This window comes from Rugamonas sp. GW822-FHT03B10 (genome assembly GCF_058801745.1).
The window spans coordinates 1-57,022 of record NZ_JBXANP010000021.1; the positions used below are offsets into that span (position 1 = coordinate 1).

At 68.3% G+C, this 57,022-nt stretch carries 50 protein-coding genes (1 of these 50 cut by a window edge); 16 read left to right on the forward strand and 34 right to left on the reverse strand.

Annotation, left to right across the window (positions count from 1 at the left end):
- The 4 genes from AC1RQG_RS23985 to AC1RQG_RS24000 all read right to left on the reverse strand — a co-directional run.
- Positions 1-3,041 (reverse strand): patatin-like phospholipase family protein (locus AC1RQG_RS23985; RefSeq protein ID WP_493135262.1); only part of this gene is annotated, 3,041 nt, incomplete at its 3' end.
- A 278-nt stretch (positions 3,042-3,319) separates the two neighbouring features.
- Positions 3,320-3,697 carry a KGG domain-containing protein gene (locus tag AC1RQG_RS23990; protein WP_493135264.1) on the reverse strand — a complete coding sequence of 126 codons (378 nt, stop codon included), beginning with the start codon at positions 3,695-3,697 and terminating at the stop codon, positions 3,320-3,322.
- A 215-nt stretch (positions 3,698-3,912) separates the two neighbouring features.
- On the reverse strand, positions 3,913-4,695 hold the full coding sequence (locus AC1RQG_RS23995; protein WP_493135266.1) for a helicase-related protein: 783 nt from the start codon (positions 4,693-4,695) through the stop codon (positions 3,913-3,915).
- Between the two features lie 159 nt (positions 4,696-4,854).
- Positions 4,855-5,832: an aldo/keto reductase gene (locus AC1RQG_RS24000; RefSeq protein ID WP_493135268.1), complete on the reverse strand. Its 978-nt coding sequence runs from the start codon at positions 5,830-5,832 to the stop codon at positions 4,855-4,857.
- Positions 5,833-5,932: 100 nt separating this feature from the next.
- Between AC1RQG_RS24000 and AC1RQG_RS24005 the strand changes: the two genes are divergently transcribed.
- Positions 5,933-6,811: a LysR family transcriptional regulator gene (locus tag AC1RQG_RS24005; RefSeq protein WP_493135270.1), complete on the forward strand. Its 879-nt coding sequence runs from the start codon at positions 5,933-5,935 to the stop codon at positions 6,809-6,811.
- A gap of 443 nt (positions 6,812-7,254) precedes the next feature.
- Positions 7,255-9,912: a TonB-dependent receptor gene (locus AC1RQG_RS24010; protein WP_493135272.1), complete on the forward strand. Its 2,658-nt coding sequence runs from the start codon at positions 7,255-7,257 to the stop codon at positions 9,910-9,912.
- Between the two features lie 70 nt (positions 9,913-9,982).
- On the opposite strand, the gene AC1RQG_RS24015 is transcribed toward AC1RQG_RS24010, so the two are convergent.
- The 8 genes from AC1RQG_RS24015 to pal form a co-directional block, all read right to left on the reverse strand.
- Complete coding sequence (locus tag AC1RQG_RS24015) at positions 9,983-11,329, reverse strand: RNA polymerase sigma factor (protein WP_493135274.1); 1,347 nt, start codon at positions 11,327-11,329, stop codon at positions 9,983-9,985.
- A complete protein-coding gene (locus AC1RQG_RS24020; protein WP_493135276.1) occupies positions 11,329-12,072 on the reverse strand; it encodes a YciI family protein in 744 nt (247 codons plus the stop codon). The genes AC1RQG_RS24015 and AC1RQG_RS24020 overlap by 1 nt, the downstream gene beginning before the upstream one ends.
- Before the next feature lie 17 nt (positions 12,073-12,089).
- Positions 12,090-12,512 (reverse strand): YciI family protein, encoded by a 423-nt coding sequence (locus AC1RQG_RS24025; RefSeq protein ID WP_493135278.1) that lies wholly within the window; start codon positions 12,510-12,512, stop codon positions 12,090-12,092.
- 15 nt (positions 12,513-12,527) lie between these two features.
- A complete protein-coding gene (locus AC1RQG_RS24030; protein ID WP_493135279.1) occupies positions 12,528-13,001 on the reverse strand; it encodes a VOC family protein in 474 nt (157 codons plus the stop codon).
- A 187-nt stretch (positions 13,002-13,188) separates the two neighbouring features.
- On the reverse strand, positions 13,189-14,898 hold the full coding sequence (locus AC1RQG_RS24035; protein ID WP_493135281.1) for a ClcB-like voltage-gated chloride channel protein: 1,710 nt from the start codon (positions 14,896-14,898) through the stop codon (positions 13,189-13,191).
- Positions 14,895-16,202: an ATP-binding protein gene (locus AC1RQG_RS24040; RefSeq protein WP_493135283.1), complete on the reverse strand. Its 1,308-nt coding sequence runs from the start codon at positions 16,200-16,202 to the stop codon at positions 14,895-14,897. Before AC1RQG_RS24040 ends, AC1RQG_RS24035 begins: the two co-directional genes overlap by 4 nt.
- The gene (locus AC1RQG_RS24045; RefSeq protein WP_493135285.1) at positions 16,199-16,861 is read right to left on the reverse strand and encodes a response regulator; all 663 of its coding nucleotides are present in this window, start codon (positions 16,859-16,861) and stop codon (positions 16,199-16,201) included. Before AC1RQG_RS24045 ends, AC1RQG_RS24040 begins: the two co-directional genes overlap by 4 nt.
- Positions 16,862-17,019: 158 nt before the next feature.
- The gene (gene pal / locus AC1RQG_RS24050) at positions 17,020-17,532 is read right to left on the reverse strand and encodes a peptidoglycan-associated lipoprotein Pal (protein WP_493135287.1); all 513 of its coding nucleotides are present in this window, start codon (positions 17,530-17,532) and stop codon (positions 17,020-17,022) included.
- Between the two features lie 302 nt (positions 17,533-17,834).
- Between pal and pstS the strand changes: the two genes are divergently transcribed.
- A complete protein-coding gene (gene pstS / locus AC1RQG_RS24055) occupies positions 17,835-18,878 on the forward strand; it encodes a phosphate ABC transporter substrate-binding protein PstS (protein ID WP_493135289.1) in 1,044 nt (347 codons plus the stop codon).
- A gap of 46 nt (positions 18,879-18,924) precedes the next feature.
- On the opposite strand, the gene AC1RQG_RS24060 is transcribed toward pstS, so the two are convergent.
- A complete protein-coding gene (locus tag AC1RQG_RS24060) occupies positions 18,925-20,388 on the reverse strand; it encodes a sigma-54 interaction domain-containing protein (RefSeq protein ID WP_493135291.1) in 1,464 nt (487 codons plus the stop codon).
- A 265-nt stretch (positions 20,389-20,653) separates the two neighbouring features.
- Between AC1RQG_RS24060 and AC1RQG_RS24065 the strand changes: the two genes are divergently transcribed.
- From AC1RQG_RS24065 to AC1RQG_RS24075, 3 genes are all read left to right on the forward strand, one after another.
- Positions 20,654-21,538: an MBL fold metallo-hydrolase gene (locus AC1RQG_RS24065; RefSeq protein ID WP_493135293.1), complete on the forward strand. Its 885-nt coding sequence runs from the start codon at positions 20,654-20,656 to the stop codon at positions 21,536-21,538.
- 37 nt (positions 21,539-21,575) lie between these two features.
- Entirely contained in the window at positions 21,576-23,246 is a 1,671-nt protein-coding gene (locus tag AC1RQG_RS24070; RefSeq protein WP_493135295.1) for a bifunctional protein tyrosine phosphatase family protein/NAD(P)/FAD-dependent oxidoreductase, read from the forward strand.
- 79 nt (positions 23,247-23,325) lie between these two features.
- Complete coding sequence (locus tag AC1RQG_RS24075) at positions 23,326-24,123, forward strand: sulfite exporter TauE/SafE family protein (RefSeq protein ID WP_493135297.1); 798 nt, start codon at positions 23,326-23,328, stop codon at positions 24,121-24,123.
- Between the two features lie 13 nt (positions 24,124-24,136).
- Here the strand turns inward: AC1RQG_RS24075 and AC1RQG_RS24080 are convergent, their stop codons facing one another.
- From AC1RQG_RS24080 to AC1RQG_RS24120, 9 genes are all read right to left on the reverse strand, one after another.
- On the reverse strand, positions 24,137-25,147 hold the full coding sequence (locus AC1RQG_RS24080) for an aldose epimerase family protein (protein WP_493135299.1): 1,011 nt from the start codon (positions 25,145-25,147) through the stop codon (positions 24,137-24,139).
- A 9-nt stretch (positions 25,148-25,156) separates the two neighbouring features.
- Positions 25,157-26,383, reverse strand: coding sequence for a XylR family transcriptional regulator (locus tag AC1RQG_RS24085; RefSeq protein ID WP_493135301.1), 1,227 nt, complete (start codon positions 26,381-26,383; stop codon positions 25,157-25,159).
- A gap of 32 nt (positions 26,384-26,415) precedes the next feature.
- Positions 26,416-27,558, reverse strand: coding sequence for a sugar ABC transporter permease (locus tag AC1RQG_RS24090; protein ID WP_493135303.1), 1,143 nt, complete (start codon positions 27,556-27,558; stop codon positions 26,416-26,418).
- A complete protein-coding gene (gene xylG, locus AC1RQG_RS24095; RefSeq protein ID WP_493135305.1) occupies positions 27,555-29,108 on the reverse strand; it encodes a D-xylose ABC transporter ATP-binding protein in 1,554 nt (517 codons plus the stop codon). The genes AC1RQG_RS24090 and xylG overlap by 4 nt, the downstream gene beginning before the upstream one ends.
- 144 nt (positions 29,109-29,252) lie before the next feature.
- A complete protein-coding gene (gene xylF / locus AC1RQG_RS24100; protein WP_493135385.1) occupies positions 29,253-30,230 on the reverse strand; it encodes a D-xylose ABC transporter substrate-binding protein in 978 nt (325 codons plus the stop codon).
- 127 nt (positions 30,231-30,357) lie between these two features.
- On the reverse strand, positions 30,358-32,196 hold the full coding sequence (locus tag AC1RQG_RS24105; RefSeq protein ID WP_493135307.1) for an IlvD/Edd family dehydratase: 1,839 nt from the start codon (positions 32,194-32,196) through the stop codon (positions 30,358-30,360).
- Between the two features lie 9 nt (positions 32,197-32,205).
- Positions 32,206-32,973 (reverse strand): D-xylose 1-dehydrogenase, encoded by a 768-nt coding sequence (gene xylB, locus AC1RQG_RS24110; RefSeq protein ID WP_493135309.1) that lies wholly within the window; start codon positions 32,971-32,973, stop codon positions 32,206-32,208.
- Positions 32,974-33,040: 67 nt separating this feature from the next.
- Entirely contained in the window at positions 33,041-34,234 is a 1,194-nt protein-coding gene (locus tag AC1RQG_RS24115) for a fumarylacetoacetate hydrolase family protein (protein ID WP_493135311.1), read from the reverse strand.
- Positions 34,235-34,440: 206 nt separating this feature from the next.
- Positions 34,441-35,373 (reverse strand): LysR family transcriptional regulator, encoded by a 933-nt coding sequence (locus AC1RQG_RS24120; RefSeq protein ID WP_493135313.1) that lies wholly within the window; start codon positions 35,371-35,373, stop codon positions 34,441-34,443.
- A 106-nt stretch (positions 35,374-35,479) separates the two neighbouring features.
- Between AC1RQG_RS24120 and AC1RQG_RS24125 the strand changes: the two genes are divergently transcribed.
- Positions 35,480-36,478, forward strand: a complete 999-nt coding sequence (locus tag AC1RQG_RS24125) for an NAD-dependent epimerase/dehydratase family protein (RefSeq protein ID WP_493135315.1) — start codon at positions 35,480-35,482, stop codon at positions 36,476-36,478.
- A gap of 88 nt (positions 36,479-36,566) precedes the next feature.
- Complete coding sequence (locus AC1RQG_RS24130) at positions 36,567-37,460, forward strand: LysR family transcriptional regulator (protein WP_493135317.1); 894 nt, start codon at positions 36,567-36,569, stop codon at positions 37,458-37,460.
- 52 nt (positions 37,461-37,512) lie between these two features.
- On the opposite strand, the gene AC1RQG_RS24135 is transcribed toward AC1RQG_RS24130, so the two are convergent.
- A complete protein-coding gene (locus tag AC1RQG_RS24135; protein ID WP_493135319.1) occupies positions 37,513-38,562 on the reverse strand; it encodes an NAD(P)-dependent alcohol dehydrogenase in 1,050 nt (349 codons plus the stop codon).
- Positions 38,563-38,719: 157 nt separating this feature from the next.
- Between AC1RQG_RS24135 and AC1RQG_RS24140 the strand changes: the two genes are divergently transcribed.
- The 4 genes from AC1RQG_RS24140 (at position 38,720) to AC1RQG_RS24155 (ending at position 44,652) form a co-directional block, all read left to right on the forward strand.
- Positions 38,720-39,928 (forward strand): MFS transporter, encoded by a 1,209-nt coding sequence (locus tag AC1RQG_RS24140; protein ID WP_493135321.1) that lies wholly within the window; start codon positions 38,720-38,722, stop codon positions 39,926-39,928.
- Positions 39,929-40,110: 182 nt separating this feature from the next.
- Positions 40,111-40,818, forward strand: a complete 708-nt coding sequence (locus AC1RQG_RS24145; protein WP_493135323.1) for a DUF4386 domain-containing protein — start codon at positions 40,111-40,113, stop codon at positions 40,816-40,818.
- A 133-nt stretch (positions 40,819-40,951) separates the two neighbouring features.
- Positions 40,952-43,630 carry a DNA mismatch repair protein MutS gene (gene mutS, locus AC1RQG_RS24150; protein ID WP_493135325.1) on the forward strand — a complete coding sequence of 893 codons (2,679 nt, stop codon included), beginning with the start codon at positions 40,952-40,954 and terminating at the stop codon, positions 43,628-43,630.
- On the forward strand, positions 43,627-44,652 hold the full coding sequence (locus AC1RQG_RS24155) for a hypothetical protein (protein WP_493135326.1): 1,026 nt from the start codon (positions 43,627-43,629) through the stop codon (positions 44,650-44,652). Before mutS ends, AC1RQG_RS24155 begins: the two co-directional genes overlap by 4 nt.
- An 8-nt stretch (positions 44,653-44,660) precedes the next feature.
- Here the strand turns inward: AC1RQG_RS24155 and AC1RQG_RS24160 are convergent, their stop codons facing one another.
- Entirely contained in the window at positions 44,661-45,200 is a 540-nt protein-coding gene (locus AC1RQG_RS24160) for an FKBP-type peptidyl-prolyl cis-trans isomerase (RefSeq protein WP_493135328.1), read from the reverse strand.
- Between the two features lie 113 nt (positions 45,201-45,313).
- On the opposite strand from AC1RQG_RS24160, the gene AC1RQG_RS24165 reads away from it, so the two are divergent.
- A complete protein-coding gene (locus AC1RQG_RS24165) occupies positions 45,314-46,435 on the forward strand; it encodes a JmjC domain-containing protein (RefSeq protein WP_493135330.1) in 1,122 nt (373 codons plus the stop codon).
- Between the two features lie 24 nt (positions 46,436-46,459).
- Positions 46,460-46,936, forward strand: a complete 477-nt coding sequence (locus AC1RQG_RS24170) for a DUF7931 domain-containing protein (RefSeq protein ID WP_493135332.1) — start codon at positions 46,460-46,462, stop codon at positions 46,934-46,936.
- A 248-nt stretch (positions 46,937-47,184) separates the two neighbouring features.
- Here the strand turns inward: AC1RQG_RS24170 and AC1RQG_RS24175 are convergent, their stop codons facing one another.
- From AC1RQG_RS24175 to AC1RQG_RS24220, 10 genes are all read right to left on the reverse strand, one after another.
- On the reverse strand, positions 47,185-47,538 hold the full coding sequence (locus AC1RQG_RS24175) for a hypothetical protein (RefSeq protein WP_493135334.1): 354 nt from the start codon (positions 47,536-47,538) through the stop codon (positions 47,185-47,187).
- A 196-nt stretch (positions 47,539-47,734) separates the two neighbouring features.
- Positions 47,735-48,892 (reverse strand): NlpB/DapX family lipoprotein, encoded by a 1,158-nt coding sequence (gene bamC, locus AC1RQG_RS24180; protein WP_493135336.1) that lies wholly within the window; start codon positions 48,890-48,892, stop codon positions 47,735-47,737.
- A 92-nt stretch (positions 48,893-48,984) separates the two neighbouring features.
- A complete protein-coding gene (gene dapA, locus AC1RQG_RS24185) occupies positions 48,985-49,863 on the reverse strand; it encodes a 4-hydroxy-tetrahydrodipicolinate synthase (protein ID WP_493135338.1) in 879 nt (292 codons plus the stop codon).
- An 85-nt stretch (positions 49,864-49,948) separates the two neighbouring features.
- Complete coding sequence (locus tag AC1RQG_RS24190; RefSeq protein WP_493135339.1) at positions 49,949-50,497, reverse strand: class I SAM-dependent methyltransferase; 549 nt, start codon at positions 50,495-50,497, stop codon at positions 49,949-49,951.
- Entirely contained in the window at positions 50,494-51,696 is a 1,203-nt protein-coding gene (locus AC1RQG_RS24195; protein WP_493135341.1) for a tryptophan--tRNA ligase, read from the reverse strand. The genes AC1RQG_RS24190 and AC1RQG_RS24195 overlap by 4 nt, the downstream gene beginning before the upstream one ends.
- A gap of 6 nt (positions 51,697-51,702) precedes the next feature.
- A complete protein-coding gene (locus AC1RQG_RS24200) occupies positions 51,703-52,359 on the reverse strand; it encodes a site-2 protease family protein (protein WP_493135344.1) in 657 nt (218 codons plus the stop codon).
- Between the two features lie 107 nt (positions 52,360-52,466).
- On the reverse strand, positions 52,467-53,093 hold the full coding sequence (locus AC1RQG_RS24205) for an L-threonylcarbamoyladenylate synthase (protein ID WP_493135346.1): 627 nt from the start codon (positions 53,091-53,093) through the stop codon (positions 52,467-52,469).
- 42 nt (positions 53,094-53,135) lie between these two features.
- The gene (gene htpX, locus AC1RQG_RS24210; protein ID WP_493135348.1) at positions 53,136-54,017 is read right to left on the reverse strand and encodes a protease HtpX; all 882 of its coding nucleotides are present in this window, start codon (positions 54,015-54,017) and stop codon (positions 53,136-53,138) included.
- Between the two features lie 92 nt (positions 54,018-54,109).
- Positions 54,110-54,943 (reverse strand): 3',5'-nucleoside bisphosphate phosphatase, encoded by an 834-nt coding sequence (locus AC1RQG_RS24215; protein ID WP_493135350.1) that lies wholly within the window; start codon positions 54,941-54,943, stop codon positions 54,110-54,112.
- A gap of 99 nt (positions 54,944-55,042) precedes the next feature.
- On the reverse strand, positions 55,043-55,921 hold the full coding sequence (locus AC1RQG_RS24220) for an alpha/beta fold hydrolase (protein WP_493135352.1): 879 nt from the start codon (positions 55,919-55,921) through the stop codon (positions 55,043-55,045).
- A 204-nt stretch (positions 55,922-56,125) separates the two neighbouring features.
- On the opposite strand from AC1RQG_RS24220, the gene AC1RQG_RS24225 reads away from it, so the two are divergent.
- Both AC1RQG_RS24225 and hslO read left to right on the forward strand, forming a co-directional pair.
- On the forward strand, positions 56,126-56,650 hold the full coding sequence (locus AC1RQG_RS24225; protein WP_493135355.1) for a gamma carbonic anhydrase family protein: 525 nt from the start codon (positions 56,126-56,128) through the stop codon (positions 56,648-56,650).
- 5 nt (positions 56,651-56,655) lie between these two features.
- On the forward strand, positions 56,656-57,022 hold the beginning of the coding sequence (gene hslO, locus AC1RQG_RS24230; RefSeq protein WP_493135357.1) for an Hsp33 family molecular chaperone HslO. It continues 596 nt past the right edge of the window; the window shows 367 of its 963 coding nt (coding positions 1-367); it begins with the start codon at positions 56,656-56,658; its stop codon lies off the right edge, out of view.

A 57,022-nucleotide genomic window follows, 5' to 3' on the forward strand; every position in this document is an offset into this window, starting at 1 on the left:
GTGCCGTGCTGCGCGCGGCGCCGCTCGATGAAGGGCCGGCGCGGCTGGTCCGGCTGCGATGGCGACGGCGCGGCCGGCGGCTTGCCCTGGCGCGCCAGCAGCAGCGCCAGCCGGCCGATCCGGTGCCGCAGCACGGCCCCGTCGGCACCGCGCACGGCGGCGCCCTCGGCCGCCGCCGCCAGCGCGCCGCGCGCGATCTGGCAGCCCAGCGTGCGGTAGCTTTCGAACTGGTCCTCGTCGAACCACTGGTCGGCCGTGGACTGGTGCGGGAACTCGGGATGGGTCTTGCTGTAGTTGAGCACGTCCGCGTTCTCGGCTCCCGTGATGGCCGGTTTGATGTACAGCAGCACGCCATCCTGGCCCCGGCCGTCGGCCGCCCGGTACCGGATGCGGCCCGTCACAAAGCTGGCGCCCAGCGCCCCGCCGCCGGCCTGCGGCACGATGCGGCGCGCGTCGAGCACGATGGGCACGTGCAAGTCCGTGTAGCACTTGCGGATCGCGTTGCCCAGATCCTCGAACACGAACTTCTCGTCGCAGCTGGCGTCCACGGCCACCACCAGCCGGCAGCGCCGCCGCACCAGTTCGTACAGGCCGAGGTTCTCGAAATGGCCGCCGTCCGAGAGGTAGAGGAAATCGGCGTTGGTGTCGGTCAGGCCGAACAGCTCGGCCAGGATGCTGAACAGGCCGATGCGCGGCGAGGAACTCTGCCAGTGCTTCTCCTTGATGGGATTGGGCGACCAACGCCCGAGCCGCAGGTTGAACAACGTCATCAGGAAGGTCAGCGGCGGCGACGAGTGGTAGCCCATGTTGGGGCTGGCCGCCGCCCCCGACACGGCCACCGCCATGCCCAGCTTGACGACGGCGTCGTCGTCGCGGAACACGGACGGGCGCGCCGCGTAGTCGGCGCTGGGCCGGTAGCAGCCGCGGTGGGCGCCCGGCGTGAGCCGGTCCGGCGTTGGCATGGCCGGCATGTCGTAGCCGCAATAGGCCGGCGACAGACAGAACGCGGCCGCCTTGCGCGTCTGCCACGCCAGCTCCTGGCCGTTGACCATGTTGAGCGCCGCGTTGATCAGGTGGTAGGGCCGCTGCAGCGGCGCCGGCGCGGCCGGGTCGGCCTTGCGCAGCAAGCTGTGCAGAGGCGGATCGTCGGCCGGGTCGAAGCCGGTGAACGGATGCGGGCTGCGGCGCGGATTGCTGGCGCCGAAATAGGCGCGCACCAGCCGCATGCGGTACATCATGTACAGCGAGAACTTGTTGATGTCGACCCGCCACCCCAGCACCAGCGCCACCAGGCCGAAGGTGGCCAGCAGCGCCAGCACATGGCCCTGGTCGGCGCCGGTGGTGGCCTTGAAATACGCATCGTAGTACGCCCACAGCGGCGCGCTGGCGGCCCGCCGCACCTGGGCCGGCGCCACCAGATATTGCAGCCAGATGGTCAGCACGCCCACGATCACCAGCGTGAACGCATACGGCGCCACCTTGGCCACCAGCTCCAGCCGGGTCGGCGCGCCGGGCTTGCCGGTGGCGCCGCCGCTGCTGGAGCGCAGGCCGACCAGCGTGACCAGCGTGGTCAGCGCCGCGCCCGCGCTGCTGGTGCGCCAGTACTGGGTGAAGCCCCAGTCCAGCAGCGGCGGCAGGTAGAGCGCGAACATGCACCAGGCCAGCCAGGCCAGGCTGAAGATGAAGGTCCACGCGCCCTGGCGCGCCCACCACTCGCGGCTGGGGTCGCGGTACATGCGGCCGATCAGGCCGATCATCAGCGTGATGGTGACGCCGAACAGCGCCAGCAACAACGGCATGCCCAGGCTGGTCAGTTGCACCGCGTCGACCGGCAGCGGGCCGGCCCGGTGCGCCATCGACAGCGTCTTGAGCAGCAGCATGGTGGCCACGCCGAGCGCGCCCACCGCGCACAGCAGATGACCGAGCCCTTCCAGCAGCACCTTGGACGCCGGCTCCGTCTCGCCCTCGGGCGCCAGCTGCGCGGCCCGGTAATTGAGCCACTGCGCCGTGCCCCAGCCGGCCACCCACACCAGGAAGTACGCCACGCCCGGCAACAGCAGCCACGTGTACGGGTAGTGGGCCAGCCCGGCGGGGACGTCGTCCCAGAACCCGATCAGCCGCGCGCGGTACTGCCACACGGCCAGACTGCCCAGCAGGGCCGACACCATCAGCGGCAGGCAGATGCAGATCAGCACGTTGCCCTGGTTCTGCGGCAGCCAGCTGCCCGGCGGCGGCCGGCCCTTGCGCGAGATGCTGAGCGCCATGAAGTACACGGCCAGCAGGAACAGGCCGACGGCGCACGGCGCCGTGGCGCGGCCCGGCGTTTCCATCTCGTGCGCCACCACGGCCGTGAGCAGGCGCGGCAGCAGGAACAGGGCCGCCAACCACGCCGTCAGCAGGCTCAGGTTGAGCAGCGTGTTGCGCGCGTAGGTGCAGATCAGGGTCCAGGTGTCGGCGCTGAACATGCCGGTGGCCGGCGTCAGGTAGTGGCTGTACTGGCGCAGGAACTGCACGGGGATGGGCTCGGCGCGCGCGGCGCCGGCCGGCGCCAGCGCCTCCTCCACGGCCGCCACCTCGCCGCCCTGCTCCTTGATCCAGCGCGACAGCCAGCCGCCGATGTAGCCGCCGCCCGACACGGTGGACAGGTAATCGATGTCGCGCAACAGCCGCATCTCGGCCAGCGCCTGCAGCACGCCCAGGTTGAAGGTGGCGCTGCGGATGCCCCCGCCCGAGAACGCCAGCGCCGCCAGCTTGCGGCGCTGGGCGCGGCGGTACACGTCGGACAGCCGCGCCGGGCGCGCCCCGCCGAGGTCGCCGTCCAGCGCGTCGAGCTCGAACTGGAACACTTCGCTGAACACGGTGCCGGCGCGCGCGTTCAGGCGCGGCCACGGATCGTCGGTGCGCTGCAGGTTCTCGTCGCGCCGGAAGCGCTCCATGGCCTGCGCGAAATCGGCGCTGGCGCCATAGCCCAGGCTGTCGAGCTTGCGGATCAAGTTCTGCCGCAACTCGTCGGGCGGTGCGGCGAAGGCTTCGGGCGGCATGGCACACTCCCTGCGCAGACGCCGGCGCGGCGGCATGCGCGTCCGGCCATGCGGTGCGGGCGATATTCACGACAACTACTCACTACAGCATAGGACGTGTGGCGACGGGGAAATACACACAATCTCACCACGCGCGAGGTGGGCACGGCGACGGTCGGCCCCGAGGGACTGGCCCGGGTTTGGCGTCCGCAATGGGAGCCAAGCAAAAAAGGAATCCACAAGCACGCTTGCGGATTCCTTTTTTTTACCATGCCGGACGAGCCGGCGCGATGGCGGGGTCAGGTCTTGCTGCTGCCCGAGCCGCCGGTGCTGCCGCCACGGCTGCCGCTGCGCTCGTTGCGCTCGTTGTCGTCGCGCGAAGCGCTGTGACCGCCGCTGCTGCCAGTACTGCCGCTGCGCGAGCCGCTGCCGGTGGTGCTGCTCTGTTTGCTGCCCTGGTCGTTCTTGTGGCTCATGCTGCCGGCGCGGCGCGCCTCTTCCGAGGTGAATTCGTGTGCCGTGCCTTTCTCATGGGCCGCCCGGCCGCCTTCGCTGGCGATCTCACGCTGCTGATCCGGGTCCATCGATGCGAAACCGCGCTTACTGGTATCGCTCTGTTTGCTACCGCTCTGACTGCCTTGTTTGCTGCCGGCGTTATCCTGGTTAGAGGTGGCCATAATGTTCTCCTGATGTTGTCCATCCTTGCAGATACGTGGAAACCCAACCTCCCCACGGGAACCGGGCCTGCACTGTGACCGGCTGGCCCGGCGTCCGGTGAGAGGAGTGTTCATGGTAGTGCAAGGCCCATAGCGCGGGCATAGGACATGCTCAAGTGTGAATGTAGGAGAAGTCCGGCGGCCGGTATCCATCGGGGGCGGAACATCTGTTAGCCTCAGCGCGCCTGCACGAATTCCGCCATGAAAGTCTTACTGCCATCTTCGGGGAATTCGAAGATGACGGGCTCGCCCGCCACCGTCAGCAACGCGGCCAGATCGAGCGCCCGGCGCGCCGCCAGCGGCGCCTGTGCCATGCCATGGCAATGGTCGCACTGGCCGCAGCCTTCCCAGCCGTCGCCCGCGCCCAGGCCGGCCAGCAGCAAGCGCCAGCGGCACGCGCCGCCTTGCAGATAGGCGGCCAGCGGCGCGGCCGCCGCGCAGCCGGCGTGCGGCGGCGCCAGCAGCGTGCACTGCGCCGGCAAGCCGTCGCGGCCGGCCCGGCTCGAATCGCGGTAGTAGGCTTGCAGACTCGCCGGCAGGCGCAGGTGGATCACGAAGCGCACGTCGTGCCGGTCCAGGCCGCCGCCGAAGGCTGGTGTGGCCACCAGCACGCGGCGCGCGCCCTGGCGGAACTGGCGCAGCCGCAGGCGGCGCGCGGCCGGCGGCAACTTGCCGTGGTAGCTGCAGGCGCTGTCGCCGGCCTCGTGCAACTGGCGGCACAGGCGTTCGGCGGTGGCCATGCCATCGACATGGATGATGCCGGCGCCGGGCGTCTCGCGCGCCAGGCGCAGGGCGGCCGCGTAGCGCGCCTCCGGCCCCGCGCAGCGCAGCACGCGGTAACGCAGGTTGGGCCGGTACAAGCCGGCATCGGGCAAGGCCGTGCCCGGCGGCGCCGCCTGCACGCCCTGCGTGTGGCCATCCTCAAGCTGCCCGCCGGCCCGCGTTCTTCTGCTCCCCATATGCACCCCCGATGTGTGATCCGCGCCCGACCGCGCCCTGCATGGGACGAAGTTCAGCCAACAGGGTAAACGCCTCGCTTGTGACACGCTATCGGACAGCGCCCCGGTGTGGGATCAGATCATCACCGGGGCCGGCTAGGAATGCGCCATGCGCCGGACTCAGGCGTCCAAACCCGCCATGCCGGCCTCGCTGTAGCGCGCGCCGCTGGCCATGCCCGGCGGCAGGGCCGCCGCGATGCGCGCGCAATCGTCGGCCCCCAGGCGCACGTCCAGCGCCCCCAGGTTGTCGCGCAGGTAGGCCACGCGCTTGGTGCCGGGGATGGGCACGATGTGCCCGCCCTGCGCCAGCAACCACGCCAGCGCCAGCTGGGCCGGCGTGCAATCCTTGTCGGCCGCCAGCGCCCGCACGCAGTCGACGATGCGCTGGTTGCTGCGCATGTTCTCCCCGGCGAAGCGGGGATTGAAGCTGCGGAAGTCGGCGCTGTCGCGCGCGCCCGCGAACGCGCCCGTCAGGAAGCCCCGGCCCAGCGGGCTGTAGGCGCAGAACGCCGCGCCCACGTCGCGGCACGCGTCCAGCACGCCCTGCTCCGGGTCGCGCGTCCACAGCGAATACTCGCTCTGCACGGCCGCCACCGGATGCAGTTCCGCCGCGCGGCGCAAGGTGGCGGCCGACACCTCGCACAGGCCGATGGCGCCGACCTTGCCTTCGCGTACCAGGTCGGCCAGCGCGCCCACCGATTCCTCCAGCGGCGTTTGCGCCAGGTTCAGCCGGTGCAGGTAATACAGGTCGATGCGTTCCACGCCCAGCCGCGCCAGCGACGCCTCGCAGGCATGGCGGATGTAGGCGGCCGAATTGTCGACCCGGCGCGCGTACTGGCCCGGCTCACGCACCAGCCCGCATTTGGTGGCCACGCGGGCGCGGCCATGCTTGCCGCGCAGGAAGCGCCCCAGCAATTGCTCGTTGTGGCCGAAGCCGTAGGCGTCGGCCGTGTCGTACAGCGTGACGCCGGCCTCGAAAGCAGCCTCCAGCGTGGCCAGCGACTGGATGTCGTCGGTGGCGCCGTAGAACTCGGACATGCCCATGCAGCCCAGGCCCAGCGCGCCTACCGTCATGTCACCGATCCGTCGTTGTTGCATATCGTTCTCCTCGAGTGGGTTGATGGAGGCCAGTCTAGCCACCGGCCCGCGCTGGAGGAATGTCCAAAATCGTGATACCTTTTGGGTATCAGGAGCATCCATGAGAAAACTCGACAGCCACGCCCTGCAGGTGTTCGTCGCCGTCGCCACCTGCCTCAACTTCCGCCAGGCGGCCGAGCAATTGCACATGACCCAGCCGCCCTTGAGCCGCGCCATCCGCCAGCTCGAAGCGCGGCTGGCCACGCAACTGTTCGAGCGCGACACCCAGCACGTGGCCCTGACCCCGGCCGGCCGCCAGCTATTGCCCATGGCCCAGCAGATCCTGGCCTTGCTGGACGCGGCCGAACTGGCCATGCGCGACCATCCGGCCCCGGCGCGCGTGCGGCTGGGCCTGACGTCCTCGATGGAGGCGGACCTGTTCCGGCCGTTCACCGACGCGCTGGCGACCGCGCTGGGCGGGCCGCTGGAGCCCGTGTTCGCCACCTCGCCGCAACTGGTGGCCGCCGTGCGGGCCGGGCGGCTGGACGCGGCCGTGATCGCCCTGCCCACCGCCACCCGCGAACTGCCCGTGCACACGCTGGGCCGGCAACCGATGCTGGCCGCGCTGGCCAGCGGCCACCCGCTGGCGCGGCGCCGCACGCTGACGCTGGCCGACCTGGCGCGCGAGCCCGTGTACTGGTTCGAGCGCGCGCGTCAGCCCGCCTTCTTCGACCACTGCCACGCCGTGTTCCAGCGCCACCGGTTCGCGCCCCCGTTCGTGCGCGAACCGCACGACCACCACGTGCTGCTGAGCGACGTGGCGGCCGGCAAGGGCATCGCCTTGCTGCCGGCCTCGTTCGCCGCCCTGCGCCGGCGCGGCGTGGCCTACCGCAAGCTGGCCGAAGGCGACGAACTGGCGGCCGCGCTGGGCCTGGTGACGGCGCCCGGCCACCCGGCCACCGCCACGCTGGCCGACCTGGCGCAACGCACGCTGGCTTGACACGCTGATCGCCCCGGCATAACGCACGCAAGCCTGACGCGCTGGCCGACCTGGCGCAGCGCTCGCTCGCCTGAGCGCCACCGGCGCACCACCCGCCCGCCTCCCTGCACATGCACGCGCGCCGGACGGCGAGCGCCGCCCGGGCATCGCGCCGGCACCACTCCAGCCAGTTCAATACCAGAAGCGTACCGACCCAAAAAATTGCGATGCATAAAATACATGCTTTTGCACTGCCGTGGCGTGTATCGCGGCGTTTTTCCGCATTTATTGTCAAATAGCTGTATTAAATTCACAACATTTCAAATATTTATCAAACTGGTAGTAGTTTGGTATTTGAATTTGCCGTATATTGGCGTCGAACTGGTTCTGTTAATGGATATGCAAGGGACAATCCCGGTCCGCGCGCCCCCGGGATTCATACGAACACATTTTGGAGAGTGACAATGAACGTCGAATCGAATGCAAGCAAACGCCACGCCGTCCGCCTGACGCCGATCGCGGCCGCCATCGGCCTGCTGATGCTGGGCGCGGCGCTGCCGGCCCAGGCCCAGGAAGCGGCCGCGCCGGAACCAGGCGCCGTGATCACCGTGTCCGGCGTGCGGGCCGCGCTGGAACAATCGCTGAAACAAAAACGCAATGCCGATTCCGTGGTGGAAGTGGTGACGGCCGAGGACATCGGCAAGATGCCCGACAAGAACGTGGCCGACGCCATCCAGCGCCTGCCCGGCGTCAACATCCAGTCCTCGGCCGGCGGTGAAGGCGGCTTCGGCGAGAACGACCGCGTCAGCCTGCGCGGCACCAGTCCCAGCCTCCAGCAAACCCTGTTCAACGGCCACGCCATCAGCACCGGCGACTGGTTCGTGCTGAACCAGGTGGGCGGCTCCGTGGGCCGCAGCAGCAGCTTCTCCCTGCTGCCGTCGGAACTGGTGGGCTCCATCGTCGTGCACAAGAGCCAGACGGCCGACCTGGTGGAAGGCGGCGTGTCCGGCGCCATCGACGTGATCACGCGCCGCCCGCTCGACTTCAAGAAGGCGCTGACGGTGGAAGCGTCGGTGCAGGCGGCCTACAACGATTTGTCGGGCAAGACGGAGCCGCAATTCTCCGGCCTCGTCAACTGGAAGAACGATGAGAAGACGGCAGGCGTGCTGCTGCAGGCCTTCTCCGAGAAGATGCGCGTGCGCCGCGACGGCCAGGAAATCCTCGGCTACTCGACCATCTCGGCCACCAGCGCGGCCGCCAAGGCCAATCCGGCGCTGGCCGGCCTGCGCGTGCCCACCTTCATCGGCGCCAGCCTGTTCGAGCAGACCAAGAAGCGCGAAGGCGGCGCGTTCGACGCGGAAATCCGCCCCAGCAAGGAACTGACGCTGGATCTGAACGGCTTCTACTCCAAGCTCAGCGCCCCGCACCAGAACACCAACTGGCTGGCGGCGCCGGCCAACTCCATCAACCGCGACGGCCTGATTCCGACCGCCACCACCGTGGCCAACGGCACCCTGAGCGCGGCCAACTTCGGCAGCAACTCGGGCGAGGTCGATAACATCTACCGCCCCGACGCGGGCGGCGAATCGTGGTACGTGGACGCCAACTTCAAGTACCGCGCCACGCGCGACCTGACCGTCAGCGGCAAGGGCGGCTCCACCCACGGCGTCGGCTTCGACCGCAACGACGTCTACTACCAGAACAACGTCAACGGCGGCATGAACTACGCCTTGAACGGCCTGAGCCCGGCCAGCGTCAGCTACCCGGGCGGCACCACCGACAAGCCCGGCTCCACGGCCTGGGCCGGCGGCGGCGAATCGCAATCGGTCGACAAGGAACAGTACGGCCAGCTCGACGCCGACCTGCGCATGGGCGACGGCGTGCTGGAGTCGCTCAAGTTCGGCGCCCGCCTGACCGACCATAAGCGCACGGCCGAACACCCGCTGGAAACCCGTCCCGGTCCGCTCGGCTTCAGCAACCCCGGCCCGGCCTGGAACGGCCAGATGTACCCGAGCGACTTCGGCTCCAATCTCGGTGGCAACCTGTCGTCGAACTACTTCAAGTACGACGGCGCGGCGCTGGGTGCCTGGGGCGCCGTGCCCGGCAACCGCCTGCTCGACTACACGCTGCGCCACAACTGGACCGACGAATTCCGTCTGCAGGAAAAGACCTCGGCCATCTACGGCATGGCCAACCTGCAGGGCGACGCCTGGAGCGGCAACGTCGGCGTGCGCGCCGTGCGCACCAAGCAGACCACGGTGGTCAACCTGTCGGGCGGCGCCAACCCCATCACGGGTTCGGCCTTCGGCCCGTACACGCCGACCACGTATGAGCGCACCTACAACGACGTGCTGCCGAGCGCCAACGTCAAGTTCGACGTGAGCCCGGACCTGGTGGTGCGCGCCGCCATCGCGCGCGCCATGTCGCGCCCCGACTACAGCGCGCTGGGCGGCTCCGTCTCGCTCAACGACGACGCGCTGAGCGGCAGCGGCGGCAACGTCAACCTCGACCCGGTGCGCTCCAACAACGCCGAGGTGAGCGCTGAATGGTACTTCGCGCCCAAGTCGGCCGTCTCGCTGGGGCTGTTCTACATGGACCTGACCTCGATCGTGGCCCAGGGCACCACCAGCGGCACGTTCTTCAACAACAAGCAGAACAAGCAGACCGTGTACCAGATCACGTCGCCGTACAACACGAGCGGCAAGAACAAGGGGCTGGAACTGAGCTACCAGCAACCGTTGCTGGGCAACTTCGGCACGCTGGTCAACTACACGTACGCCGATGGCGAACTGGCTGATGGCAGCGAACTGATCAACTCGTCCAAGAGCACCTACAACGTGACCGGCTTCTACGAGGACGCCAAGTTCAGCGCGCGCCTGGCCTACAACTACCGTTCCGCCTACAAGGCCGGTGTGGACCGCGGCGCCAGCCAGCACGTGGCCGGCAGCGGCAACCTGGCCGCCTCGCTCAACTACAAGATCAACGAGCAGCTGACGCTGACGTTCGACGCGCTGAACCTGACCAACACCACCATCAAGATGTACGCCGAGACCAAGGACCAGCCGCGCGCGTTCTACTCGAACGGCCGCACCTTCTACCTGGGTCTGCGCGGCAAGATGTAAAGCCGGCACGGGCCGCCGGATGCCGGCGGCCCGGCGAACGAATCACTCCGGCGGTGGCAACACGCCAGTTTCACGCAGGCCCCGTCCCCCCGGCCTGCGTTTTTTTTGGTCCACCCGCCGCGGCCGCGCGCGCCAGCAGCAGGTCGCGCTCGCGCTCGTTCTGCGTGAGCGCGGCGGCCCGCTCGAACTCCTGGCGCGCTTCCGCATGGCGGCCCAGCTTGCCCAGCAGGTCGCCGCGCACGCTGGGCAGCAGGTGGTAGTGGCGCAGCGCCGGCTCGTCGAGCAGGCCGTCCACCACTTCCAGCCCGGCCGCCGGGCCGAACGCCATGCTCAGCGCCACCGCCCGGTTCAGCTCCACGATCGGCGACGGCGTCAGTTGCGACAGCGCGTCGTACAAGGCGGCGATGCGGCCCCAGTCCGTGTCGGCCGCCGTGCGGGCGCGCGCGTGGCAGGCGGCGATCGCGGCCTGCACGCCGTACGGTCCCAGTCCCTGCCCCGTGCCGCCGGCCCGCTCCAGCGCCGCCAGGCCGCGTCTGATCAGCAACTGGTCCCAGCGCGCACGGTCCTGGTCGAGCAGCAGCACGGGCGCGCCGCCCGGCCCCACGCGGGCGCGGGCGCGCGACGACTGGATCTCCATCAGTGCCACCAGCCCGTGCACCTCCGCCTCCTGCGGCGCCAGCTCGGCCAGGATGCGGCCCAGCCGCAGCGCCTCATCGCACAGGCCCGGCCGCATCCAGTCGGCGCCGGCGCTGGCCGTGTAGCCTTCGTTGTAGATCAGATAGAGCACTTGCAGCACGGCCGCCAGCCGCGCCACCAGTTCGTGCGCGCGCGGCACCTCGAACGGCACGCGCGTCTCGGCCAGCGTGCGCTTGGCGCGCACGATGCGCTGCGCCACCGTCGCCTCGGGCACCAGGTAGGCGCGCGCGATCTCGCCCGTGCTCAGGCCGCCGAGCATGCGCAGCGTGAGCGCCACCCGGCCATCCATCGGCAGCACCGGATGGCAGGCGACGAACACCAGCCGCAGCACGTCGTCGCCGATGTCGTCCTCCAGCGCGCGCGCCACGTCCGCCTCCAGGTCCGGCGCGGCGTCCTGCAACATGCCTTCGATTTCGTAGCCGATCTGCTCTTGCCGGGTCTGATGCAGCTGGCGCTGGCGCAGCACGTCCAGCGCGCGGTTCCTGGCCACCGTCATCAGCCACGCGGCCGGATTGTCGGGCACGCCCGTCCCGGGCCACCGTTCCAGCGCACTCACCAGCGCATCCTGGGCCAGCTCCTCGGCCGTGCCCACGTCGCGCAGCATGCGGGCGGTGGCGGCGATGATGCGGGCCGATTCGATCCGCCACACCGCCTCCACCACCCGCGCCACCGATGCCACCGATGCCGCCGATGCCGCCGAAGCTGCCGAAGTCGCCGCCATCAACGCGTCGGCGGCCCGCCCTGCGCCGCCGCCATCTGGTGCGATTCCCGTACCTGGCGCAGTTCCAGCGTCAGGTCGCCGCCGCCCGCATACGGATAATGCCGCATGTACTCGAGCGCCGCCTCGGGCGACGCAGCTTGCAGCATCCAGTAGCCGGCGATCAGCTCCTTCACTTCCGTGAACGGGCCGTCCACCACCGTGCTCGCGCCGCCGGCCAGCCGCACGCGCGCGCCGCGCGCGCTGGACTTCAAGCCTTCGCCGGCCAGCAGCACGCCGTCGCGCACGCCCTGCTCGTTATGCCGGTTCATCGCGGCGATGGCTTCCGGCGGCGGCTTCCGGTCGCCTTCAAGCATGGCGTCGGAGCGGATCAGGACCACGTAGCGCGTCAGTTCCGGGCGCCGCCGCGGTACATTGCCGCCCACCGTGCCGCGCTCGTCGAAGCCGCTGCAACCGCCAACGCAACCGGCCTCGCGCAGCTCGTAGAGGGCGTCGCCATCGGCCACCGGCCAGGCCCGTACCTCGGCCACGGCGTCCGGCAGCGTGTCCGCCTCCAGCACGGCGAAGGCGGACACCAGTTCGGCGGGCGGGAACGGGCCCGCCTCCACCCGCCACTGGCCGTCGCGCCGCAGCAGGCGCACCGCGTCCGCGCCGTCATGCAGCGTGATGCCGGGCACCGGCAACGCGGACGCTCCCGCTTCTGCTCCTGTTGCGGCGCCGGCGCGGCGCATCACCATGTATGCCATGGCCCGCTCCCGCGCCGTCACGCGTGCGCCAGCTGGGCGCGCATGCGTTCCTCCTGCGCGCACAGTTCCGGCGTGACCACGTCACCGAAATCCTCCATCTCGAACACCTGGCGGATTTCGATCTCGGAGTCGCCTTCGAACGGATTCGGACAGCGCCGCACCCACTCGATCGCCTCCTCCTTCGACTTGACCTGGATCAGCCAGAAACCGGCGATCAGCTCCTTGGTTTCCGCGAACGGGCCGTCGACCACGGTGCGCTTGTTGCCTTCGAACTTCACGCGCGCGCCGCGCGCACTGGGATGCAGCCCTTCGGCCGCCAGCAGCACACCGGCGTTGACCAGCTGTTCGTTGTACTTGCCCATCTCGCTCAGCAGCTGCTGGCTGGGCATCTTGCCGGCCTCGGAATCGGCCGTCGCTTTCACAATGATCATGAATCGCATCGCATTTCCCTCCGCTCAGGACGCTTGCCGCGGCATGTTGGCCAAGCCTTCCCCGATCTGCTCGGGCGTCAGGTCGCGCTTGTGGGTGGCGATCGACCAGTGGTGGCCGAACGGATCGGTCAGCGCGCCGTAACGGTCGCCCCAGAACATGTCGGCCACCGCCATCCTGACGGTGGCGCCAGCCTTCACAGCCTGCTCGAACGTGGCGTCGACGTCGTTCACGTACAGGTGGATGGTGACGGGCGAGCCCTTGAGCGCCAGCGGGCCGAAACCGCCGCACTGGGGCGCCGCGTCGCACAGCATCAGCGCGGAATCGCCGATGCGCAGCTGGGCATGCACGATCTTGCCGTCGGGACCGGGCAGGCGGCCCAGTTCCACGGCGTTGAACGCTTGCTTGTAGAACGCGATGGCCTCGGCCGCGCCTTCGCAGAACAGGTGGGGGGTGATGGTGTGCATTCCTTCGGGAATGGGACGTACTGGTGCAGTCATGGTGTTCTCCTTGAGTGTCGATGTGGGGAGCAGAACGATCCGGTGTCTGGTTCAGGCACGCGCCGGAAGATTCGTACTCTACCCCCACGACGAGCGAACACGCTTCAAATCGACATCATTTTTTTATTTTTTTGAGAATATTTTCAGACAATTGGATTTGCCCAGGACAAAGCGCCACTAACCCCGCTCAACCGCCCGCGACCGGATCGCGGAACAGCAGCACCAGATCGGTCTTGGTCAGATAGCCGAGCAGATGGCCGGCCCCGTCCAGCACCGGCAAGCGCTCACCCGGATGGGTGGCGAACGTCTCCATCACCTGCCAGGCCGGCGCCGTGTCGCGCACGCGCGGGTAGTCGGCGCGCAGCAAGGCCGGCGGCCACGGCGCGTCCAGCGCGGCGCCGGCCGCCAGCAGCGGCGCGCAATCGTGCAGCGAGACGGCGCCCGCGAACACGCCCTCGGCGTCCACCACATACACATGCTGCCAGCGGCGGCGCTGGAACAGGGCCGCCAGCTCGCCCATGCTGGCGCCGAGGCCGATCACGGGCGGGTCGGAGCACAGCAGGTCGGACGCCATGGCCAGCATGGGCGCATGCTGCGCGCGGCCCGCGCCGGACGCGTAGATGGAGCGCGCATGCAGCACGCGCGAGATGGTGTAGGCCAGCACGCAGGCGGCCATCAGCGGCACCACCACGCTGTAGCTTTCCGTCATCTCGAACAGCATCAGCACCGACATCAGCGGCGCATGCGTGCAGGCGGCCAGGAAGGCGCCCATGCCGACGGCCACGGCGGCCGGCACCGGGATCAGGCCGGGCCACAACGCATGCATGACGCCGCCGCACAGCGCGCCCAGCACGGCGCCGGCGAACAGCGTGGGCGTGAAGATGCCGCCCACGGCGCCCGAGCCCGTGGTGGCGGCCACCGCCAGCAGCTTGAACGCCAGCACCGCCAGCAAGGCCTGCCACACCCAGCCGCCCTGCAGGATGGCGTTGACAACGCTGTAGCCATTGCCCCACACGGCCGGCTGGGCCAGCGACAGCAGCCCGACCAGCAGACCGCCCACGCCCAGCTTGCACCACAAGGGGGCTTGCCAGCGGCCGAACAGGCCGCGCGCGCCGTCCAGCAGCGCCAGGTACGGCGGCGCCAGCAGGCCGGCCAGCACGCCCACGGCGGCCAGCGCCAGCGTGGCCGCGCCATGGCCGAGCAGCAGCGGCGGCATGTGGTAGGCCGGCGCGAAATCGGTCAGGCTGCCGACCACCACGTTGGCCGCCACGGCCGCCACGATCAGCGGCCCCAGGCTCTCGATGGCCAGCGAGCGCAGCACGATCTCGGCCACGAACATGGCACCGGCGATGGGCGCGTTGTAGGCGGTGGCGATGCCGGCCGCCGCGCCGCAGGCCACGTACAGGCGCCGGCGCGGCACGGGCACGTTGCGCCAGCGTCCGATCAGCGCGCCGCACAGGGCGGCCAGTTGCACCATCGGCCCTTCGCGGCCGATGGCGCCGCCGCTGGCCACGGTGGCGGCCGACGACAACGCCCGCAGCAGCGAGGCGCGCGCGCCCAGGTCGCCGCTGCCCAGCGCCACCGCCTCCATGTAGTCGCCGCCCTTGTCGCGCTCGGGCTGGCGCCGCGCCCACGCCAGCAGCAGGCCGGCCAGCACGCCGCCCACGGCCGGCGCCAGCATGCGCTGCCACGGCGGCAGGCCGGTGGCGATGTGCACCAGGCTGCCGCTGCGGTCGCCATAGACCAGCCATTCGACCAGCAGGATGGCGCTGCGGAAGCCGATCGTGGCCAGCGCGCCCAGCACGCCGATGGCGCCGGCCACGACCAGCGTGCGCTGCGCGGCCAGCGGCCGCAAGCGCTCCAGCAGCGCGTCGCGCCAGCGCGCCGGCCCGCTCATGGCGGCGCCGGCTGGAACAGCACTTTCACCACCAGCCCGCCGTGCGCGGAATTGCGCAGTTCCAGCACCGCGCCCAGGTGGTCGACGACGGCCTGCACGATGGCCAGCCCCAGGCCGCTGCCGTTCTCGCCCGTGCCGGGCACGCGGTAGAAGCGGTCCGTCACGCGCGCCAGGTCGGCGGCCGGGATGCCGGGGCCGGAGTCGGCGATGGTCAGCACGCCCTGCGCGCCGCGCCGTTCGACGCCGATGGTGACGGCGCCGTGGGCCGGCGTGTAGCGCACCGCGTTGTCGAGCAGGTTGCGCAGCAGGATCATCAGGCTGTCGGCGTCGGCCCGCACGGCCACCGGCGAGGCGTCGAGGAAGCTCAGCTCCACGCCCTTGCCGCTGGCGTACGGCGCCACCTCGGCGATGGCGGCGCTGGCGTACTGCACCAGGTCCACGCTGGCGTCGCCGGCGTTGGCCTGGCTCAGCGCGTCCTGGCGGGCCAGCCCCAGCAGCTGTTCCACCATGCGGCTGCTGCGCGCGATGGCGCCGCCCAGCGCGGCCAGCGAGGCCTTGCGGGCCGCCTCCGGCTGGCTGCGCCCCAGCATCTGGATCTGCACCTGCAGCACCGTCAGCGGCGAGCGCAGCTCGTGGGCCGCGTCGGCCACGAACTGGCGCTGCGAGGCGATGGCGTCGCGCACCTTGCGCAGCAATTCGTTGATGGCGTCGATCAGCGGCATGATCTCGCGCGGCGCGCGCGCGCTGTCGACCTGCTCGAGCGCGTTGGCGTCGCGCTGGGCGATCTGCTGCTGCACCGCCTCCAGCGGGCGCAGCGCCACCGACACCAGCCACCACATGGCGGCCGGCAGCACCACGGCCATCAGCAGGATCGGCCACAGGGTGTTGATGGCCAGCGCGATCGCTTCCTGGCGCCGGGCCGACTGCTTCTGCGCCACCTGCACCAGCCCGCCCTCGAAGGCGGCCGCGTAGATGCGCCATTCGCCGTTGGCCATGGCGACGGTGGAGTAGCCGAGCGCCGCCCGGCCCGGCAGTTCGCGGTGCTCGCGCTGCTGGTAGACGGTCATCTCGTCATGCCTCCAGCGCTGGATCACGAGGTCGTATTCGAGCGGGTATTCGCGGTAGGCTTCCGGCACCTGGCCCTGCATCTGGCCCAGCGTGGCGGCGATGCGCAGCAACTGGGCGTCGAACAGGCGGTTGGTCTGCGCCAGCGAGGCGCTGAAGGTGGCGGCGAACTGGATGCCGCTGGCGGCCACGATCAGCAAACCCAGCAACAGCAGCAGGCGGCTGCGGATGCCGTTCATGTGCTCTTGGGGACCATGTAGCCGAGGCCGCGCACGTTGATGATGGCCTCCGTCCCCAGCTTGCGGCGCAGGCTGTGGATGTGCACCTCGACCACGTTGCTGTCGACGTCGGCCACGCTGCCGTACAGCGCCAGCTCGATCTTGGCGCGCGAGTAGATCATGCCGGGCCGCGCCACCAGCAGGTCGATGATGGCCCACTCCTTGGCCGACAGCGCCACGGCATGGCCGTCGAGCGTGGCCAGGCGCGCGTCCGTGTCCAGCGCCAGGCCGTTGTGCTGGTAGGCCAGCTGCTGGCGGCCGCGCGCGCGCCGCACCAGCGCGCGCACGCGCGCCAGCAGCTCGTCGCAGTCGAACGGCTTGACGAGGTAATCGTCGGCGCCCGCGTTCAGCCCCTGCACGCGGTCGGCGATGGTGTCGCGCGCCGTCAGGATCAGCACCGGCACGTCGTGGCGCGCGGCGCGCAGCGCCTGCAGCACGTCCAGGCCGTCGCGGCTGGGCAGCGACAGGTCGAGCAGCACGGCGTCGTAGCCGCCGCCATCGAGCAGTTGCTCCGCGCCGGCGCCGTCGCGCCGCCATTCGACCTCGATATCCTCGCTCACGAGCGCCTGGCGCACGCTATCGCCGATCAGGGCGTCGTCTTCAATCAACAGCACTTGCATGGCCGCCTGGCTCCTTCAAAAAAAAACCGGGTTCCGCGCCGTTCCCGGCACGCTGGCGCGTGGCGGGGGCGGGAACCCGGCGGTCTGGCACGGAGGCCCGGTCAGACCGTGGCCTCACACCGCGCGCGCCGCCTGGCGGCCTGCGCGCGGCTGCGACATCAAGGATACACGATGTCGGCGCGACGGTTCTGCGACCAGGCCGCTTCGTTGTGGCCTTCAGCCTTCGGCTTTTCCTTGCCGAAGCTGACCGCCTCAACCTGGGCTTCCTTGGCGCCCTGCACGACCAGCACTTTCTTCACGGCTTCAGCACGCTTCTGGCCCAGCGCCAGGTTGTACTCGGCGCTGCCGCGTTCATCGGAATTGCCTTCCACGCGCACCTTGATGCCGGCGGCGGTGGACAGGAACTTGCCGTGCGCGGTCAGGGCCGTGTTGTACACGGGCTTGACGGTGTAGTTGTCGAAGTCGAAGAACACGCTGCGCTCTTTGTACAGGATGTTGCTTGGATCCTTGTACGGTGGCAGCGCGGCTGCCGGCGCGACCGGAGCGGCCACTGGCTTGGCGGCTACCGGCTGCGGCGCGGCGGCCGGGGCGGCCGGTGCGGCTGGAGGTGGGGTGGTGGCGCAAGCGCCGAGCAGCGCGGCGGCAGCGGCGCACATCAGGATATTTTTCATGGGGGTGGTCATCTAGTTTTGCTTGGTTTTGGATTACGTCCGATTTACCCCACAGCGCGCTTGGCCTTGTGGGCTTCTTATGCCGCCGGCGACTTGCGGCCCCAAATGCGGCCATACCACGGCGCCGTCATTATGCCCAGCCCAGCTTAACTGACACTTAATTTTCTTGCTGCGAGGCATGTTTTCCCCGCGAAATGTGTTTTTTTTGACCACCGGGGACGACGAGGGCCGTTTGTCATTCCATTGTCACAATCCACGCCTAGAATTCGGCGCTTTCCACCCCGTTCCGTAGAGGACTTACCATGCACATCAACACCGTACTGAAGACCATGACCGCCATCATCGGCGCGACCGTTGCCCTGTCCTCCGCTTCGGCCGCCGACATGACCGGCGCCGGCTCGACCTTCGTCTACCCGATCGCCGCCAAATGGGCCGAAGCCTACAAACGCATCAGCGGTAATGGCCTGAACTACCAGTCCATCGGTTCGGGCGCCGGCATCAAGCAGATCAAGGCCAAGACCGTCGACTTCGGCGCCTCCGACATGCCGCTGTCGGCCGAAGAACTGGACAAGGAAGGCCTGGTCCAGTTCCCCGTCATCATGGGCGGCGTGGTGGCCGTGGTCAACCTGGAAGGCGTGGCGCCGGGCCAGCTGAAACTGAACGGCCAGGTGCTGGCCAACATCTACCTGGGCAAGATCACCAAATGGAATGACAGCCAGATCGCCGCCCTGAACGCCGGCGTCAAGCTGCCAGCCGAAGACATCACCGTGGTGCACCGCGCCGACGGTTCGGGCACCTCGTTCCTGTTCACCGACTACCTGTCCAAGGTCGACGCCGAGTTCAAGTCCACCGTGGGCGCCGGCACCGCCGTCAAGTGGCCGGTGGGCGTGGGCGGCAAGGGCAATGAAGGCGTGGCCGCCAACGTGCAGCGCATCAAGGGTTCGATCGGCTACGTGGAATTCGCCTACGCCAAGAAGAACAAGATGGGCTACACCCAGCTCAAGAACAAGGACGGCCAGTTCGTGCAGCCGACCGACGAGACCTTCAAGGCCGCCGCCTCGGGCGCCGACTGGGCCAAGACCCCAGGCTTCGCCGTGGTTGTGACCGACCAGCCGGGCAAAGCCGCCTGGCCGATCACGGGCGCCACCTTCGTGCTGATGCACAAGACCCAGGCCGACGCCGCCAAGGGCAAGGAAGTGCTGAAGTTCCTCGACTGGGCCTACAAGAACGGCGCCGGCATGGCCAGCGAACTCGATTACATCCCGATGCCAGCCCCGGTCGTGACGCTGATCGAAGGCGCATGGAAGATGCAGATCAAGGACAGCACCGCCAAAGCCATCTGGTAATCTGACTTTTTGAAGTACCGCCGGCAAGGGCTGGCCTGGACTAGTTTCAGGCCAGCCCTTGCGCTTTCAGGCGCCGGTACAAGGTGCGCTCGCTCAGGCCCAGGTGGGCCGCCAGTTCGGCGCGGGTGCCGCGAAAGTCCGCCACGGCGCGGGCGAAGTCGGCGGCGTTGTCCACGGCGCCACGCGCGCCCGCGCCCGCGCCCGGGTGCGCAGGCGCATGCGCGTGTGCGTGCGCGTGCGCGTCTGCGTGTGCGTGCGCGTGCGCGGGTGCCGGTGGCGACGCCAACGCCGGCGCCGTCGTGCCCGGCGCCGGCGCCGGCACGGGAAGGTCGAACTGCGCCGGCTCGTCCCAGTGCGGCAGATGGGCCGCGCGGATCTTGCCATCGTCGGCGAACAGGCGTGCCCGTTCCAGCACGTTGCGCAGCTCGCGGATATTGCCCGGCCAGTCATGGCGCTGCAACGCTTCCAGCGCGTCGGGCTCGATGGTCAGGCGCGCCTGGCCCGGCGCGGCACGCTGCAGGAACGAGTGCACGAGCAGCGGAATGTCGTCGCGCCGCTCGCGCAGCGCCGGCAGCCGGATCGGGAACGCGCTGATGCGGTAGTACAGGTCGGCCCGGAACAAACCCTGCGCCATCATCTGCCGCAGCGGTTTGTGGGTGGCCGCCACCAGCCGGAAATTGGCGTGCTGGGTGTCGATGCCGCCCACCCGGCGGTAGGTGCCCGACTCGATCAGCCGCAGCAGCTTGACCTGCATGGCCAGCGGCACGTCGCCTATCTCGTCGAGGAACAGCGTGCCGCCCTGCGCCGTTTCCACCAATCCCTGCTTGCGCGCCGTGGCGCCCGTGAAGGCGCCCTTCTCGTGGCCGAACAACTCGCTCTCGAACAGCGTCTCCGTCAAGCCCGAACAGTCGACCACCACGAACGGCCCGCTGGCGCGGTCGCTGGCCTCGTGCACGGCGCGCGCGAACAACTCCTTGCCGGTGCCCGATTCGCCCAGCAGCAGCACCGGCAGCATGGACGGCGCCACCCGCTGCAGCGCCGCCAGCGCCGCGTTGAAGGCGGCCGAGCGCCCCACCAGCCCCGCGCCGCTGGGACGGGCCGACGCGCTGCGCACCAGCGTCAAGCGCTCGACATAGGCGGCGATCTCGCCGTGCGCGTCGAGGATGGGGCGCAGCTCCACCTCCACGTGCTCCGGCCCGCGCGGCGTGTGATGGATGTGCAGCACCCGGTCCGGCCCGCGCGACAGGCGCGCCTGGCGCATCGGACAATGCTCGCCGGCCTGGTCGCACGGCACGTCGTAATGGTGCGAGACGCGGAAGCACTTCTGCCCCAGGTACGGCGTATCGACGCTGCCGAACTGGCGCTGGTAGGCGATGTTGGCGGCCAGGATGTTGTAATCGGGATCGAGCACGATCATGGGCTGGGCCTCGTGCTGCAGGAACGACACCAGCGCCTGCACCTGCGGCACGTTGGGCATGGCTTCAGCGGCGATCGGGATAATGGGGTGCATGGCGGCTCCGGACAATGACGCTACTGTGCCACAGATCGGCCGGCACTGCCACGCGACCGCCAAATCACCGCCACAAGCACTGCCAAACCCGGAAAAACGGGCTGCCAACGCGTCGGTGGCAGCGCCATGGCCGGCGCCGCGCCCACACCGCCATCCGCGTTTTCCTTGATTTTAATCAATGACTTATCCCGGAAAATTGACCCAAATGTACCGTTGGCATGCAAATTGCACTTAGTACGTCATCATTTTTCCAAGGAGACCGGCCATGTCCACCAACGCCCAGCTGCAAGTCGAAGGCTTTTTCGACCCTGCCACCTCGACCGTCAGCTACCTGCTGCTCGACGCCGCCAGCAAGCAGTGCGCGCTGGTCGACAGCGTGCTCGATTACGATCACAAATCCGGCCGCACCTCCACCCATTCGGCCGACCGCCTGATCGAACGCGTGCGCGCACTGGGCGCGACCGTGCAATGGATACTGGAAACCCACGTGCACGCCGACCACCTGTCGGCCGCGCCCTACCTGCAGCAGCAGCTGGGCGGCCAGATCGGCATCGGCAAGATGGTGACGACGGTGCAGCAAGTGTTCGGCAAACTGTTCAACGCCGGCGCCGACTTGTGCCGCGACGGCAGCCAGTTCGACCACCTGTTCGCCGACGGCGACACGTTCGCGGTGGGCGGCCTGCAATGCCGCGCCCTGCACACGCCCGGCCACACGCCGGCCTGCATGAGCTATGTGGTCACGGACGGCCGCCAGACCGGCGTGTTCGTCGGCGACACGCTGTTCATGCCCGACTACGGCACGGCCCGTTGCGACTTCCCCGGCGGCGACGCGCGCACCCTGTACCACTCGATCAACCGCGTGCTCAGCATGCCGGCCGACACGCTGCTCTACATGTGCCACGACTACAAGCCGGGCGGGCGCGAGGTGCAGTTCATCAGCACCGTGGCCGACCAGCGCGAACTGAACATCCACGTGCGCAACGGCATCAGCGAAGACGAGTTCGTGGCCATGCGCAGCGCGCGCGACGCCACGCTCGACATGCCGGCGCTGCTGCTGCCGTCGGTGCAGGTCAACATGCGCGCCGGCCACTTCCCCGAGCCGGAAGACAACGGCATGCGCTACCTGAAAATTCCCCTGAACGCGCTGTGACGCGCGCTTCAGCCTGACATAGCACGGAGACACCCCCATGACCAAACAACAACTGGCGCCCGGCCTCGCGGTGGCGCCCCAGATCCAGCCCGACGACGTGGCGCAACTGGCGCGCGAAGGCTTCCGCACCATCATCTGCAACCGCCCCGACGGCGAGGCCGGCGACCAGCCCGTGTTCGCCCAGATCGCCCAGGCGGCGCGCGAACATGGCCTCGAAGCCCATTACCTGCCGGCCGAATCGGGCAAGGTCAGCGACGAACAGGGCATCGCCTTCGGCCAGTTGCTGGCCAGCGTGCCCAAGCCGGTGCTGGCCTACTGCCGCACGGGCATGCGCTCGACCACCATGTGGGCGCTGTCGCAATCGGCCAGCCAGCCGCTGCCCCAGTTGCTGGCCGCCGCCGCGGCCGCCGGCTACGACCTGAAAGGCGTGGTGCGCCGCATCGCCAACCAGGGCCGCACGCCGGTCGAAGTGGCGGAGGCCGAACACGCGGTGGTCATCATCGGCGGCGGCGCGGCCGGCATCGCCACGGCCGCCAGCCTGCTGGCGCGCGCGCCGGAACTGGACGTGGCCATCATCGACCCGGCCGACGTCCATTACTACCAGCCCGGCTGGACGCTGGTGGGCGCCGGCGTGTTCGACGCCGCCTCCACGGCGCGCACCATGGCCTCCACCATCCCGCGCGGCGTGCACTGGATCAAGGCGGCCGTGGCCGCGTTCGAACCGGAGCGCAACGCCGTGATCCTGGACGGCTGCCGCGTGGTGCGCTACCAGCACCTGGTGGTGTGCCCCGGCCTGAAGTTGAACTGGGCCGGCGTGGACGGCCTGGCCGACACGCTGGGCCGCAACGGCGTCACGTCCAACTACCTGTACCACCTGGCGCCGTACACGTGGCAGCAGATCCAGCTGCTGCGCGGCGGCCGCGCGCTGTTCACCCAGCCGCCCATGCCGATCAAGTGCGCCGGCGCGCCGCAGAAGGCCATGTACCTGGCGGCCGACTACTGGCGCCGCCAGGGCCGGCTCGACAGCATCGACATCGACTTCTGCAGCGCCGGCGCGGCCCTGTTCGGCGTGGCCGACTACGTGCCGGCCCTGATGGAATACGTGCAGCAGTACGACATCCACCTGCGCCTGGGCGAGACGCTGACGGCCGTGGACGGCCCGGCCAAGCGCGCCACGTTCACGCGCGCGCGGGCCGACGGCAGCAAGGAAGTCATCACGCGCGAATTCGACATGCTGCACGCCGTGCCGCCGCAGATCGCGCCCGACTTCGTGCGCGTGAGCCCGCTGGCCGACGCGGCCGGCTGGGTCGAGGTCGATCCCGGCACGCTGCGCCACAAGCGCTACCCCAATGTGTACGGTCTGGGCGACGCGGCCAACACCACCAACGCCAAGACGGCGGCGGCGGCCCGCAAGCAGGCGCCGGTCGTGGCGCACAACGTGCTCAACGCCATGGGCAAGCAAAACGGCATCGCCCAGTACGACGGCTACGGTTCCTGCCCGCTGACGGTGGAACGGGGCAAGATCGTGCTGGCCGAATTCACGTATGGCGGCAAGGTGGCGCCGAGCTTCCCGCGCTGGCTGATCGACGGCACCCGCCCGTCCCGCCTGGCGTGGCTGCTCAAGGAACGGATCATGCCGCCGCTGTACTGGAAAGGCATGCTCAAGGGACACGAATGGCTGGCCACGCCGGAGTTGACGGATAAATGAACGCGCACCTGTCACGCGGTCCGAGCGCGCGCCGCACGCCCGGGCCCGCCCCCCTGCCGCACCCGCTGACGGAGGCGATATGCTGACCACCTTATTGCTGGGCCTCGGCGTTGGCATCATCCTGGCGCTGACGGGCGCCGGCGGCGGCATCCTGGCCGTGCCGGCGCTGGTGTTCGGCGCCCACCTGAGCATGGCGCAGGCCGGCCCGGTCGGCCTGCTGGCCGTGGGCCTGGCCGCCGCGCTGGGCGCCGTGCTCGGACTGAAGGCGGGCACGGTGCGCTACCGCGCGGCCACGCTGATGGCCGGCGCCGGCATCGTGTGCGCGCCGGCCGGCCTGTGGCTGGCCCAGCGCAGCCCGAACCGTCCGCTCAGCATCGCCTTCGCCCTGATCCTGCTGTACGTGGCGTGGCGCAGCTACCGCCGCACGCTGCCCTCGGCCACGCCGCCCGAACAGCACACGCTGCCGCCGTCGTGCCAGACGGACGGCATGCGCGGCCGCCTGATCTGGACCGCCCCGTGCGCGCGCGCGCTGACCATGACGGGCATGGTGGCCGGCACGCTCTCGGGCCTGTTGGGTGTGGGCGGCGGCTTCGTGATGGTGCCGGCGCTGCAACGCTACACGGACCTGCGCATGCAATCGGTGGTGGCCACCTCGCTGGCCGTGATCGCGCTCGTGTCGATTTCAGGCGTGACCGCCAGCGCGCTGGCCGGCCACCTGCAATGGGCCGTGGCCCTGCCCTTCTCCGCCGGCGCCATCGCCGGCATGCTGGGCGGCCGCGCCCTGGCCGCGCGTCTTGCCGGCCCCGTGCTGCAACGCGGTTTCGCGCTGCTGTCGGCCGCCGTGGCGGTGGCGATGATCGTCAAGGCGGCGGGCTGACCCGGTCGCGCGTTCAACGTCCCGCCTGCACGCCGAGCCGGTACACCGTCGTCTGGCGGTACGACCGCCCCGGCCGCAGCACCACGGCCGCCATGGCCGGGCCGTTGATCTGGTTCGGATACGCCTGCGCCTCCAGGCAGAAGCCGTCGTGGATGCGATACGGCCGCCCCGCCTTGCCCGGCACGCCGGCGAGGAAATTGCCACTGTAGAACTGCAGACCGGGCTCGGTGGTGCTGACCGTCAATTCGCGCCCCGACGCCGGGTCCAGCACCCAGGCCACCTCGCGCAGCGCGCCGGCCGCGCCCAGGCAATAGCAGTGGTCGAACCCGCCGTGCGGCGCCAGTTGCGGCTCCGGCCAGCCCAGCCGCGCGCCGATGGGCGCCGCGTGGCGGAAATCGAAGGCGCTGCCGGCCACCGGCGCGGGCGGGCCGAGCGGTATCAGTTCATCATCGACGGGCAGATAGTGGTCGGCGGCGATGCGCAGCAAGTGGTCGCCGATGCCCGCCGCGCCACCGTTCAGGTTGAAATAGCCGTGCGAGGTCAGGCTGACCGGCGTCGGCGCGTCGGTGCCGGCCGTGTAGGCGATGCTCAGGCTGCCGTCGTCGTCGAGCCGGTAGCGCACCCGCACGTCGAGGTTGCCCGGATAGCCGCCCGCGCCGTCCGGCGACAGGTGGCGCAGCAGCAGGCCGCCGTCGTCCGGCTCGGCCTGCCAACGCGCCAGGTGCAGTCCGACACGCCCGCCGTGCAGATGGTGGGCGCCGTCGTTGCGTTCAAGCCGGTGCTGCCTGCCGTCGAGCGTAAAGGCGGCGCCGGCGATGCGGTTGGCGCAGCGCCCCAGCAGCGCGCCGAAATACGGCGCGTTGGCCGCGTAGCCCTGCTCATCCGGGAAACCCAGCAGCACATCGGCCAGCTTGCCGTAGCGGTCGGGCGCGTGCCAGCTGCGCAGGGTGCCGCCGAGCGCGCTGATGGTCACGCGCATGCCGGCCGCGTTGCGCAGGGTGTACAGGTCGGAGGAGATCGTCATGGGCGCTCTTCAGGCTGAGGGAATCAGGGGGCTGGGGTCGGGCGCGGCGGCGGCGCGCTCCTGGCGCTCTTGGCGCTCTTGATACTCGCGCGGCGTGCAACCGAGCTCGCGCTTGAACACGGCGTGCAGATACTGGACCGTGGTGAAGCCGCAACCGACGGCGATGTCGGCGATGTTGCCGCCTTCGCGCGCCAGCATGGCCTTGGCCGCGTCGAGCTTGAAGCGGAGGATCTCGTCGTGCACGCTGCGCCCCAGCTCCTGGCGGAAATGCGACTCCAGCGAGGAGCGCGACACGCCCACGTAATCGGCCACCTGCCCGGTCTTGATGCCCTGGCAAGCGTACTGGCGGATGAAGTGGCGCGCCTGCATCACGTGCGGGTGGTGGCATGGCTGGTGGTTGCTGGAGGCCAGCACGTTGAGGCCGGCCGGCGGCACCAGGATGCGGGTGCCGTCCAGCCGCGCGCCGTTCAGCATCTGGTGCAGCAGGTGGGCGGCGGTGCGGCCCATCTCGTGGGTGCCCTGGATCACCGAGCTGAGCGGGATGCGGGTCAGCATGCGCGCCATCGGGTCGTTGTCGATGCCGATCACGGCCACCTGCTCGGGCACGGCGATGCCGGCCCGCATGCAGGCCTGCATCAGCTGGCGCGCCCGCGCGTCGCTGACGGCGATGATGCCGATCGGCTTGGGCAGGCTGTGCAGCCACGCGATCTGGCCCTCGACCGCCTCGTCCCACGACGGCGCGCTGGTGCTCACGCCACGGTAGACCAGCGGCGCGAGGCGGTCGCGCCGCATCAGGGCGCAATAGGCCTGCTCGCGCTGCTGGGCCCAGCGGTTGACGGCCGCCTCGGGCAGGCTGAAGCAGGCGAAGCGGCTCAGGCCCGCCTCGATCAGGTGCTCGTAGGCCAGCTTGATCAGTTTGAAGTTGTCGGTCGCCACATAGGGCACCCGCGCCGGATAGTCGGCCGGGTCCTGGTAGGAGCCGCCCACGGCCACCACCGGCAGCGCCGTGCGCTCCAGCGCCGCGCACACGGCCGGATCGTCGAAGTCGGCGATGATGCCGTCGCCGCGCCAGCGTTCGATGCCCGGCAGGCGGCAGCGGAAATCCTCCTCCAGGTACAGGTCCCACGACACGCGCGTGCTGTTCAGATAGGCGGCGATGCCGGCGATGATCTCGCGGTCATAGATCTTGTTGCCGTTGAACAGCAAGGCGATCGTGTGCGCGGTGGGCATCTTCATGGCTTGTCTCCCGGTGGCGGCCTGGCGGCCGGTCAGCGGCGGGCCGTCCGCGTGCTGACGTCGACCCACACCGCGATCGTGAGAATACTGCCTTTGACGATCATCTGCCAGTAAGTGTCGACGTCGAGCATCGACATGCCGTTGTCGAGGCTGGCCATGACCAGCGCGCCGATCAGCGCGCCATAGACGGTGCCGGCCCCGCCGCGCATCGAGGTGCCGCCGATGAAGCAGGCGGCGATGGCGTCCAGCTCGCTGAAGGTGCCGGCCGAGGGCGAACCGGCGGCCAGCCGGCCGGTGTTGATCAGCCCGGCCAGCGCGCACATCAGCCCCATGATGCCGAAGATCCACAGCTTGACGGCGCGCACGTCGATGCCCGACAGGCGGGTCGCCTCCATATTGCTGCCGACGGCGTAGATGCGGCGGCCGAACACGGTCTGCGTGGTCATGTAGGTGAACCCGCCCAGCAGCGCCAGCAGCAACAGCACCGGCAGCGGTATGCCCTCGTAGTCGTTCAGGGTGCGGATGAAGGCCAGCAGCAGCACGCCCGTCAGCAGCACGCGGGCGGCGTCGCGCCACAGCGGCGGCTGCGCCAGCCCGTGCAGGGCGCGGCCGGCGCGCCGGCGCCAAGCCAGCACGCAGGCCAGCGCGAACAGCGCCCAGCCCAGCGCCACGCCGGCCGATGCCGGCAGATAGGCCTGGCCCAGCTGCACCAGGCCGTTCGAGACGGGCGCCACCGTGATGCCGCCCGTCACGCCCAGCAGCACGCCACGGTAGGTCAGCATGCCGCCCAGGCCGACGATGAAGGACGGGATGCCACGGTAGGCGGTCAGATAGCCGTTGAACAGCCCCACCAGCAGGCCGCAGGCCAGCACCAGCGCCAGATTCAGGGCCAGCGGCAGGTGCTGGCCGACGTCGAGCACGGCGGCCACGCCGCCCAGCAGCCCCAGCAGCGAGCCGACCGACAGGTCGATCTCGCCGGCGATAATCACCAGCACCATGCCGCAGGCCAGGATGCCGGTGACCGACATCTGCCGCAGCAGGTTGGACAGGTTGCGCGGCGAGACGAAGCCGCCCTCCGTCTTGATGTAGAAAAAGGCCCAGATCACGGCGATGGCGATCCCCAGCGCCAGCATCTTGTACTGGCTGAACATTTGTTTGACGTTGTAGTTCTTCATGCCTTCTTTTCCATTTCCTCATTGACGGCCGCCTGGTCCAGCGCGGCGGCCAGCACCATTTCCTGCGTCAAGCCCTGGTTGACGAAGTCGCCCCGCAGGCGGCCCTCGCCCATCACCAGCACGCGGTCCGACACGCCCAGCACCTCGGCCAGCTCGGACGACACCATGATGATGGCCACCCCTTGCGCCGCCAGTTCCAGCATCAGCTTGTAGATCTCGTACTTGGCGCCCACGTCGACCCCGCGCGTGGGCTCGTCGAGGATCAGCACCCGGGGCCGCGTCAGCAGCATCTTGGCCAGCACCGCCTTTTGCTGGTTGCCGCCCGACAGGCTGGTGATCGGCAAGGCGGGACTGGCCGTCTTCAGCGCCAGTTGCGCGATCTGTTCGCGCACCACGCCGCCCTCGGCATTTCCGTCGATCCGGGTGGCGCGCACGAAGCGCCCCAGCACCGCCAGCGTGATGTTCTGGCCGACGTCGAGATCGGCCACGATGCCGTGCTGCTTGCGGTCCTCCGGCACCAGCGCCAGACCGGCACGGATCGCCTTCATGGGCGTGCTGCTGTCGATCCGCCGTCCGTCCAGCCACACCTGCGCCTCGCAGCGCCCCGGATAGGCGCCGAACAACGCGGACACCAGCTCGGTGCGGCCGGCGCCAACCAGGCCGGCCACGCCGAGGATCTCGCCACGGCGCAACGAGAACGAGACGTCGTCCACGCGCTTGCGGCGCGGATTGTCGACGTCATAGCAGGTCACGTTGCGCGCCTCGAACAGCAATTCGCCCGGCGTGTGGTGCGCCGGCGGATACATCTGGCTCATCTCGCGCCCAACCATCTGGGCGATGATGCGCTCGACGTTCATGTCGCGCATCGGCGTGGTGGCGATATGCTGGCCGTCGCGGATGACGACGATGGTGTCGCAGATGGCCGCCACCTCGTCGAGCTTGTGCGAGATGTAGATGCAGGTGACGCCCTTGGCCTTGAGCGCGGCGATCAGCTCCAGCAGCACGGCGATCTCGGACGCCGTCAGCGACGACGAGGGCTCGTCCAGGATCAGCAGCTTGGCGTCCTTGTTGAGCGCCTTGGCGATCTCCACCAGCTGCTGGTGGCCGCCGCCATATTGCATCACCGGCAGCGCCACGTTCATGTCGGGGATCCTCAATTCGCGCAGCAGTTCGTCGGCGCGGCGGTACATGGCCGGATAATCCATGCGGCCGCCCGGCAGCGTCAGTTCGCGGCCCATGAAGATGTTCTCTGCCACCGACAACTGCGGCACCAGCATCAGCTCCTGGTGGATGATGACGATGCCGGCTGCCTCGGTGTCGCGGATCGACTGCGCGCGCAGCGGCTGGCCGCGCCACAGGATCTCGCCGTCCCAGCTGCCGTGCGGGTAGACGCCGGACAGCACTTTCATCAGGGTCGACTTGCCGGCGCCGTTCTCGCCGCACAAGCCGATGCACTCGCCGGGCCGGACTTTGATGTCGATCCCGTTGAGCGCGCGGACACCGCCAAATTGCTTGACGATGCCCTTCATTTCGAGCAAATAATCGGACATGCTGACTCTCGCAGAATACGTGGACGCGGGGCCGCCTGGACGCGCGCGGACGCGGCGGACGGACAGCCGCCGGCCGCGCCGGCCACCACGCCGGCGATCAGGCGCGGCGCGCCCAGGCGTGGCCGGGCCGCGCGCCGGGGATGCTTATTGCGCGCTGATCTGGGCCTTGGTGTAGAAGCCGTCGTCCACCAGCAGGTTGACGTTGGCCTTGGTCAGCGGGGTCGGTTTGAGCAGCACGGTACTGACCTGTTTCAGGCCATTGTCGTAGTGCGCGTTGTAGTCCGGCTTTTCGCTGCGCGCCAGTTGCACGGCCAGCTTGGCCGCTTCCGAGGCGATGGTCTTGAGTGGCTTGTAGACCGTCATCGCCTGGGTGCCGGCGATGACGCGCTTGACCGCCGCCAGGTCGGCGTCCTGGCCCGAGACGGGCACCTTGCCGCTCAGCTTCTGGGCCGCCAACGCCTGGATCGCGCCGCCGGCGGTGCCATCGTTGGAGGCGACGATGGCGTCGATCTTGTTGTTGTTGGCCGTCAGCGCGTTCTCGACGATGGACAAGGCCTCGGTGGCGCTCCAGTCCTTCACCCATTGCTGACCGACGATCTTGATGTCGCCTTTGTCGATGTAGGGCTTCAGCACCTTCATCTGTCCTTCGCGCAGCATCTTGGCGTTGTTGTCGGTCGGCGAGCCGCCCAGCAGGTAGTAATTGCCCTTGGGCCGCACCTTGGTCACGCCCTCGGCCTGCATTTCACCGACCTTCTCATTGTCGAACGAGATGTAGGCGTCGATGTCGGCGTTCAGGATCAGGCGGTCGTACGACAGCACCTTGATGCCGGCCTTCTTCGCCTCCTTGACCGTGTTGTTGAGCACCGTGGCGTTGAATGGCACGATCACCAGCACGTCCACGCCGCGCGAGATCAGGTTCTCGATCTGCGAGATCTGGCGCTGCTCGCTGGCGTCGGCCGACTGCACGTACACCTTGGCGCCCAGCTTCTCGGCCGAGGCGATGAAGAAATCGCGGTCGCGCGTCCAGCGCTCGACACGCAGGTCGTCGATCGAAAAGCCGATCTTGGGATGCTTGGCGTCGGCGCTGGCGCCGCCGCTGGCGCAAACCATCAAGACGGTCATGGCGGAAAGGATGGCGGTGCTGAACATCTTTTTCATTGCTTGTCTCCTGGAGGTTTTTATTGACTACGGGTGCTGCGGGGTGCTGCGGTGCTGCAGGTAAGGCGGAAGCGAATGCGGGTGCGTGACGTCAGTGGTTATGGCGCGGCAGGTGCTGCCCCACCGCGCGGTACTGCAAGGCCGGTTCAAGGCAGGCGCCGGTTTCCAGCTGGCCGACCGTGGCGCGGTAGATCTCCTGCCACGGCGTCTGGCTGGGCGGCACCGGCGGCGACGGCTCGCTGCGGCGGCGGGCCAGTTCGGCGTCGTCGACCAGCATGTCGCAGCGGCCCCGGTTCAGGTCGACCCGGATCATGTCGCCGCTGCGCAGGTAAGCCAGGCCGCCGCCAGCGGCACTCTCGGGCGACGCATTCAGGATCGACGGGCTGTCCGAGGTGCCGGACTGGCGGCCGTCGCCCAGCGTGGGCAGGTTCATCACGCCACGCCTGACCAGCGCGTCCGGTGGCTGCATGTTGACCACCTCGGCCGAGCCGGGCCAGCCGAGCGGGCCGGCGCCGCGCATCACGAGGATGCATTGCTCGTCGATGGCCAGCGCCGGGTCGTTGATGCGGGCGTGGTAGTCGGCCGAACCCTCGAACACCACGGCGCGCGCCTCGAACACGCCCTCGCTGCCCGGCGTGCTCAGATAACGGGCCCGGAACTGGTCGGAGATGACGCTGGTCTTCATGATCGCGAAATCGAACAGGTTGCCGCGCAGCGCCAGGAAGCCGGCCCGCTCCTGCAATGGCGCCGCATAGGGGCGCACCATCTCGCGGTCGCCGCTTGCGCGTCCGGCCAGATTCTCGGCCATGGTCCTGCCGGTGACGGTGGGCCGTCCGGCGCGCAGGCGACCGGCCTGCAGCAATTCCCACATCACGGCCGGCACGCCGCCGGCGCGGTGGAAGCGCTCACCCAGGTATTTGCCGGCCGGCTGCATGTTCAGCAGCAGCGGCACGTCGTAACCGTATGCCATCCAGTCGTCCGACTCCAGCGTCACGCCGGCGTGGCGGGCCATCGCCATCAGGTGCGGCTGCGCGTTGGTGGAGCCGCCGATGGCGGCGTTGACGACGATGGCGTCGAGGAAGGCGTCGCGCGTCAGGATCGCCGACGGCCGCAGGTCGCTGCGCGCCATCTCGACGATGCGCCGTCCCGTCTCGTAGGCGATCTGGCCCCGTTCGCGGTAGGGCGCGGGGATCGCCGCGCAGCCGGTCAGCGACATGCCCAGCACCTCGGCCAGCGCGTTCATGGTGGAGGCCGTGCCCATAGTGTTGCAGTGGCCGGCCGACGGCGCCGAGGCGGCCGCGATGTCGAGGAATTTTTCGCCGTCGATCTCGCCGGCCGCCATCTGACGCCGGCCCTTCCAGATCGCGGCGCCGGAGCCGACCAGTTCACCATCCAGCCAGCCGTCGAGCATGGGGCCGCCCGACAGCACGATGGCGGGGATATCGACCGTGGCGGCGGCCATCAACTGGGCCGGCGTGGTCTTGTCGCAGCCGGTGGTGAGCACCACCGCGTCGATCGGATAGCCGTGCAGGATTTCGACCAGCCCCAGATAGGCCAGGTTGCGGTCCAGCGCGGCCGTGGGACGGCGGCAGTTCTCGAAGATGGGGTGGAGCGGGAATTCCATCGGGATGCCGCCGGCGTCGCGGATGCCGTCGCGCACCCGCTTGGCCAGCTCCAGGTGGATGCGGTTGCAGGGACTGAGGTCGCTGCCGCTCTGGGCGATGCCGATCACGGGCCGGCCCGAGCGCAGCTCCGCCGCCGTGACGCCGTAGTTCATGAATCGTTCCAGGTACAGCGCGGTCAGGTCGATATGCTCGGGATTGTCGAACCAGTCCTGCGAGCGGTAGCGCCGCTGCGCCGACTGACCTGTACCCGCGCCCCGGTTGCCGTCCTGGCCGGCCGGCGTGGTGTGGTTGTGATCTTGCTTCATCGCCGTTCCTTACGCACCGTACCAGCCAGCATCGACGAAGTAATTGCGTCCGGTGCAGCGTGCGGCGTTGTCCGAGGCGAGGAACAGCGCCAGCGCCGCCACGTCCTCCGGTTCCACGCGCTGCTTCAGGCACTGGCCGGCCAGGATCAGCTGCTCCGCCTCCGGCGTGTGCCACAACTCGGTCTGGCGCGGCGTGCGCACGGCGCCGGGGATGATGCAGTTGACACGCACGTTGTCGGCGCCAAGGTCGCGCGCGAGGCCGTGCGTCAGGCCCTCGATGCCGGCCTTGGCCGTCATGTACAGCGCCAGCCGCGCCTGCGCCAGATGCCAGGAGATCGAGCCCAGGTTCAGGATCGCGCCGCCGCCGGCCCGCCGCATGCCCGGCGCCACCGCCTGCGCGCAGAAGAACTGGTGGCGCAGATTGACGGCCATGCGCTCGTCCCAGTAGGCCGGGGTGACGTCGGCGATCTGGTGGCGGTCGTCGTTGGCCGCGTTGTTGATCAACACATCGATCGCGCCGAGGTCGCGCTCGATGGTGGCGAAGGTGGCGGCCAGCTGGTCGAGGTCCATCAGGTTGCAGTGCATGAAGCGCGGCGCGCAGGTGGCGTCGGCCAGGCTCGCGGCCAGCGCGCGCGCGGGCGCGTCGGCGATGTCGAGGAAGACCACCTCGGCGCCCTGCGCGGCGAAGGCTTCGACGATGGCGGCACCGATGCCGGTGCCGCCGCCGGTGATGACGACGCGCTTGCGCGCCAGGCTGGGATAACTAGCGTAAATCATTGCTCTCTTTCGTTTCGGGTGGTGTGCTGAATTTTGTGATGGCCTGTGCGCCGGGCCACGTGCCCGGCTACCGGCGCACGAACGGCGGCAGGCCGCGCCGCGCCAGGCTGGCGTACAGGGCGCGTACGCCATCGGTCCACGGCGCGATGGCGTCGCTGCGCTGCACGTGGTTGACCAGCGCGCCCAGCGAAGCGGTGGCGATCGTGACCCGGTCGCCGAGATGGTGGGTGAAACCGGCGCCGCCGGCGTCGCGGTCCTGGATCGGCGAGAACATGGTGCCGAGGAACAGCATGAAACCATCAGGATATTGATGGTGGCGGCCCAGCACCTGCCCCACCAGGTCGAGCGGGTCGCGGCTGATCTCGCGCATGTAGCTGGCGCCCTCGAGGCGGAAATCGTCGTCGGCGCCTTCGATCACCAGGCGCACTTCCGCCGAGCGTATGGAATCGAGCGTGAAGCGGTCGTCGAACAGGCGGATGAAGGGGCCGATCGCACAGGAGCCGTTGTTGTCCTTGGCCTTGCCGAGCAACAGCGCGCTGCGGCCCTCGATGTCGCGCAGGTTGACGTCGTTGCCCAGCGTGGCGCCCAGCACGCGGCCGGCGCTGCTCACCGCCAGCACAATCTCTGGCTCGGGGTTGTTCCACTGCGAATCCGGATGCAGGCCGACGTCGGCGCCGCAGCCCACGGCGGACATGGGCTGCGACTTGGTGAACACCTCGGCATCGACGCCGATGCCCACTTCCATGTACTGGGACCAGGCGCCGCGCCGCTGCAGCTCGCGCTTCAATTGCAGCGCCGCGTCCGAGCCGGGCCGCAGCGCCGACAGGTCGGCGCCCAGGGTCTGCTGCAGGGCGGCGCGCAGCGCGGCGGCGCGGGCCGCGTCGCCGCCGGCCTGCTCCTCGATCACGCGTTCGAGCAGGCTGACGGCGAAGGTCACGCCGCAGGCCTTGATCGCCTGCAGGTCGCAAGGCGCCAGCAGACGGGTTGCGCCGGCTTCGGAGCGCCCCGCCAGGGCGTCGTCGAGCAGCGCCAGCACCGGGCCCAGCGACTCGCCGGCGGCGTCGCGGGCCAGCGCCAGCGGGTCCGGGCTGTCGAGCAGGTCGGACATGGTGGGCGCCGCCGCCGTGATGTCGAACACCTCGCCGCCGCGCACCGCGACCACGCATGGCCCCTGCACCGAACCGCCGCGCCAGACCCGTCCAACAAGGACTGCGTGGTGCGCATCGGTGGGGAGCAAGGCGGCGGGAGATAGTCTTTTCATCGTCGTTCCGGTAGGCGGGTAAATGGTGAAGATGCCGCGCTGGATGCGGGGATCGGAACGATTGTGCCCGCCGGGTGGGGGTGGGGCAATTATGAAATTCACCAATCCGTGTCATGATTATTGCGGCCTGCGGGCCATGAGGACGATGGATGGATGAACGCCGGCAGGGGTGCCGGCGCGGCGCCGGAGACGGCGACGGACGAGGATTATTTTCGCGGAACGCGACGGCGGAGAGCCGGCGCGGACGGCCCCGCGACGTAGGCCGACAAGCCCTCGGCCAGCGCGGCGAACGTCACCGCGCAGCGCGGGCTGTCGCGCAAGTCTTCATGCATGGCCAGCCAGGTGTCCAGTTCGACGGCGAACGCCTTGGGCAGCAGGCGCACCAGTTGCGGATCGCGCGCGGCCAGCGCCGTATGGCACACGCCGATGCCGTAGCCGGCCCGGATCGCCGCCAGCTGCGCCAGATCGCTGTCGGCGCGCAGCGCGAAACGGGAACGCGCCATCATGGGGAACCGCTGGCGCAGGCGGCGCAAGTACTCGGTCTCATGGTCATAGCCGATCAGGCTATGGCCGGCCAGGTCGTCCATGCTGGCCGGCACGCCGTGCGCCTCCAGATAATCACGCCGCGCATGCAAGCCCAGTTCCACCGCGCCGATGCGGCGCGCGACCAGCGCATCCTGGGTCGGACGCACCATGCGCACGGCGATATCGGCTTCCCGCAACAGCAGGTCGTCGAGCCGGTTCGACAGCCTCAGTTCCACCGTCAGCGCTGGATACTCCGCGCGCAGCCGGGGCAGGATGGGCGGCAACACCTCGACCCCGATCACCTCGCTGGCCGTGACGCGCACCGTGCCGCGCACGCCCTCGCCCTGCCCGCTGGCCACGCGGCGCAGCGCGGCCGCACTGGCGGCCAGGGATTGCGCATAGGGCTCCAACGCCAGCGCCGCCTCGGTCGGGGCGTAGCCGTCGTGCGAACGGGTGAACAAGGTCAGCCCCAGCGCCGTCTCCAGCGCCTCGACATGGCGCCCCACGGTCGGCTGCGTCAACCCCAGCGCGCGGGCGGCGGCCGACAGCGAGCCCTCCTCCAGCACGCCGAGGAAGGAACGGTACCACTGCCAGTCGGGTTCCGTCTGCGCCATGCCCAAGCCCTATTCAAATATGTATAGAGGCCATTCTAATCCAGGCAATTTCGTTTTGACCGGCGAAGCATGAAAATCACCACTCACCCAACCCAAGGAGATCACCATGCAACGCACAGCACTCATTCTCGGCGCCACCGGCGGCATCGGCGGCGCGCTGGCGCAGCGACTGCACCGGGGCGGCTGGCGGATCAAGGCCCTGCACCGCGACGCCACCGCCCGGCAGGCGCAGGCCGGCCATTACCAATGGATACAGGGCGACGCCATGCGGCGCGACGACGTGCTGCAGGCTGCCGAAGGCGCGGCGCTGATCGTCCACGCCGTCAACCCGCCCGGCTACCGCAACTGGGGCGAACTGGTGCTGCCCATGCTGGACAACACCATCGCCGCCGCCCGCAGCGGCGGCGCGCGCATCGTCCTGCCGGGCACCGTGTACAACTACGGCCCGGACGCCTTCCCCGACATCGGCGTCGACGCGCCCCAGCGGCCGCTGACGCGCAAAGGCGCGCTGCGGGCCGCGATGGAGCAGCGGCTGGAGCGCGCCGCCGCCGACGGGGTGCGCAGCCTGATCGTGCGGGCCGGCGACTTCTTCGGCCCCGGCGCGGCCAACAACTGGTTCTCGCAAGGATTGGTGAAGCCCGGCCAGCCGGTGACGACGGTGCGCAATCCCGGCCACGCCGGCATCGGACACCAGTGGGCCTATCTGCCGGACGTGGCCGAGACCATGTACCGGCTGCTGGAACAGGAAGCGCGGCTGGACGCCTTCGCCCGCTACCACATGGACGGACATTGGGACGCCGACGGCATGCAAATGGCGGCGGCGGTCGCGCGCGTCGCCGGCGCGGCGGGCGGCCGATCCGTGCGCATCAAACCGCTGCCCTGGTGGCTGCTGACGGCGCTGGCGCCATTCGTGACCACCCTGCGCGAAATGCAGGAGATGCGCTACCTGTGGCGGCAGCCGCCGCGGCTGGACAACCGCGCCTTGCTGGCGGTCCTGGGCAGTGAACCGCACACGCCACTGGACGAGGCGGTGCACGCCACGCTCGCCGGCCTGGGTTGCCTTACGTACCGGAGCGACGAGCGCGTCGCACGCCGCCAGGCTTAAGGTTCCGCATTGTTCGCCGTCGCCGCGCGCGCGTTCGCGGGCGGCCACACCGTGTATCATCGAAAATTCTTCACATGGGATTTACTGGATGGCCCGCGACAACATCAACGATATTCTCGTGTTCTTAGCCGTCGCGAGGGAGCGCAGCTTCACGCGCGCGGCCGCCAAGCTCGGCATGACGCAATCGGCGCTCAGCCACATTATCCGGTCGCTGGAAAGCCGGTTGGGCGTGCGCCTGCTGACGCGCACCACGCGCAGCGTGTCGCCGACCGAAGCCGGCGAGCGCCTGCTGCAGAATGTGGCGCCGCGCCTGGAGGAGATCGAAGCGGAGATCACCGCCGTCAGCGATCTTGGCGACAAGCCGGCCGGCACCGTGCGCATCACCGCCATCGACCACACGGTCGACGCCATCCTGTGGCCACGCATCGCGCCGCTGCTGCGCGCGCACCCGGACCTGCGCGTGGAGATCAGCTCCGACTACCGTCTGGTCGATATCGCCGCGGAGCGCTACGACATCGGCGTGCGGCATGGCGACCAGGTGGAAAAAGACATGGTGTCGGTGCGCCTGACGGCCGACGTGCCGATGCTGATCGTCGGCTCGCCAGCCTATTTCGAGCACCGACCAAGGCCGGCGTCGCTCGACGATCTGCTGCGCCACAATTGCATCACCCTGCGGCTACCCAGCAGCGGCGGCGTCTATGCGTGGGAGCTAGTGCATGAGGGCCACCCGCTCGAAGCGCGGGTGCGCGGCCAGGCGGTGTTCACCAGCGTCTATCCGATGCTGGACGCCGCGCTGGCCGGCTGCGGACTGGCATTCCTGCCCGACAGCCTGGTGGAAGAACACGTGCGCGCCGGCCGCTTGATCAGCGTGATGGAGGACTGGTGCGCGCCGTTTCAGGGCCTGCATGCTTACTACCCAAGCCGCCGTCACGCCTCGCGCGCACTGGCGCTGGTGATCGAGGCGATCCGCCACAAAGGCTAGGACGATGGCGGCCGCGCAACGGGGATGCGCGGCCGCCCCTGCGGAGACCGCGTCAGGCCGCCAGGCTGGCGCTGTCGATCACGAAGCGGTACTTGACGTCGCCCTTGAGCATGCGCTCGTAGGCGGCGTTGATTTCGTCGGCCCGGATCAGTTCAATGTCCGCCACGATGCCGTGACGGGCGCAGAAATCGAGCATCTCCTGGGTTTCCGGTATGCCGCCGATCATCGAGCCGGCCAGCGTCCGGCGCTTCATGATCAGATCGAACACCTGGGGCGACGGGTGCGGCGTGGCCGGCGCGCCGACCAGCGTCATGGTGCCGTCGCGCTTGAGCAGGACCAGGAAGGCATCCAGGTCGTGCGGCGCGGCCACGGTGTTGAGGATGAAATCGAAACTCTTGGCATGTGCCGCCATTTCCGCCGCATTGCGCGACACCACCACTTCATCCGCGCCGAGCGCCCTGGCGTCATCGCGCTTGGACTCCGAGGTGGTGAAGGCCACCACGTGCGCGCCCATCGCGTGCGCCAGCTTGATCCCCATATGACCCAGGCCGCCGATGCCGACCACGCCGATCTTCTTGCCCGGGCCGGCGTTCCAGTGCCGCAGCGGCGAGTAGGTGGTGATGCCGGCGCACAGCAACGGCGCCACGGCGGCCAGGTCCCGCTCCGGATGGCCGATGCGCAGCACGAAGCGCTCGTGCACCACGATCTGCTGCGCGTAGCCGCCCATGGTCCAGCCGGGCTGGTCGGCGGTGGGGCCGTTGTAGGTGCCGACCATGTGGTCGCAATAGTTTTCGAGGCCGTCCTCGCAATCGGCGCAATGCTTGCAACTGTCAACCATGCAGCCGACACCGACCAGGTCGCCCACCTTGTGGCCGCTCACGTGCGCGCCGACGGCGGCGACACGGCCGACGATCTCGTGGCCGGGCACGCAGGGAAACTGGGTGCCGGCCCATTCCGCGCGCACCGTGTGCAGGTCGGAATGGCAGACGCCGCAGAACGCGATCTCGATCTGCACGTCATGCGCGCCCGGTGCGCGGCGGGTGATGTCCATCGACACCAGGGGTTGGTCGCCAGCGTGGGCGCCATATGCTTTCACCTTCATGCGATACTTCCTTTCGTTCATCAATACCGATTGGCGCATCTTAACGACAAAAGCGGGCGCGAAACGAGCCCGATTTTGCATGGGCTTATGAACTGGATTCATGAATACCACCTTCAGACCATGACACAAATTGATCAATGAGAATGGCCCCAGGTCCATGACGGCGCGCTGGCTGCTGCCCGCCGGCGCCAGCGCTGCCGCCCTGGCGCTGCTGCAAGGACGTTCGCTGCGGGCGTTCGCGGACGGCTATGTCGCCGTGCTGCTGCCGGCCTACCTGATCGCGCTGGGCCTCGATACCTGGACGGTGGGCCTGGTCGCCACCGCCACCCTGCTCGGTTCGGCGCTGGCCACGCTGGCCATCGGCGCGTGGGGCCACCGCGTCCACCACGGCCGCCTGCTGCTGGGTGCAGCCGTGCTGATGGCCGCCACCGGCTTCGCGTTCGCCGCCAGTTCCTCGTTCTGGCCGCTGCTGCTGGTCGCCTTCGTCGGCACGCTCAATCCCAGCGCGGGCGACGTGAGCCTGTTCCTGCCGCTCGAACATGCGCGCATCGCCGAGTCGGCCGACGACGAAGCGCGCACGGCGCTGTTCGCCCGCTACAGCCTGCTCGGTTCCCTGCTGTCGGCATGCGGCGCGCTGGCCGCCGCGCTGCCGGCCCACCTCGCCGCATGGACCGGCATGTCGGCGCTGGCCGCGCTGCGCTGCATGTTCGTGCTCTATGGCCTGATCGGCTGCATGGTGTGGCTGCTCTACCGCAAACTGCCCAAGCCGCATGAGGAGACGCGCAAGACGCCGGCGCCACTGGGCCCATCGCGCGCCATCGTGATGCGCCTGGCCGCGCTGTTCTCGGTCGACTCGTTCGCCGGCGGGCTGGTGGTCAACGCGCTGCTGGCCTACTGGCTGTTCCAGCGCTTCCACCTGTCGCTGGCCGCTGCAGGGCAATTCTTCTTCTGGTCCGGCCTGTGCTCGGCCGCCTCGCAACTGGCCGCACCGCTGCTGGCGCGGCGCATCGGCCTGCTCAACACCATGGTGTTCACCCACATCCCCGCCAGCGTGTGCCTGATCGCGGCCGCGTTCACGCCCAGCCTGGGCGCCACGCTGGCGCTGCTGATCGTCCGCTCGCTGCTGTCGCAAATGGATGTGCCGGCGCGCAGCGCCTTCGTGATGGCCGTCGTCACGCCGGAGGAGCGGGCGGCGGCGGCCAGTTACACGCTGGTGCCCAAAAGCCTCGCCTCGGCCGCCGCGCCCAGCATCGGCGGCGCGCTGTTCGCCGCCGGCCTGCTGGCCGCGCCGCTGGTGGCCTGCGGCGTGCTGAAAATCGCCTACGACCTGGCCATCTGGCGCAGCTTCCGCCGACACCAGCATTGAATGAAGGCGCGGCGCGCATCCTCGCCCGCCCCGGAAATTTATCGAATTAACATCAGAATTCAGTTGCATATCTGTCACGTGTCAGATATTCTTTACACGTGATATTAATGAAAGAACGCATGTTCTGGCGAAGATCCGCAGGCCGCCAGCCATGCCACCCCCACCGCAACTGGAGAATGCGCATGAATACGATGAACAAGAACGCCCGTATCGCCGGCCTGGTCTACTTGTTGCTGATCCTGATCGCACCGTTTCGCCTGATCTACATCCCCGGCAAGCTGTTCGCCGATGGCGATGCGGCGGCGACCATCCACAACATCGCCAGCCATGAAATTCTGTTTCGCCTGGGCCTGGTGGGCGACCTGGTGACGGCCGCCGTCAGCCTGCTGCTGACCTACACCCTGTACCGTCTGTTCAAGGATACCGACCGCCATGCCGCCCTGCTGATGCTGATGCTGGGCTTCATGGACACGCCGCTGTATTTCTTCAACGCCATGAACGACATGGCCGTCCTCGTCCTCGCGCACGGCGCCGACTTCCTGTCCGGCTTCAACGCGGCCCAGCGCGACGGGCTGGCCATGCTGTTCCTGCGCATGCACGGTCTGATGACCAACGCGTCGGAGATCTTCTGGGGCCTGTGGCTGTTCCCGCTGGCGCTGCTCGCGCACCGCAGCGGTTTCATCCCCCGCTTCGTGGCCATCTGGCTCACCGTCAACGGCTTCGCCTACCTGGCGCTCAGCTTCACGGGCTTGCTGCTGCCGCAGTATAACGACACGGTCGCCAACGCGGCCTTCCCCTGCCAGCTGGGCGAGGTCGCGTTCATGCTGTGGATCCTGATCAAGGGGGCGCGACCACGGCTGGCGGCAATGCAGGGTGCCAGGGCAGCTTGACGGGAACCGGCGGTGTCGCGCGGTGCACGATGCACCGCTATGCGTCCCCCGAACGCGGTAAAATGCAGGGTTAATCGCGCGCCAGCCTGCGCTGCCGCAAAACCAGACTCATCGCACCGCCGAAAAAGAACCAATGACCACCGTCCCCAACGAAATCAACGCCGCCGCCGTCAAGAACAGCCCCACCGAAAAAGTGACCCCGATGATGCAGCAATATTTGCGCATCAAGGCCGAGCATCCGACGATGCTGGTGTTCTACCGCATGGGCGACTTCTACGAGCTGTTCCACGAGGACGCGGAGAAGGCGGCGCGCCTGCTGGGCATCACGCTCACGGCGCGCGGTTCGCAGGGCGGCCAGCCGATCAAGATGTGCGGCGTGCCGTTCCATTCGCTGGAGGGCTATCTGGCCAAGCTGGTCAAGATCGGCGAGTCGTGCGCCATCTGCGAGCAGATCGGCGATCCGGCCACCAGCAAGGGTCCGGTCGAACGCAAGGTGGTGCGGGTGGTCACCCCCGGCACGCTGACCGACGCCGACCTGCTGCCGGAGAAGGCCGAGCGCCCGCTGCTGGCCATGTGCCTGATCAGCCAGCGCAAGGTGGTCACGGCCGGCCTGGCGTGGCTGTCGCTGGCCAGCGGCGCGCTCAAGCTGATGGAATTCTCGGGCGACAGCCATACGGTGAACACCCGCATGCAGCAGGAGCTGGAGCGCATCGCGCCGGCCGAGATCCTGCGCGGCGATAACGCGGACCTGTTCGAGGACACCACGATCTGCCACGTGAACCGCGTGCCGGACTGGCACTTCGACGTGGTCAGCGGCCACAAGGCGCTGCTGGACCAGTTGGCCGTGGCCACGCTGACCGGCTTCGGCGCCGACGGCCTGGGCGCCGCGTTCGGCGCGGCCGGCGCGCTGCTGCGCTACGCCCAGTCGACCCAGGGCCGCGGCCTGCAGCACGTGCGCAGCCTGACGACGGAGACGGAGAACGAATTCATCGGCCTGGACGCGGCCACCCGCCGCAACCTGGAGCTGACCGAAACCATCCGTGGCCAGGAGTCGCCCACCCTGTTCTCGCTGCTCGACCACTGCCGCACGGCCATGGGTTCGCGCCTGCTGCGCTACTGGCTGCACCACGCGCAGCGCGCGCAGAGCGTGGCGCGCGCGCGCCACGAGGCCATCGGCGCGCTGGCCGCCAGCGACGTCGCCGGCGCGCTGTCGGCCACGCTGGCGCAGGTGCCCGACATCGAGCGCATCACCACCCGCATCGCGCTGCTGTCGGCGCGGCCGCGCGACCTGGCCAGCCTGCGCGACGGCTTGCAGCAATTGCCGGCCCTGCGTCACGGCATGCAGCGCTGCCTGACCGGCGCGGCCGACAGCCTGCTGGCGCAAACCCATGCCGCCCTGTCGACGCCGGAGGACTGCCTGGCGCTGCTGGTGCGCGCCGTGGCGCCGGAACCGGCGGCCATGGTGCGCGACGGCGGCGTGTTCGCGCGCGGCTTCGACGCGGAGCTCGATGAACTGCGGGCGCTGTCCGAGAACGCCGGCCAGTTCCTGGTCGACCTGGAGACGCGCGAGCGGGCCCGCACCGGCATCGCCAACCTGCGCGTCGAGTACAACAAGGTGCATGGCTTCTACATCGAGGTCACGCACGGGCAGACCACCAAGGTGCCGGACGACTACCGCCGCCGCCAGACACTGAAGAACGCGGAGCGCTACATCACGCCAGAACTGAAGGCCTTCGAGGACAAGGCCTTGTCGGCGCAGGACCGCGCGCTGGCGCGCGAGAAGCTGCTGTACGACCAGCTGCTGGCCGACCTGGCGCCGCACATCGGCACGCTGCAGACGATCTCGCAGGCGCTGGCGCGGCTCGACGCGCTGACCGCCCTCACCCAGCACGCGCTGCGCCACAACTGGTGCGCGCCGCAGCTGGTGGCCGAGCCATGCATCAACATCACGGAAGGCCGCCACCCGGTGGTGGAGGACCAGATCGAGCGCTTCATCGCCAACGACTGCCGCTTCGTCAACGAGCGCCGGCTGCTGCTGATCACGGGCCCCAACATGGGCGGTAAGTCGACCTTCATGCGCCAGGTGGCGCTGATCACACTGCTGGCCTACGTGGGCAGCTATGTGCCGGCCACCAGCGCCGTGATCGGCCCGATCGACCGCATCTTCACCCGCATCGGCGCCACCGACGACCTGGCAGGCGGCCGTTCCACTTTCATGGTCGAGATGACCGAGGCGGCCGCCATCCTGAACGGCGCCACCGAGCACTCGCTGGTGCTGATGGATGAAGTGGGCCGCGGCACGTCGACCTTCGACGGCCTGGCGCTGGCCTGGGCCATCGCGCGCCACCTGATCGACACCAGCCGCAGCTTCTCGCTGTTCGCCACCCACTACTTCGAACTGACGCAGCTGCCCGAAAGCCATCCGACGGCGGCCAATGTGCACCTGTCGGCCGTCGAGCACAAGGACAGCATCGTGTTCCTGCACGCGGTGCAGGACGGCCCGGCCTCGCAGAGCTACGGCTTGCAGGTGGCGCAGCTGGCCGGCGTGCCGCAGCCCGTGATCAAGGCCGCCCGCAAGCATCTGGCGCGGCTCGAGGCGCAGGCGCTGGACGCCACGCCGCAGCTGGACCTGTTCGCCGCGCCCATGGTCGATGCGGACGACGAGGCCGTGGCGCCCGCCGCCGACATCAACCCGGCAGTCCAGACCCTGCTCGACGCGCTCGACGCGCTCGACCCGGACGCGCTGTCGCCGCGCGAAGCGCTGGAGCGTCTGTACGAAATCAAACGCCTGGCGCAACCGGCCCTGGCATGATGCGCCGCGCCGCCCCGCCGTTGCCTCGCGCGCTGGCCGCCACGCGGACGTCGACGGCGGCGCTGACCGTCGCACTGGCGGCGTTGGCCGCGTTGTCGGCACCAGCCGCGCAGGCCGGCGGACGCGCCAGGCCGGCCGCCACGAACGCCGCCGCGCACCCGCGCGGCGCGCCGTTCCAGTTCAGCGTGATCGGCCACGCGGTGGCCGGCGACGAATCGGCGCAACGGCGCGTGCTGGCCGACGCCGGCGCCGCCGGCCCCGCGTTCATCGTCGCCACCGGCATCAAGGCCGGCGAGGAACCCTGCAGCGACAAGCTGTATGGCCAGCGTCGCCAGCTGTTCAACGAAGTCGAAGTGCCGTTGATCGTGTCGCTGGCCGGCAGCGACTGGACCGCGTGCCTCAATTCGGCCGGCCGCTCCAACGCCATCGAACGCCTGAACCGGCTGCGCGAATTGCTGTTCACGGACAGCCAGTCGCTGGGCGCGCGCCGCCTGACGCTCACGCGCCAGTCGGCCACGGCCAAGTTCCGCAGCTACGCCGAGAACGCCCACTGGGATTACGGTAACGTGCTGTTCGCCACCATCAACCTGCCGGCCAATAACAACCACTTCCGCCCCGAGGCGGGCCGCAACAGCGAATACGAAGACCGGCTGGTGGCCAACCGCGCCTGGCTGCACCGGCTGTTCGCGCTGGCCGAGCACCGCAAGCTCGATGGCCTGGTGCTGTTCTCGGACGGCGACATCGGCCTGCAGGCGGAGAAGAGCTTCTCGCTGCTATCGGGCTTCCTGCCGAAACAGGACGGCTTCGCCGAGCCGCGGCGGCAGATCCGCAACCTGGCGGAGCAATACAAGGGGACGGTGCTGCTGGTGGACGCCCAGGGGACGGGCAGTGAGCCGGTCATCAACTGGCACGGCAAGGTGGGGCACTTGAGCCTGGCCGCCGACTGGGCCGAGGTGCGCGTCGCGCCCGGCGCCGCCACCCTGTTCATGGTCAAGGGCGGCAGCGCCGACGCGGCGCAATAAGCTGAAGCTTAGTGGATCGGGTGGATCGCGACGTGGTCGCCGTCCTCGCCCTCGTCACCGTCGTCGCCGTGGTGGTGGCCATGGGCGCCGTGCACGTGCTCGTGGGCGATTTCCTCATCGGTGGCGGGGCGCACTTCGGCCACGCTCAGCGAGAAGCGCAGCGCCATGCCGGCCAGCGGGTGGTTACCGTCCAGCACCACCTTGTCGTCCGCGATGTCGGTCACGGTGAAGATCATGGCTTCCTCGTCGGCGCCGTCGGGCATGCCTTCGAACTGCATGCCCACTTCCAGCGGCTCGGGCAGGCGGCTGCGGTCTTCCACCTTGACCAGGGCCGGGTCGTAATCGCCGAACGCGTCCTCCGGCTCGATCTGGATGATGGACGAATAGCCCACTTCCTTGCCGTCCAGCTCCTCCTCGATTTTTGGCAGGGTGTTCTCGTAGCCGCCGTGCAGGTAAACCATGGGCTCGCGGCCGTCTTCGATCAGATTGTCCTGCGCGTCGGACAGTTTGTAATGCACAGTCACGACCATGTTCTTGGCAATCTTCATTGTTGTATCCTTTCTTTAATGAGCAGGCAAATTATACAGGCTTGCCTTGCGCCGCACCGGAAAAGCCGCATCGCGAAGCCGCCGCCGCGCGGGCGCGATTGTTATAATGGGGCATGAAAAAATTACCTCTCCTCGGCAACATCACGCCCGCCCAGTTCCTCAGCGAATACTGGCATAAAAAACCCCTGTTGATCCGCCAGGCCATCCCCGGCTTCAAGCCGCTGGTCAGCCTCGACGCGCTGCAAGCGATGGCCACCAAGGACCACGTGGAGTCGCGCCTGGTGACGGCCACCGGCGGCCACTGGAACATGCAGCACGGCCCGCTCGAACACCTGCCGCCGCGCACCCAGAAGGAATGGACGCTGCTGGTGCAGGGCGTCAACCTGCACGACGCCAAGGCCGACGCGCTGCTGCGCCAGTTCCGCTTCCTGCCCGACGCGCGCCTGGACGACCTGATGATCAGCTTTGCCACCGACGGCGGCGGCGTCGGCCCCCACTTCGATTCGTACGACGTGTTCCTGCTGCAAGCGCAAGGCCAGCGCCGCTGGCGCATCGGCCCGCAGAAGGACTTGAGCCTGATCGAGGGGCTGCCGCTCAAGATCCTGTCCAAGTTCAAGCCGAACGAGGAATTCGTGCTGGAGCCGGGCGACATGCTGTACCTGCCGCCCCACTACGCGCACGACGGCGTGGCCATCGGCGACTGCCAGACCTATTCCATCGGTTTCCGCTCGCCGTCCTACCAGGAGCTGGGCGAAGCGTTCCTGCAATTCATGGCCGACTCGATCGACCTGCCGGGCCGCTACGCCGACCCGGCGCTGGAGCCGACCAGCAAGCCGGCCGAGATCCCGCGCCACATGCTGGACACCGTGGCCGACGAGCTGAACAAGGTGCGCTTCACGGAGGACGACGTCACCATCTTCCTCGGCGAGCACCTGTCCGAGCCCAAGCACAACGTGTTCTTCACGGGGCCGGCCAAGCCGCTCGCGGTCGGCAAGTTCGCCGAGGCGGCCGCCAAAAAGGGCCTGGTGCTGTCGCGCAAGACGCAGATGCTCTACCGTGGCAAGCACGTGTTCATCAACGGCGAATCGTTCGCCATCGGCCGCGCCGACAAGGTCACGCTGGAGGCGCTGGCCAACCAGCGCGCGCTGGCCGGCGCCGCCATCGCCGGCGCGTCCGACGACGTGATGGATGCGCTCTACACCTGGTACCAGGACGGCTGGATCGAACTGGCCTGACCGGCCCCCACACAAGGAGATTCCGTGGACAAGCAAACGCGCGCGTTCTCGACCCGTCTGGAATTCGAACAGCTGGTGCAACTGTGCCTGTCCCGGGCCCGCCACCAGCTGCAACTGTTCGACCCGGACTTCGCGCTCTGGCAACTGGGCAGCAGCGCGACGGACGCCGTCCTGCGCCGCTTCCTCACGGGCGGCGGCAAGCTGCAACTGGTGGCGCACAGCAACGCCCACCTGCAGCGCAACGCGCCGCGCTTCCTGCGCCTGCTCAAGGACTTCGGCCACGCCATCGAGTGCCGGCTGACGCACCAGAGCCTGCGCCAGCTGACCGATTCGTTCTGCATCGGCGACGGCCAGGACCAGGTGCGGCGCTTCCACGCCGACCACCTGCGCGGCGAGGCCGTTTTTGGCTCGCCGCCCGACACACAAGTCTGCGCGGAACGCTTTATTGCCATCTGGCAGGAGTCTTCCCCCGGTTTACACGCAAGTGCAACTGGATTATGAGCCAGATCAAGGTAAAATACGGGGTGCGCGATTGAATGCCGGTGATGGGTGATGATTTCGTCCCATGGGGTTTGAGTCGAAATGTTGCGATAACGCAAAATAGTTATAAAAAACGATTGATTACGCTATTGCGACGCACCAAAAATCGCTATAATATTCGGTTAGGAAGTTTCCGTTGTCTGGCAGGCACCTTATGGTACGAAAAGCCTTCGAAGACGACCTAATGAGCGATAATTACCGGTAATTATTCATCGCAACAATGTTGTTTTTAATTTTGAATTAATTAAGGAAAACCCCATGAAAAAATCCCTGCTGATCGTCTCCCTGCTGGCTGTTGCTCTGGCTGCTTGCTCGAAAAAAGAAGAAGCTCCTGCCGCTCCTGCTCCAGTAGCCGCTCCTGAAGCCGCTGCTCCTGCCGCCGCTCCTGCCGCTCCTGCCGCTGACGCTGCTGCTCCTGCCGCTTCGGCTGCTGCTCCTGCAGCTTCGGACGCTGCTGCTGCTCCTGCCGCTTCGGCTGCTTCGGCTGCTTCCGCTGCTTCGAAGTAATCAGCTTGTGTAAAGAAACCGGTCCTCGGGCCGGTTTTTTTACGCCTGAACTTCAAGAGACCGGCTCATGGGCCGGTTTTTTTTCGCCCATACAAATGCTATTGCCGTACGTCATGTCTTCACTATAGTTCAGGCAGTTTCAGAATCAAGGCAAGCGGCGCAAAAAAAAACCGGGGTCAGGTCATGCGATCGCGCAAGATGCGCGATCGCATGACCTGACCCCGGTTTGGTGCTGCGCGGGGACGCTGGCCGTTATTTCAACTGCTCGTGCAGCAGGGTCAGGATCTTCTCCGCCACCGGGCCCGTTTCCGGCTTGCCGGCGTTGTTGAGCACCGTGACCAGGCTGTCGCTGCCCGTGCCCGCCTTGACGGCGATGCGGTAGCGCTGCGCTTCCTTGTCGGCCTCGGATTCGCCCCAGCTGAACAGCTTGCTGAAGAAGCCCTTGGTCTCGCCGGCGTCCTGGTTCACGTACCGCACGAAGTACATGCCCTGGGTGCGGTCGCGGTCTTCCACCGTGAAGCCGGCGCGGTCCAGCGCCAGGCCGACGCGGCGCCAGGCCCGGTCGAAGCCCTCGTCCACCGACACGGCGCGCCCGGCGCCCGCGCCCACCAGCGAGGCGTGCTGCGGCTGGACGATGGCGTTGGAGACGGCCGTCTTGGCTTGCGCGTCTTCCGTGCTGCCCAGCTTGGTCATCAGGCGCGCCAGGAATTGCGCCTCCAGGCCCGGATCGTTGGGACGGGCGGTCCACATCGTCGATTCCTTCTGGGCGCCCGTCACCACTTCCTGCACGCCGCGGTGGCTGATGTAGATCTCGGTGCTGCCATCGGCCGCCCGTTCGAGGCGGGTGCGGAACTTGTCGCGCTCGCCGCTCGAATAGAGGCCGTCGAACACCTTGCCCACCGTGCTACGGATGAAGTCCTGCGGAATCTTGGCCCGGTTCTCGTTCCATTCCGTCTCCATGATGCCCGCCGTCGGCATGTCCAGCGCCAGCGTGAAGCCCGAATCCTCCCAGAACTGCTTCAGTTGCGGCCACAGTTGCTCGGGCGTCTGCTTGACGACCAGCCAGCGCTGGTTGCCGGCCCGCTCCACGCGGATGTCGTTCATGGCGGCCGGCGCCACGGCCGTGCCAGCCTGCACGGAGACGGCCGGTCCGTTGCCCTTCTGGGCGTTGTAGCCGGACGCGGTGGCCACGCCGTTGGCCGAATCGGGCAGCGAGTAGCGGTTGTCCTTCTGCAATTGCGTCAAATCCGGCGGCACGTCGAGCGTGCTGGCCTTCTTGGCGGACTTGTAGTCCACCTTGTCATTGCCGACGACGGAGCCGATCATGCCGCAGCCGGTCAAACTGGCCATCAAGGCGCCCACGATCAGGGCGCGCTGCGAGGAAATAGATGCTGTCTTGCGAATAGTCATGTCGTTACTGGTTAAGAAGCTGGATGACAGCTGGGATCAGAGTGGAGAGCGAACCGCGTGCGGCACGCGGTTCACTGACGGTGAATAGCCAGTTACGGCAGGATGCCCGCTTCGCGCAGCGCCGCGCGCACGGCGTTGTGGTACTCGCCGGCCAGCGGCACCAGCGGCAGGCGTATGCCGGCCGGCATCATGCCCATCTCGGCCAGCGCCCACTTGACGGGCACCGGGTTGGGCTCGACGAACAGTTTCTGGTGCAGCGGGAACACCTTGTTGTTGATCTCGATGGCCTTGGCGATGTCGCCCTCCATGGCGGCCTTGCACATCTCGTGCATGGCGCGCGGGGCCACGTTGGCCGTCACCGAGATGTTGCCCTTGCCGCCGGCCAGCATCAGGGCCATGGCCGACGGATCGTCGCCCGAATAGACGGCGAACGACTTGGGCGCCAGGCGCAGCAGGTCCAGGCCACGGCCGATGTTGCCGGTCGCGTCCTTCACGCCGACGATGTTGGGGATGGCGGCCAGGCGCAGGATGGTCTCGTTGCTCATGTCGGCCACGGTGCGGCCGGGCACGTTGTACAGGATGATGGGCAGGTCCACCGCTTCGGCGATGGCCTTGAAGTGCTGGTACATGCCTTCCTGGGTAGGACGGTTGTAGTACGGCACCACCAGCAGCGCGGCGTCGGCGCCCGCTTCCTTGGCGTAGCGGGTCAGCTCGATCGCCTCGGCGGTCGAGTTGCCGCCGGTGCCGGCGATGATGGGGATGCGGCCCTTGGTGTGCTCGACCGCCGCCTTGATCAGCGCGCAGTGCTCCTGCACGGTGACGGTGGCCGATTCGCCGGTGGTGCCGACGATCACGATGCCGTCCGTGCCTTCAGCGATGTGCCAGTCGATCAGCTTGTTCAAACCCGGGAAGTCCAGACTGCCGTCTGCGTGCATCGGGGTGACGATTGCTACTATGCTGCCCTTAATCATAGGAAACCAATTGCATAAAGGATTAAAACAACGATTGTAGACGATAGCCCGCGCCTGTGGTGCATCGCCACCTACAAATCACTGTTCAAAATGGCGGCAACAGGGCCGCCACGCGGGGAAAGTCCGGCTTGACGGCGCACAAGCGTTGCACCATCGCAGGGTTAGGCGCTTCTACCACGCCATCCTCGAACGCGACGACGCGCAACTCGTGGTCGCGCGCCAGGTTCAGCAGTTCGCCCGCCTGCAACAAAAAGGCGGGATTGGATGGCTTGCCGAACTGGGCGTTACCGTCGGCGAAAGTTTCGTAAATCAGCACACCGTTCGCCGCCAGGCTGTCCACCATGGACGCCAGCAACGGCCGGTGCAGGTAATTGGTGACGACGATGCCGGCGAAGCGGCCGGGGCCGAACGGCCACACGGCGTCGTCCGCCTCGAGGTCCACCTCCGACGTGACGATGCCGGGGCCGGCCGCGGCGGCCAGCGCGGCCGGGTCGCGGTCGACCGCGATGACGGCGTGCTCGAGCGCGGCCAGGTGGCGCGCATGGCGGCCGCTGCCGCAGGCCAGGTCCAGCACCTCGCCGCCGGGGATCAACGGCGCGTAGCGGCGCACCCAGGGGGAGACGAAGTCGCTCATGCGTAGGCCAGCCCCATCGCTTCGCGCACGTCGCGCATGGTTTCCTGGGCCAGCTTGCGGGCCGCGTCGTTGCCGTCGGCCACGATGGCGCGCACCAGCGACGGGTCGTCCAGATACTGCTGGGCGCGCTCGTGCATCGGCTCCTGTTCCTTGACGATGGCGTCGATCACCGGCTGCTTGCATTCGATGCAACCGATGCCGGCCGATTTGCACCCCTTGACCACCCATTCCCTGGTGGCCGGGTCGGAATAGACCTCGTGGAATTGCCACACCGGGCACTTGGCCGGGTCGCCCACGTCCGTGCGGCGCACGCGGGCCGGATCGGTGGGCATGGTGCGCACTTTCTTCGTGACCACGTCCTTGTCCTCGCGCAAGGCGATGGCGTTGCCGTAGCTCTTGGACATCTTGCGCCCGTCGAGGCCCGGCAGGCGCGAGGCGGCCGTCAACCGGGCCTGCGGCTCGACCAGGATCAGCTTGCGGCTGCCCTCCAGGTAGCCGAACAGGCGCTCGCGGTCGATCATCGACAGGCTCTGGGCGTCGTCGAGCATGGCCTTGGCCTGTTCGAGCGCGTCGTCCTTGCCGTCCTGCTGGTATTCGGTGCGCAGTTCGTTGTACAGCTTGGCGCGTTTGCTGCCCAGCTTCTTCACCGCCTCCTGCGCCTTTTCCTCGAAACCCTTCTCTTTGCCGTACAAGTGGTTAAAACGGCGCGCAATTTCGCGCATCATCTCGATGTGGGGTACCTGGTCCTCGCCCACCGGCACCTGGCTGGCGCGGTAGATCAGCACGTCGGCCGCCTGCAGCAGCGGGTAGCCGAGGAAGCCGTAGGTGGCCAGGTCGCGGTTGGACAGGTTGTCGATCTGGTCCTTGTAGGTCGGCACCCGCTCCAGCCAGCCCAGCGGCGTGGCCATCGACAGCAGCAGGTGCAGCTCGGCATGCTCGGGTACCTTGGACTGGATGAACAGCGTCGACTGCGAGGGGTCGATGCCGGCCGCCAGCCAGTCCACCAGCATGTCCCAGGTGCTGCGCTCGATGATGGAGGGGTCGTCGTAATGGGTGGTCAGCGCGTGCCAGTCCGCCACGAAGAACAGGCACGGCAGCTCGGTTTGCATCTTGATCCAGTTTTTCAGCGCACCATGGTAATGGCCAAGGTGCATGGCACCGGTGGGGCGCATGCCGGAAACGACGCGATCAGGGTACATAATGGGTCAACTTAAAAGTAGGGAAAGCGGTGTGAGCAGCATACGCAGGACGAATTCCGTCAACATGGCGAGCGGCACGACAAAGAAATTGAGAATTTTGAAGTATATCAAGGCCAGCACGATGTAAAAACCGTACGGCTCGATGCGCGCGAACTTGTACGCCATGCCGTGCGGCAGCACGCTGGTGAGGATGCGGCCGCCGTCGAGCGGCGGGATCGGCACCAGGTTGAAGGCGAACATCAGGATGTTGGTCAGGATGCCGGCCTGCGCCATGCGCACGAAGAACGGCTCCGTCACCCCGGCGGCCGCTTCCAGCAGGGCCAGGATCATCCAGCCCAGCGCCATCACGAAGTTGGCGGCCGGACCGGCCAGCGCCACCCAGGCCATCTGTTTCTTCGGGTTGCGCAGGGCCGAGAAGTCCACCGGCACCGGCTTGGCGTAGCCGAACACGAATTTGCCGTCCGTGGCCAGGTACAGCATGATGGGGATGACGATGGTGCCCAGCAGGTCGATATGCTTGAGGGGGTTCATGCTCATGCGGCCGGCCAGGAAGGCCGTGCTGTCGCCGAAATAGCGGGCCGCGTAGGCGTGGGCCGCTTCGTGCAGCGTGATGGCGAACAGCACCGGCAGCGCGTACACGAGGATGGTTTGGTAATCGTTCATGGGGTGGATTTTATCAGAGCGGCAAAACCGCCATTGGAGCGGGCGCCCCTTAAAGCGGGGTTAAGCCCGGCGCGGGGGCTGGGGTGGGCGCCCATGGATAGGCCGAACTACAGGCCGAACATGGCCGCGTCGCCACGGCCCTGGCGCACCAGCTCAGGCTCGCTGCCGCTCAGGTCGATCACGGTGGTGGGCTCCAGGCTGCAGGCGCCGCCGTCGACGATCAGCTCGATCTGCTTCTCCAGCCTCTCACGGATGTGGTCGGCCTCCGTCAGCGGCGTGTCGTCGTCGCCGGGCGGGATCAGCGTGGTGCCCAGCAGCGGCTGCTGGAGCTCCTCCAGCAGCGCCTGCACGATGGCGTTTTCCGGCACCCGCAGGCCGATGGTCTTGCGCGACGGGTGGCTCAGGCGGCGCGGCACGCACTTGGTCGCCTCCAGGATGAAGGTGAACGGCCCCGGCGTGGCCGCCTTGAGCAGGCGGAACTGGCGGTTGTCCACGCGCGCGTAGACGCCGATCTCGCTCAGGTCGCGGCACAGCAGCGTCAAATGGTGCTTCTCGTCGATGCCGCGGATGCGGCGCAGGCGCTCCACGGCCGACTTGTCGTCCAGATGGCACACCAGCGCGTAGCAGGAATCCGTGGGCAGCGCGACGATGCCGCCGCTGTGGATGATCTGGGCGGCCTGCTTGATCAGGCGCTGCTGCGGATTGTCGGGGTGGATCTGGAAAAATTGACTCATATGCCAGTCATGGGGCGCCCAGGCGCCGCGCTGTTGAATTGCTCACAATTGTACGCTACGCAAGGCCGCGATCCGCTGCTCGAACGGCGGGTGGGTGGAAAACAGCGCGCCCCAGCCGCCGCCGGCCGTGATGCCGGACGCCGACAGCGACTGCGGCAGCGCGCCCGGCTCCATGCCGCCCAGGCGGGCCAGCGCGTGCTGCATGGGCAGGCTGCTGCCCAGCAGGCGGGCCGAGCCGGCGTCGGCGCGGAACTCGCGCTGGCGCGAGAACCAGGCCACGATCAGCGAGGCGGCCAGGCCGAACACGATCTCGCACACGAACACGGTGACCGTGTAGCCGATGCCGGGGCCGCGCCGCTCGTCGTCGCCCTTGAGCAGCACGCGGTCGACGAAGTAGCCGACCACGCGCGCCAGGAACACGACGAAGGTGTTGACCACGCCCTGGATCAGGGTCATGGTCACCATGTCGCCATTGGCCACGTGGGCCATCTCGTGGCCGAGCACGGCCTCCACCTCGTCGCGGTTCATGCTCTCCAGCAGGCCGGTGGACACGGCCACCAGCGCCGAGTTCTTGAACGCGCCCGTGGCGAAGGCGTTCGGCTCGCCCTCGTAGATGGCCACTTCCGGCATGGCCACGCCGGCCCGCTCGGCCAGCGCCTTGACCGTGTTGACCAGCCACAGTTCGGTGGAATTGGACGGCGTGTCGATCACGCGCGCGCCCGTGCTCCACTTGGCCATCGGTTTGCTGATCAACAGGGAAAAGATGGCGCCCGTGAAGCCCACCACCAGCGAGAACGCCAGCAGGTTGCCCAGATCCAGGCCGCCGTTGACGCCGGGACGGCCGATGCCGAGCACCGACAACACGATGGACAGCACCAACAGCACCGCGAGGTTGGTGGCGATAAACAGAACGATGCGTTTCATGAGGGTTTTCCCTGTGCCAATGCCGAAATCATAACGAACCTATAAAATACGGGCGAACACCGGGAAATACAAGATGATGGTAACTATCGGCCTCAAAACCAGTCGTGCCAGATGGGCGTCACGTTGGCCGGCAGCGGCGGCAGCTGCGCGAAATCGACGCGCGCCTCGCCCGGCGCATGGAAGTCGGTGCCGCGCGAGGCCAGGAAGCCGTACTGGTTGGCCAGTTGCGCATAGACGGCGTACTGGTCCGGCGTGTGGCTGCCCGTCACCACTTCGATGGCCGTGCCGCCCAATTGCTTGAACTCGTCGAACAGCACGCCCTGGGCCATCTGGTTGAACTTGTAGCGGCCCGGGTGGGCGATGACGGCGATGCCGCCCGCGCCCCGGATCCAGCCGACGGCGTCCGCCAGGCTGGCCCAGCTGTGCGCCACGTAGCCGGGCTTGCCTTCGGTCAGGTATTTCTTGAACACGTCGGGCACGTTGGCGCACACGCCGATTTCGATCAGGTAGCGGGCGAAGTGGGTGCGCGACATCAGGTCCGGGTTGCCCACGTACTTGAGCGCCCCTTCATAGGCGTCCGGAATGCCGACGGCCGCCAGCTGGACCGCCATCTCGCGCCCGCGCGCGTCGCGCCCGGAACGGGTGCGGCTCAGGCCGGCCAGCAGGGCCGGATTGGTTTCGTCCACCTGCAGGCCGACGATGTGCACCGTCTCCTTGGCCCAGGTGATGGAGATTTCGACGCCGGACACGAAGCGCATGCCCAACTCCTGTGCGGCGACGCGGGCGGCGGCCACGCCGTCCACCTCGTCGTGGTCGGTCAGCGCCCACACGTCCACCCCCGCCTTGCGGGCATGGGCCGCGACGGCAGACGGCGCGAGCACGCCGTCGGAAACGTTGGAATGGCAATGCAGATCGACTTTTAACATACGAAAATCAGGCCTGGCTGGGGCAGTATCGAAAGGTTCATTGTACGCTGCTTGCCACCCGGCCGTTAGCGCTGGCGTAAGTCCTGCACGGCTTTGTTTTCAGGCCAGGAATTCCTCGATCATGCGGGCCAGCACCTCGGGCTGGTCGTGGTGCAGCATGTGGCCCGCATCGTCCATCATCTTGCACCGAACGTCGGCCAGATGACCGAGCCGGCGGTCGATTTCGATGCGCGCCTCGGGCTTCGGCCCCATCCAGTCCCACATATTGGTATCGACGGCCTCCACCCACAGCACGGGCGCCGTGATGGCCTTCCAGCACGCCATCACCTCGTCCACATGGTAGAGCAGCGGCCCCATGCGCTTATGGGCCGGATCGCCGAGGATCTCCCACTGCCCCGCCGCGTTCCGCGCCGACCAGTGCTGGGCCAGGAAGGCCGCGCGCGCGTCGGTCAGGCGCGGGTTGGTCTTTTGCAGCCGGGCCGCCACCGCCTCCAGCGAGTCGTAGCCGCGCATGGTGGGTGGCGCCAGCATTTCATCCATCCATTTGGCGTAGCGCTTGGGCGCCTGCTCGGGCCGGTTGGCCTTCAGGCCGAAGCCCTCCAGGTTGATCAGGCGCCGGATGCGCTCGGGCCGCGCGCCCGCGTACAGCCCCACCACGTTGCCGCCCATGCTGTGGCCGAGCAGGTTGATGGCCTCGTCGGGCGCGTAATGGCGCAGGATGGCGTCGAGGTCGGCCAGGTAGTCGGGGAACCAGTAGGTGTCGGCGCCGGAGCGCTCGGACAGGCCGAAGCCGCGCCAGTCGGGCGCGATCACGTGCCAGTCGCCCTGCAGGGCGTCGACCACGAACTGGAACGAGGCCGACACGTCCATCCAGCCATGCACCATGACGATCTTGGGCGCGCCCACCCGGCCCCAGTGGCGCACGTGGTAGCGCAGGCCGCGCACATTCAGGAACTCGGAACGGGATGCTGTATGCATGATGATCTGCCTTGAAATGGGTGCGCATGGCGCAATATGGGTGGCTTGCCAGCCGGAAAGCAAAATAATAGCACGACCGTTCGCATCGTGTGCGCCTATGCCCGCGTCCGCGCCGCGCCATCCCGTGATCGACCGTTTTTTAGCGGGAACGGGTGACCGCAGCGTAAAATAGCGCCATCCCGTTGCTCTCTACCAAGGTATCCCATGACTATCTACCAACTGGGCGAACACACGCCTGAGATCGCCGCATCCGCCTTCATCGCCGACACCGCCAGCGTGATCGGCAAGGTCACCGTCCACGACAACGCCTCCGTCTGGTTCGGCGTGACGATCCGCGGCGACAACGAGCGCATCACGATCGGCGAGAACAGCAATGTACAGGAATCGACCATCATGCACACGGACATGGGCTACCCGCTGACGGTGGGCCGCAAAGTCACCATCGGCCACCAGGCCATGCTGCACGGCTGCACCATCGGCGACGGCGCGCTGATCGGCATCCAGGCCGTGGTGCTGAACGGCGCCGTGATCGGCAAGGGTTGCCTGGTGGGCGCCGGCGCGCTCGTCACCGAGGGCAAGCAATTCCCGGATTACTCGCTGATCATCGGCGCCCCGGCCAAGGCCGTGCGCACGCTGACGGCCGAAGAAATCGAGCGTCTGCAAGGCAACGCGGACAACTACGTCCAGCGCGGCCAGATGTTCAAGACGCAACTTAACAAGATCGGATAAGGAATATGAGCATTACCCCGATGAGCACCACCCCGGACACCCTGCAGAAATTCATCTTTGAAAACGCCGCCGTGCGCGGCGAGTTCATCGATATTTCCGCCACCTGGCGCGAGGTGTTGTCGCGTCACCACTACCCGGCCGCCGTCAAGCAGCTGCTGGGCGAGATGGTGGCCGCCGCCGCGCTGCTGTCGGCCAACCTGAAGTTCAACGGCTCCATCGTCATGCAGATCCATGGCGACGGCCCGGTGCGGCTGCTGGTGGTCGAGTGCGACGCCGAACTGCGCCTGCGCGCCACGGCCAAGCTGGCGCCGGACGCGGCCATCGCCGACGGCGCCAACCTGACGGCGCTGCTGAATGAACACGGCAAGGGCC

Bases quoted from the DNA above. Each gene is read 5' to 3' on its own strand.
- AC1RQG_RS23990 (WP_493135264.1), bottom strand. From the start codon at position 3,697: ATGGCCACCTCTAACCAGGATAACGCCGGCAGCAAACAAGGCAGTCAG.
- AC1RQG_RS23995 (WP_493135266.1), bottom strand. From the start codon at position 4,695: ATGGGGAGCAGAAGAACGCGGGCCGGCGGGCAGCTTGAGGATGGCCAC.
- AC1RQG_RS24000 (WP_493135268.1), bottom strand. From the start codon at position 5,832: ATGCAACAACGACGGATCGGTGACATGACGGTAGGCGCGCTGGGCCTG.
- AC1RQG_RS24005 (WP_493135270.1), top strand. From the start codon at position 5,933: ATGAGAAAACTCGACAGCCACGCCCTGCAGGTGTTCGTCGCCGTCGCC.
- AC1RQG_RS24010 (WP_493135272.1), top strand. From the start codon at position 7,255: ATGAACGTCGAATCGAATGCAAGCAAACGCCACGCCGTCCGCCTGACG.
- AC1RQG_RS24015 (WP_493135274.1), bottom strand. From the start codon at position 11,329: ATGGCGGCGACTTCGGCAGCTTCGGCGGCATCGGCGGCATCGGTGGCA.
- AC1RQG_RS24020 (WP_493135276.1), bottom strand. From the start codon at position 12,072: ATGGCATACATGGTGATGCGCCGCGCCGGCGCCGCAACAGGAGCAGAA.
- AC1RQG_RS24025 (WP_493135278.1), bottom strand. From the start codon at position 12,512: ATGCGATTCATGATCATTGTGAAAGCGACGGCCGATTCCGAGGCCGGC.
- AC1RQG_RS24030 (WP_493135279.1), bottom strand. From the start codon at position 13,001: ATGACTGCACCAGTACGTCCCATTCCCGAAGGAATGCACACCATCACC.
- AC1RQG_RS24035 (WP_493135281.1), bottom strand. From the start codon at position 14,898: ATGAGCGGGCCGGCGCGCTGGCGCGACGCGCTGCTGGAGCGCTTGCGG.
- AC1RQG_RS24040 (WP_493135283.1), bottom strand. From the start codon at position 16,202: ATGAACGGCATCCGCAGCCGCCTGCTGCTGTTGCTGGGTTTGCTGATC.
- AC1RQG_RS24045 (WP_493135285.1), bottom strand. From the start codon at position 16,861: ATGCAAGTGCTGTTGATTGAAGACGACGCCCTGATCGGCGATAGCGTG.
- pal (WP_493135287.1), bottom strand. From the start codon at position 17,532: ATGAAAAATATCCTGATGTGCGCCGCTGCCGCCGCGCTGCTCGGCGCT.
- pstS (WP_493135289.1), top strand. From the start codon at position 17,835: ATGCACATCAACACCGTACTGAAGACCATGACCGCCATCATCGGCGCG.
- AC1RQG_RS24060 (WP_493135291.1), bottom strand. From the start codon at position 20,388: ATGCACCCCATTATCCCGATCGCCGCTGAAGCCATGCCCAACGTGCCG.
- AC1RQG_RS24065 (WP_493135293.1), top strand. From the start codon at position 20,654: ATGTCCACCAACGCCCAGCTGCAAGTCGAAGGCTTTTTCGACCCTGCC.
- AC1RQG_RS24070 (WP_493135295.1), top strand. From the start codon at position 21,576: ATGACCAAACAACAACTGGCGCCCGGCCTCGCGGTGGCGCCCCAGATC.
- AC1RQG_RS24075 (WP_493135297.1), top strand. From the start codon at position 23,326: ATGCTGACCACCTTATTGCTGGGCCTCGGCGTTGGCATCATCCTGGCG.
- AC1RQG_RS24080 (WP_493135299.1), bottom strand. From the start codon at position 25,147: ATGACGATCTCCTCCGACCTGTACACCCTGCGCAACGCGGCCGGCATG.
- AC1RQG_RS24085 (WP_493135301.1), bottom strand. From the start codon at position 26,383: ATGAAGATGCCCACCGCGCACACGATCGCCTTGCTGTTCAACGGCAAC.
- AC1RQG_RS24090 (WP_493135303.1), bottom strand. From the start codon at position 27,558: ATGAAGAACTACAACGTCAAACAAATGTTCAGCCAGTACAAGATGCTG.
- xylG (WP_493135305.1), bottom strand. From the start codon at position 29,108: ATGTCCGATTATTTGCTCGAAATGAAGGGCATCGTCAAGCAATTTGGC.
- xylF (WP_493135385.1), bottom strand. From the start codon at position 30,230: ATGACCGTCTTGATGGTTTGCGCCAGCGGCGGCGCCAGCGCCGACGCC.
- AC1RQG_RS24105 (WP_493135307.1), bottom strand. From the start codon at position 32,196: ATGAAGCAAGATCACAACCACACCACGCCGGCCGGCCAGGACGGCAAC.
- xylB (WP_493135309.1), bottom strand. From the start codon at position 32,973: ATGATTTACGCTAGTTATCCCAGCCTGGCGCGCAAGCGCGTCGTCATC.
- AC1RQG_RS24115 (WP_493135311.1), bottom strand. From the start codon at position 34,234: ATGAAAAGACTATCTCCCGCCGCCTTGCTCCCCACCGATGCGCACCAC.
- AC1RQG_RS24120 (WP_493135313.1), bottom strand. From the start codon at position 35,373: ATGGCGCAGACGGAACCCGACTGGCAGTGGTACCGTTCCTTCCTCGGC.
- AC1RQG_RS24125 (WP_493135315.1), top strand. From the start codon at position 35,480: ATGCAACGCACAGCACTCATTCTCGGCGCCACCGGCGGCATCGGCGGC.
- AC1RQG_RS24130 (WP_493135317.1), top strand. From the start codon at position 36,567: ATGGCCCGCGACAACATCAACGATATTCTCGTGTTCTTAGCCGTCGCG.
- AC1RQG_RS24135 (WP_493135319.1), bottom strand. From the start codon at position 38,562: ATGAAGGTGAAAGCATATGGCGCCCACGCTGGCGACCAACCCCTGGTG.
- AC1RQG_RS24140 (WP_493135321.1), top strand. From the start codon at position 38,720: ATGACGGCGCGCTGGCTGCTGCCCGCCGGCGCCAGCGCTGCCGCCCTG.
- AC1RQG_RS24145 (WP_493135323.1), top strand. From the start codon at position 40,111: ATGAATACGATGAACAAGAACGCCCGTATCGCCGGCCTGGTCTACTTG.
- mutS (WP_493135325.1), top strand. From the start codon at position 40,952: ATGACCACCGTCCCCAACGAAATCAACGCCGCCGCCGTCAAGAACAGC.
- AC1RQG_RS24155 (WP_493135326.1), top strand. From the start codon at position 43,627: ATGATGCGCCGCGCCGCCCCGCCGTTGCCTCGCGCGCTGGCCGCCACG.
- AC1RQG_RS24160 (WP_493135328.1), bottom strand. From the start codon at position 45,200: ATGAAGATTGCCAAGAACATGGTCGTGACTGTGCATTACAAACTGTCC.
- AC1RQG_RS24165 (WP_493135330.1), top strand. From the start codon at position 45,314: ATGAAAAAATTACCTCTCCTCGGCAACATCACGCCCGCCCAGTTCCTC.
- bamC (WP_493135336.1), bottom strand. From the start codon at position 48,892: ATGACTATTCGCAAGACAGCATCTATTTCCTCGCAGCGCGCCCTGATC.
- dapA (WP_493135338.1), bottom strand. From the start codon at position 49,863: ATGATTAAGGGCAGCATAGTAGCAATCGTCACCCCGATGCACGCAGAC.
- AC1RQG_RS24190 (WP_493135339.1), bottom strand. From the start codon at position 50,497: ATGAGCGACTTCGTCTCCCCCTGGGTGCGCCGCTACGCGCCGTTGATC.
- AC1RQG_RS24195 (WP_493135341.1), bottom strand. From the start codon at position 51,696: ATGTACCCTGATCGCGTCGTTTCCGGCATGCGCCCCACCGGTGCCATG.
- AC1RQG_RS24200 (WP_493135344.1), bottom strand. From the start codon at position 52,359: ATGAACGATTACCAAACCATCCTCGTGTACGCGCTGCCGGTGCTGTTC.
- AC1RQG_RS24205 (WP_493135346.1), bottom strand. From the start codon at position 53,093: ATGAGTCAATTTTTCCAGATCCACCCCGACAATCCGCAGCAGCGCCTG.
- htpX (WP_493135348.1), bottom strand. From the start codon at position 54,017: ATGAAACGCATCGTTCTGTTTATCGCCACCAACCTCGCGGTGCTGTTG.
- AC1RQG_RS24215 (WP_493135350.1), bottom strand. From the start codon at position 54,943: ATGTTAAAAGTCGATCTGCATTGCCATTCCAACGTTTCCGACGGCGTG.
- AC1RQG_RS24220 (WP_493135352.1), bottom strand. From the start codon at position 55,921: ATGCATACAGCATCCCGTTCCGAGTTCCTGAATGTGCGCGGCCTGCGC.
- AC1RQG_RS24225 (WP_493135355.1), top strand. From the start codon at position 56,126: ATGACTATCTACCAACTGGGCGAACACACGCCTGAGATCGCCGCATCC.